Raw genomic sequence first — 57671 nt, forward strand, 5'->3', positions numbered from 1 at the left:
CCACCCACCCCCACCCCCGCCCCCACCCCCCGCGGTTGATCATGGGGTTATAGTCCCGACACGCCGGGGCGAGTGGCTATAACCCCATGATCAACGCGGGGCCGGCCGGCGCGGGGCTGGCCAGCGCGGGGCCGGGCGCTGGGGGTCAGCCGGCGCTGGCGGTGGCTAGTTTGAGGCTGAAGGCCAGGAAGAGGGCTGCCACGGCGGTGGTGCCGCCGGCGGCCAGTCGGCGGCGTTGGCGGAACTGTGTGGCGAGGAAGGTGCCCGCGAAGATCAACGCGGTGAGGTAGAGCGCGCTCGTCACCTGGGCGATCAGCCCGAGCAGCAGGAACGACAACGCCGGCCAGGCGTAGCCGGGGTCGACGAACTGGATGAAGAACGAGATGAAGAACAGGATCGCCTTCGGGTTCAGCAGGCTGATCACCAGCGCCTTGCGGAACGGGCTGCGCAGCGCCGCCGGCTCCGCGGCGTCGATGAGCCGCGGCGTGCTCGGGTCGTTGCGGTCACGCCAGCGCCGCACGGCGCCGAGCAGCATGGTCAACCCGACATAACCGAGGTACGCGGCGCCGGCGTACTTGATCACCAAGAACAGCGGGGGGTACGCCTTGAGCAGCGACGCCACTCCGGCGGCGGAGAGGACCATCAGCACCCCGTCGCCGACGAACACCCCACCGGCGGCCCGGTAGCCGACGGCGACGCCCCGTTTGGCCGCGGTGGAGAGCACGAAGAGTGAGTTCGGCCCGGGCAGCAGGATGATGGCCACGGTGCCCAGCACGTACGTCCAGATGTCGGTGATCCCCAGCACGCCCGCCATCATCACGCCACCGGTGCCGTCCGCAGAAGTTTTTCTCGCAGCCTGGCCTGTGCGTTCGGCCACTCGTCGACGGTCATCGCGTACTGCACGGTGTCCCGCCAGGAGCCGTCCGGGCGTTGCCGGTGCATCCGCAGCACCCCTTCCCGGGTGGCGCCGAGCCGTTCGATGGCCGCCTGGGAGCGGACGTTGCGGATGTCGGTGTGCCAGACGACCCGGACCGCGCCCAGGTCGTCGAAGGCCCGGCTGAGCAGCAGCAACTTCGCCTCGGTGTTGATCCCGGTACGCCACCAGGGCCGGCCGAGGAAGGTGTGCCCGATCCCCACCGACCGCCGCTGGGGGTCGATCTCGTAGTAGGACGTGCTGCCGACCACGGCCCCGGTCGCCGCGCAGCGCTGCACCCAGGCCACCCGCTCGCCGTGGTGCTGGGCGGCCAGGGCGGTGTTGATCACCTCGGCGGTCTCGGCGGGCGCGGTGGGCGGCGCGACGCTGAGGTGCCGCCAGACCTCCGCGTCCGCCGTGGCGGCGTGCAACTCGTCGGTGTGCGCCAACTCCAGTGGCTCCAGCCGGACGTGCTCGCCGCGCAGCGGCACGGGGTCGTGCCAGGGTGTGCGGGCCGTCCGCAGGTACGCCGGCAGTGGTGCGGTGACCCCGGCGTCCGGCTCGGGTTGCCCGGCGGTCATCCGCAGCGGCAGCACGCCGGCCCAGTGCGGCAGGTCCAGGTCGGCCTCGTCCTCGCGGACCCCGCCGCTGCGGGTCCGGACGGACACCTCGTGCAGGGGCAGCGCCAGCACGGCGGTCTCGGCCAACTCGCGACGGCTGGGCGGGCGGGTGGCGGTGCTGCGTCCCGTGCCGACCTTTTCCACAAGCGCGGTGAGCATGGCGAGCTTCTCCCGCTCGTCGGTGACCAGTCGGGCGGTGCCGAGCGCGACGACCGAGCGGTAGTTGGCGCTGTGGTGGAACTGGGAGCGGGCGTAGACCAGGCCGTCGAGCACTGTCACCGTGACGCACACCTCCAGCCCGTCACCCCGGGCCGCGAGCAGCGGACGGCTGCCGGTGGAGCCGTGCAGGTAGAGCGTGTCGCCGATGCGGACGTGCAGGGTGGGCAGCACCCGCGGCTGGCCGTCGACGGCGAAGCCGAACGCGCAGTGGTACGCCTCGTCGAGCACCGCGTGGGCGGCGGCCCGGTCGTAGCTCATCTTGTCGCGGGAACGGTGGGGTGTGGTCCGGGCGGTGGGTGGGTACATGCGCTCGCCCCTTTGTTCTAGTACAATCTCTTGTTTGTGTCAGCACACTATCAGCTCACCGGTACGACGGCCGTCGAGATTTCGGCCAGCATCGAGTCCGGCATCCGTACGGATGCCCTACCGCCGGGTGCCGCCCTGCCGCCCGTGCGGGTGCTCGCCGCCGAGTTGGGCGTCAGTCCCGCCACCGTCGCCCGCGCGTACCAGGATCTGCGCCAGCGCGGCCTGCTCGCCACCGCCGGGCGGCACGGCACCCGGGTGCGTCCGCGTCCCCCGGTGGCCGCCCGGCGCTCGGCGCTGCGTCCTCCGTCGTTGCCCGGCGCCCGTGACCTGTCCCGAGGCGAACCCGACCCCCGGCTGCTCCCCCCGCTCGGCCCGCACCTGGCGGCCCTCGCCGCCGACAACGGTCCGTCGATCGGCTACTCCGACGCCGGGGTGCTACCGGAACTTGCCGAGGAGGCTCGCCTCCGGCTGGGCGCCGACGGCGTACCGACCGGGGAGCTCACCCTCACCGGCGGCGCGTTGGACGGCATCGAACGGCTGCTCGGCGCACACCTGCGCCCCGGTGACGCGGTGGCGGTGGAGGACCCGGGCTGGGCCAACCTGCTCGACCTGGTCGCCGCGCTGGGGCTGCGCCCGATCGGCGTACCGCTGGACGACGAGGGTCCCCTGGTGGCCGGGGTGGCCGCCGCGCTGGCCGCCGGGGCGCGGGCGCTGGTGGTCACCAGCCGGGCGCAGAACCCGACCGGCGCCGCCGTCTCCGCCGCCCGCGCCGGCGCGCTGCGAGCGCTGCTCGCCGGCCGTCGGGACCTGCTGTTGATCGAGGACGACCACGCCGCGGAGTTGGCCCGCGTACCCCTGCACCCGCTGGCTGGGGCGACGTCGAGCTGGGCCTTCGTGCGCTCGGTGAGCAAGCCGTTCGGCCCGGACCTGCGGCTCGCGGTGCTGGTCGGCGACGAGACCACGGTGGCCCGGGTGACCGGCCGCACCCGGGTCGGCGCCGGCTGGGTCTCCACCGTGTTGCAGCGGCTGGTGCTCGCCCTCTGGCAGGATCCGGCGGTCACCGAGCAGGTGCGGCGGGCGGCGCTGAGCTACGAGCAGCGGCGTGCGGGGCTGCTGGCCGCACTGGCCGCGCACGGCCTGACCGCGCACGGCCGCAGCGGCATCAACGTCTGGCTGCCCGTGGCGGACGAGACAAGCGTGGTCACCGCGCTGCGCGATGCCGGCTGGGCGGTGGCGCCCGGCGCCCTCTACCGGATCGCCGCGCCTCCCGCCGTGCGCATCTGCGTCAGCCCACTGGCCACCGAGGATCTGGCCCCCCTGGCGGCAGCCCTGGCCGAAGCCCAGAACCCCACCCCACCCCAGGGCTTCCAGACCTAGCCCGCCCCGCCCTCCGCCCCCCGCGATCTTTCTGTCGCCTTTATGTCGATCAACACGGCAGTTGTCCGGGCAGAAAGTGCAGGATCGCGGGGATTCGGGGCGGGTGAGGCGGGTATGCGGGGCGCCGGAGGTGGGGTCATGGCTTCAGGTGGGGCACGTAAGGGAGTCTGGATCGCGGTCGCGGTGGCGATCATCATCATCATTATCGTGCTGATCGCGATCGCTTCTGGTGGGGATGGCGGCGGTAACGGGTACTGACGCGGGTGCGGCTCCTCGTGTCGCGGCACCGCGCCGAGGACGTACCCGGCACCGGGCAACCAACGGGTATATAACAGTCGGCATGGCCGAGCAGACCGGGAGCGCTCCGGGCGCCCAGCGGTTCATCCCGCCCGACGCCGACACCATCGACGACCTGCGCACCGCGGCCGGTGGCTGCCGCGGCTGTGAGCTGTACCGGGACGCCTCGCAGACGGTCTTCGGCCGGGGCGACGAGAGCGCCCGGGTGGTGCTGGTCGGCGAGCAACCCGGCGACATGGAGGACCAGAAGGGGCTGCCCTTCGTCGGCCCGGCCGGACGCCTGCTGCGCCGCGCGGTCGACGACGCCGGGCTGGACCCGAGTCATCTCTACCTCACAAATGCCGTAAAGCATTTCCATTTCCTCCTGCGCGGCAAGCGGCGGATCCACCAGACCCCGGACCAGGTGCACGTCACCGCCTGCCGGCCGTGGCTGGTCGCCGAGTTCGCCCGGCTGCGTCCGGAGATCGTGGTGGTGCTCGGCGCCACCGCCGCCAAGGCGCTGCTCGGCCCGTCCTTCCGGGTCACCCGGCAGCGGGGCGAGCTGCTGCCCTGGCCCGAGTCGGCACAGCACCCGGAGGACTTCCGGCGGGTGCCGGTGGACGACTCCGGGAAGCGGGCGGACGTGCCGCAGACCCGGTTGTTGGCCACCATCCACCCGTCCGCGGTGCTGCGCGCCGACGATCAGGACAAGGCGTACGAAGGGCTGGTCACCGACCTCGCCGTCGCCAGCCGTGCCCTCGCCGGGTAGGTAACCGACAGCCCCCGCCGTGCCGGGGGCCCGCGCCGAGGCCCGGCCGGGTCGCCGTCGAGAATCGCCGGTACGGTCGGGTGGCGAGGCGATACCCGCCAGAAACGTCAATGCGCGATCGGCGTAACAGGTCCTCTACAGACTCACACGAGTCGATCTTGTAGGGGAGGCCGTTATGAGCGACGAGACGCAGTCGATGGTCAGCCGGCGTGGGTTCCTGCGCGCGGTCGGAGTCAGCGGCGGTGCCGGTGCGATGCTCGCCACGATGGGCGCCATGGGACTCGCTCCCAGCGCGGCCGGATCGGTAACCCCCGCGTTCCGAGCGCCGCAGCGATCGGATTTCACCCTGACCGGGCGGTCCGGTGCCAGCGTGGTCGTTCTCGGCGGCGGCATCGCGGGGCTCACCACCGCGTACGAGCTGGGCAAGGCGGGCTATGACTGCACGGTCCTGGAGGCGCGGCACCGCGTCGGTGGGCGCAACCTGACCATCCGGGGTGGCGACGTCGAGACCGACCTCGACGGCCGCACCCAACGGGCCGGCTTCTCCGACGGGGTCTACTTCAACGCCGGGCCGGGTCGGATCGCGCAGTGGATGGTCACCATGGACTACTGCCGGGAGCTCGGCGTACCCATCGAGGTCTTCACCAACCAGAACGCCGACGCCTGGATCTACAACGAGTCCGCCGGGATGACCGAGCCGGTCCGGTACCGCACCGCCAAGGCCGACGTGTACGGCTACGTCTCGGAACTGCTCGCCAAGGCCACCGACCAGGGTGCGCTGGACGGCCGGCTCACCACCGAGGACCGCGATCGGCTGCTGTCGTTCCTGCAGAGCTTCGGCGCGATCGGCGGGCGGGCCAGCGACTGGGCCTACACCGGCAGCAACCGTCGCGGCTTCTCCGGGTATCCCGGTGCCGGCAACGACGTGGGCAGCCTGCTCGGCGCGCCGCCGCCGCTCTCCGACGTCTTCGCCAGCAACGTGGGCCGGTACTTCTCGTTCGAGTTCGGCTACGACCAGGCCATGCTGATGTTCCAGCCGGTCGGCGGGATGGACCAGATCCCGCGCGCACTGGCCAAGGCCGTGGGCACGAGACGGGTACGCCTCAACGCCGAGGTGACCGGGGTGACCGACCGGGGCAGCCGGGTCGAGGTGACGTACCGCCAGGGTGGCCGGCAGTCGCAGATCACCGCCGACTACTGCGTGGCGGCGCTGCCGCCGCACCTGATGGCCCGGGTGCCGCACAATCTCGGCGCAGCGGTGACCGCCGCCCTGGCCGACTTCCCGGTCACCGCCGCCGGCAAGATCGGCCTGGAATACCGCAGCCGCTGGTGGGAGACCGACCAGCGGATCTACGGCGGCATCACCGAGACCGACCTGGACCTGTCACACATCTGGTACCCGTCGTACGGCTTCCACGGCAAGCGCGGCCTGGTCGTCGGCTACTACAACACCGGGGCGAACGCCAGGGCGTACAGCGGGCTCGCGCCGGAGCAGCGCAGCGAGCGCGCGATCAGCCAGGGTGTGAAGATCCACGGTGACAAGTACCGCAGTGAGCTGGTCACCTCGTACTCCCACGCCTGGGACCGGACCCGCTTCATCGAGGGCGCCTGGACGTCGCCCCGGTACGGCACACCCGGATACAACCTGCTCCTCCAGCCGGCGGGGCGGGTCTACTTCGCCGGGGACTGGCTGAGTCACGAGGTGGCCTGGCAACACGGCGCGTTCGTGGCAGCCCGGTCGGCGATCTCCGCGCTGCACCAGCGGGTGATGGCCGGCTGACCGAAACCGTCCACGGTCGACGGTGCGCGGGGGGTTGCGCGGCTGCCGTGGGCGGGTAGCACAGGTCGATGGATGTCGACAGCGCGACGGTTCGTGCCGGTGTCAGTCAGAGATGGAGAAGCTTCCTCGGGCGGGCGCCCGGGCTGCAGCTCATGGCCGTCTACTGGGTGCCGATGACGCTGCTGATCGGGTTGCCGGTGGGCTGGCTGTTCGACCGGGAGGAGTCGCTGGTCGAGGCCGTGCTGGACGCCGCGCTGGGCGTCGTCTGGGCGGTCCCCTCGATCTACCTGAGCCAGCGGATCGTGGGCGAGGCGGGGGCACGGCGGGATCCGGAGGGGTACGCGCTGCGCCAGGCACTGCGCGAGGGCACCGTGCCGGCGGACGACCGGGTGCGCGCCGAGTTGCCCGGCTACCTGGCGGGGCAGCGGCGGGGGACCTGGGTGGGACTGCCGGTCGTCCTGGGCACGTGCCTCGGTCTGATCCTGCTCGCTCTCCTCGGCGGCGACCGGGAGGGCGCCGCGGTGATCATCAGCGTGATCGCCGCCGTCAGCGTGGCCGTCGCCGTGCACACCCTGAACCGGATCCGCCGACTGGCATCCCTGCTCACCACACCCAGACCACGCGAGTGAACGACACCCATCCGCCGGGCGCGGGGCGGTGGGTGGGAACGGCTCGGGTTGGCTGTCGGCTAAACCCACTGCCGCTTGCCGTCGTCGGTGCGCGAGGATGGGTCACCCCCTCCTGAGGAGCGCAGATGGCCACCGACCTGACCGCGCCGCGTACCGTCGCCAGCCCCGACGTCACGTCGATCCAGCGTCGTACCCTGCGCCTGCTCTTCGCCACCCAGATCATCGGTGGTGTCGGCGTGACCATTGGCATCGCCGTGGGTGCGCTGCTCGCCACGCGGATCGCCGGCACGGCGGTGGCCGGCGTGGCGCAGAGCGCCGGCGTGGTCGGTGCGGCGCTGCTCGCCGTCCCGGTCACCCGGATCATGGCGCGGCACGGGCGGCGACCGGGTCTGGTGGTGGCGTACGCGGTGGGTGCCGTCGGTGGCGTACTCGTGGTGCTGGCCGCGGCCACCCGCTGGGTGCCACTGCTCTTCCTCGGCATGCTGCTCTTCGGCGGGGGCACCGCCGCGAACCTGCAGGCCCGCTACACGGCGGTGGATCTCGCCGAGCCGGCCCGACGAGGACGGCAGCTCTCCCTGATCGTCTGGGCGACCACCATCGGCGCGGTGGCCGCCCCGAACTTCGCCGCGCTGGCCGACCGGGTCACCACCGGCTGGGGGTTGCCCCCGCTGGCCGGGCCGTTCGCGTTCAGTGCTGTCGCGTTCGTGCTGGCTGCCGCCGTACTCCTCGGGTTGCTCCGGCCCGACCCGCTGCTCACCGCGCGGCGCCTCGCGGCGGCCGCCACGCCGCCGACCCGCGCCGCGCCGCCGACCACCGTGCCGGTCAAGGTGCGCGCGCCGCGCGGCGCCGGGATGCGGGCGGCCTGGTCGGTGGTACGCGGACAGCCCGCCGCCCGACTCGGCATCGCCGCCGTGGCGGTGGGTCACCTGGTGATGGTGGCGGTGATGGCGATGACCCCGGTCCGGCTCGGTGAGTCGCACGCCGACGCCGACGTGCTGCGCCTGGTCGGCATCGTGTTGAGCCTGCACATCGCCGGCATGTACGCGTTCTCCCCGGTGGTCGGCTGGCTCACCGACCGGCTCGGCCGGCGGGCGGTGATCCTCGGCGGGGTTGGGCTGTTGCTGGCCGCCTGCGCGGTCGCCGGCACCGCGGGGCACCACACGCCACGGCTCTCGGTGGGTCTGGTCCTGCTCGGGCTGGGCTGGTCGGGGACGATGGTGGCCGGTTCGACGTTGCTGTCCGAGTCGGTGCCGGCCGACGTGCGGCCGAGCGTGCAGGGGCTGTCCGATCTGATCATGGGGTTGGCCGGGGCTGCTGCCGCCGTGGTGAGCGGGTTTGTCATGCAGTTCGCCGGTTATCCCGTGCTCACCCTGCTCGCGGCGGTCGCGGCGGTGCCCCTGGTGGCGCTAGCGTTGCGCCCGGTGCCGACCAGGGCACCGGACGAGGAGGGCTGATCACTGTGCGGCTGACCGACTTCTGGACGCGCCTTGACGAGGCGTTCGGGCCCGGCTATGCGGCCAGCATCGCCCGCGACCAGGTGCTGTCGCAGCTCGGCGGACGGACCATCGAGCAGGCCCTGGCGTCGGGGGAGCAGACGCACGTGGTGTGGCGGGCGGTTTGTGCCGCGTACCCCGACCGCGTGCCCGCCCGACTACGCTGAGCAGCCTTTTCGTCGCTTCCGCGTGTCGCTTGTCGAGTCGTACACCTGTTCGGCTATTGTCCACAGCGGGGTGCTCGTCCACAGCTCGCGGCCCGTCGGCTGGTTTTCTGTCGGACCCAGCGCCTAGCGTGTCCGCGTGACGCGAAGCTCAGCAAAGACGCCGGCGAAGGCAGGGGTGGCAACCATGGCAGCAGGGCCTGACCGGGAGAAGGCACTCGACCTTGCTCTCGCTCAGATTGACAAGCAATTCGGCAAGGGCTCGGTGATGCGGCTGGGTGACCGGCCGGTCGTCCAGACCGCGATCATTCCGACCGGCTCCATCGCGCTCGACGTGGCGCTGGGCATCGGCGGTCTGCCGCGCGGCCGGGTGGTCGAGATCTACGGCCCCGAGTCCAGCGGTAAGACCACGGTGGCACTGCACGCGGTGGCCAACGCCCAGCGCAACGGCGGCATCGCCGCCTTCATCGACGCCGAGCACGCGCTCGACCCGGAGTACGCGAAGGCCCTCGGCGTCGACACCGACGCGATGTTGGTCTCGCAGCCGGACACCGGCGAGCAGGCACTGGAGATCGCGGACATGCTGATCCGCTCCGGTGCCCTGGACATCATCGTGATCGACTCGGTGGCGGCCCTCGTGCCGCGTGCCGAGATCGAGGGCGAGATGGGCGACAGCCACGTGGGTCTCCAGGCCCGGCTGATGAGCCAGGCACTACGAAAGATCACCGGTGTGCTCAGCAACACCGGCACCACGGCCATCTTCATCAACCAGCTGCGGGAAAAGATCGGCGTCATGTTCGGCAGCCCGGAGACCACGACCGGTGGTCGGGCGCTGAAGTTCTACGCCTCGGTCCGGCTCGACGTGCGACGCATCGAGAGCCTCAAGGACGGCACCGACGTGGTCGGTAACCGCACCCGGGTCAAGGTCGTGAAGAACAAGGTCGCCGCGCCGTTCAAGCAGGCCGAGTTCGACATCATGTACGGCAAGGGCATCTCGCGTGAGGGCTCGCTGATCGACGTCGGCGTGGAGCAGGCGATCATCCGCAAGTCCGGAGCGTGGTACACGTACGACGGCGACCAGCTCGGCCAGGGCAAGGAGAAGGCCCGGGAGTTCCTGAAGGAAAACCCGGACGTGGCCGCCGAGATCGAGAAGAAGATCCTGGAGAAGCTCGGCGTCGGTGTCGGCGCGGGTGACGCCGCCGGTGGCCCCGAGCTGCCGCCTGTCGACTTCTGACCGGTCGCTGACCCATGGCAGGACGACGCGCCCGTACGGGGCGGGGCTGGGATGCCAGTCCACCTCGTACGGGCGACGCCCCTGATCCACCCCGCCCCCGCCAAGGCCGCCGTGGGCGTTCCGCGGAGACCGACGCGGTGGAGTCTCCCCCTCGTGACGAGTCGGAGGTGGCCCGCGAGATCTGCCTGCGGCAGCTCGCGGTCCGGCCCCGCACCCGGGCCGAGCTGGCCGGTGCGCTGGCCAAGCGGGGCATCTCCGAGGAGGTCTCGGCCGAGGTGCTCGACCGGTACGACGAGGTCGGCATCATCGACGACGCCGCGTTCGCCCGCGCCTGGGTGTCCAGCCGGCACTCCGGGCGTGGTCTGGCCCGCCGGGCGCTCGCCAACGAGCTACGCCGCAAGGGTGTGGACGGCGAGGTGGCCACCGAGGCGCTCGGCGAGCTGGACGAGGAGACCGAGGCGGACACCGCCCGTGCCCTGGTGGACCGCAAGCTGCGCACCGCCCGGGGTGAGCCCGACGCGGTGTTCCGCCGGCTGGTGGGCATGCTGGCCCGCAAGGGCTACCCGCCCGGCGTGGCGATCCGGGCGGTGAAGGACGCGCTGGCGGCGCAGAGCGCCGAGGCGGCCGAGTTCGCCGAGCAGATCGACGCCGACGCGCTCGCCGACGCCGAGGGCGAGTTGGACCGCGACAACCGCCCGATCGACTGAGAACCGCGCTGGGTGGGGTGGGTGGTCCGATGCTGAAGGCGTGTCTGAACGGTGGGCGCGGCCGGGACGCCCACCCGGCGGTGCCGGTCACGCCCGCGGAGTTGGCCGTCGACGCGGCCCGTTGCGCGGCGCTCGGCGTCGCGGCCGTGCACGTCCATCCCCGGGACGCGTCGGGTGCCGAGTCGCTGCGCCCAGAGGTGATCGCCGACGCGCTCACCGCGATCCGCGCCACCCGCCCGGGGCTGCCGGTGGGGGTGAGCACCGGCGCCTGGATCGCGCCGGCCCCGGCCGACCGGGTGGCCGCCGTCCGGGCCTGGTCGGTGCTGCCCGACTTCGCCTCGGTCAACGCGCACGAGGCGGGTGCCGAGGCCGTCGCCGCAGCCCTGCACGGGCGGGGTGTGCTCGTCGAGGTGGGGCTCTGGACGCTCGACGCCGTCGAGGCGTATCGGGGGTGGCGGGTGCCGGCCGGCCGGATCCTCGTCGAGTGCATGGCCGAGGCGGTGCCGGTCGCGTTGGCCGACGCGGCGCGGATCCTCGACGCCCTGCCGTCGCGGGGAATCCCACCGGTGCTTCTGCATGCCGAAGGGCCGGCCACCTGGGCGGTGCTGGCCGACGCGGTCAGCCGCGGTCTGCACACCCGGATCGGCCTGGAGGACACACTCCTACTGCCCGACGGCACACCGGCGCCGCACAATGCCGCACTGGTCACCGCCGCGCTGGCGGCCGGCGCCCACTGAGCGCACGGCGCTGGGCGGGGCGGGCGGCGCGATCCTGGCGGGCGAGCCGCGATCTTGGCGGGACGGGTGTGATCTTGGTCGGGGTGAGCCTGGCGGGGTGCCGGGCGCGGAGGTGGGGTCGTTGTCGTCACACAGTGGGCTCGCCGAGGGGCGCCGCCGTCGCTGAACAGGCACGACATCCGGATTAGGGGTGGGTGCCTCGCCGTGTTTGTCCCGTCGTGTCCGACACGACATCACCTTTGGGTGACGATGCAACTTCTCTCCGTTCGGGGGGTTTGATCATGAGTCCTTGACCAGAGCACCCCCGGCGACCTAGCCTCGCCATACAGGCTCACATTGCCCGACCATCGCAGGCTAAGCGCACAACATAGATCGCGTAACAAGACAGCATCACTTTGGCCGACTCCGCGGCCTTTGGCGGCAACTCCGGACAGGCCGGTCCGGGACGCCGCGACAACTGCACCCGGTCGCCGACGTTGCCCACGGGCACCGCCGGCGGAGAGAGCTACCCACGGCCAGCCGCTCCGGTCGGGCGTCCACAGCCGCAGGAGTGTGCCCCCGGCACGGTCGCTGCGGTCTCGACGTTAGGGGAGGCGGCCATGGCGGGGCGGCGGCACAGGTTCATCGGTAGACCCGACGGGGTCCCGGCATGAACGCCTTCGACGTCGTGCTTCTCGCGGCCGTCCTCGTCCTCGCCGTGGTGGTGATCGGAGCCGTGCTGGTCGGCATCCGGACGCTGCGCCGGGTGGGCGCGGCACCGGCCCCGGAGGATCCCGCCTTCATCGCCGAGAAGGACCGCCAGGAGCAGTCCCTGGCCGCCCTGCGGACCGCGGCCGACGAGGCGAACAGCACGATCGACGTGGCGAAGTCCGCCGCCGCGGCGGCGCGTACCGAGGCGGCGGCGGCGAAGGCCGAGGCGAAGGCGGCCCGTGCCGAGGCCCGGCGGGTGCTCGACGACGCCCGCGCCGAGGCGGACACCGTCCTGGAGCGCGCCCACAAGCAGGCCGAGGCGGACGCCGAGCAGTTGCGGACGACGGCCCGGCGCAGCGGTGAGCGGGAGGTCGCGGTGCTCGCCGCCACCACCCGGGAGCAGGCCGCCGAGGTGGAGCGTCGGGCGGCCCGGATGGACGAGCGGGAGCGGATGCACACCGAGGAGGTGGAGCGGTTCGCCGAGCGGGAACGGCAGCTCACCGAGGCGCGTGCGGCCCTCGCGACCCGGGAGACCGCGTTGGCCCGTCGGGAGGTCGAGCTGGCCGAGTCCGAGGAGCTGCGCCGCCGGGAGTTGGAGCGGGTCGCCGGGCTCAGCGCCGACGCGGCACGAATGGAGCTGGTCGAGGCGATCGAGACCCAGGCCAAGCGGGAGGCGGCGCTGCTGGTGCGCGACATCGAGTCCGATGCGCGTAACACCGCCGAGCAGCGGGCCCGACACATCGTGGTGGACGCCATCCAGCGGGTCGCCAGCGAGCAGACCGCCGAGAGTGTGGTCAGCGTCCTGCACCTGCCCGGTGACGAGATGAAGGGGCGGATCATCGGCCGGGAGGGGCGCAACATCCGCGCCTTCGAGTCGGTGACCGGCGTCAACCTGATCATCGACGACACGCCCGAGGCGGTGTTGCTCTCCTGCTTCGACCCGGTCCGCCGCGAGGTGGGTCGGTTGACCCTGGAGAAGCTGGTCCTGGACGGGCGGATCCACCCGCACCGGATCGAGGAGGTCTACGACCTGGCCCGGCAGGAGGTGGAGCAGCTCTGCCTCCGTGCCGCCGAGGACGCCCTGGTCGAGGTGGGCATCACCGAGATCCACCCGGAGTTGGTGGCCCTGCTCGGTCGCCTGCGCTACCGCACCTCCTACGGGCAGAACGTGCTCAAGCACCTGGTCGAGACCGCGCACATCGCCGGCATCATGGCCGCCGAGTTGCGGCTGGACGTGCCCACCATCAAGCGGTCGGCGTTCCTGCACGACATCGGCAAGGCGCTCACCCACGAGGTGGAGGGCAGCCACGCCATCATCGGCGCGGACCTGGCCCGCAAGTACGGCGAGCACGAGGACGTGGTGCACGCCATCGAGGCGCACCACAACGAGGTGCCCCCACAGACCATCGAGGCCGTGCTCACCCAGGCTTCCGACGCCTGTTCCGGTGGTCGGCCGGGCGCGCGTCGGGAGAGCCTGGAGGCGTACGTCAAGCGCCTGGAACGGATCGAGGAGATCGCGGCCGGCAAGCTCGGCGTGGACAAGGTCTTCGCTATGCAGGCCGGCCGGGAGATCCGGGTGATGGTCAAGCCGGACGACGTGGACGACATCGGCGCTGCCGTGCTGGCCCGGGACGTGGCCAAGCAGATCGAGGAGGAGCTGACCTACCCGGGTCAGATCCGGGTCACCGTGGTCCGCGAGTCGCGGGTCACCGAGATCGCCCGCTGACCGGCCCGCTCACCGCGAGTTCAGCAATATCGGGGTGTCCCCAAGGAGGGGACACCCCGATATCAGGAAAGCACCGGGCGGCCCGGCGGGAAGCACGTCCCCGGTCAGCCCTGCGGTTCGCTGACGGTGTGGCCGCCCACCGGAGTGGCGCCGGCGGCGGTCCGTCGCTGGGCACGGAACCCACGCTGACGGCTACGCCGGTCCAACCAGTTGGCGAGCGCGGTGAGCAGCGAGTTGATCACGATGTAGATCGCGGCCACCACGATGGCCGCGGCGACGATGTTGCCCTTGTTCGCGGCGAGGTCGTTGACCCCGCGTTGCAGCAGCTCCGGGTAGGCGACGATGTAGCCGAGCGCGGTGTCCTTGAGCAACACCACGAGTTGGCTGACGATGACCGGCAGCATCGCCCGGGCGGCCTGCGGCACGAGGATCAGCTGCATGACCTGGCTCTTGCGCAGGCCGATCGCGTACGCGGCCTCGGACTGGCCACCGGGCAGCGAGCGGATCCCGGCCCGGAACGCCTCCGCGAGGACCGAGCCGTTGTACAACGTCAGCCCGATCACGACGGCCCAGAAGGCGGTCACCGGCCCGTCGATCACGAACGGCACGCCGTAGAAGATGAAGAAGATCATGAGGAGCAGCGGTACGGCGCGGAAGAACTCGACCACCGCGCCGGACGGAATGCTGATCCAGCGACGCTCGGAGAGCCGGCCGACCGCGAAGATGATGCCGAACGCCAACGAGAGCACCATGCCGACCGCGGCCGCCCAGAGTGTGGCGAGCAGGCCGGGCCCGATGAACTGGGTCCACGTCGCGGCCTCGGTGAAGGGCTTCCAGAGCTGCCCGTCCCACTGGCCCGCCTCGTCGAACTTCGCGTAGATCCACCAGAGCAGCCCGGCCAGGGCGACCCCGAAGACGACGGTCAGTGCCGCGTTGCGGATGCGTGCCCGAGGCCCCGGGTGGTCGTAGAGGACGGAGTCGGTGCTCATCAGCGCTTCACCGCCAGTCGGTTGGCCAGCCAGCCGAAGGCGTAGCCGGTGGGGATCAGGAACGCGGCGAAGGTGCCGGCGAAGACCAGGAAGATCATGATGACCGCGTTGCCGTTGTCATTGATCAGCTGCTTCATCACGTTTGAGGACTCCATCAACCCGATCGTGCCGACGATCGTGGCGTTCTTGCAGAGCGCGATCAGGATGCTGCCCAGCGGTGCGATCACGGAGCGCGTGGCCTGGGGCAGCACCACGATCCGCAGGGTCTGCACGAAGGTGAGACCGATCGCGCGGGCCGCCTCGGCCTGCCCGGTGGGCACCGTGTTGACGCCGGAGCGCAGCGCCTCGCAGACGAAGGAGGCCGTGTACACCGACAGGCCGACGACCCCGAGCCAGTAGTTGTTCAGGTCCAGGTCGTCGGAGAAGCTCAGACCGAGGCTGGAGTAGAGCCCGAAGTAGCAGAAGAAGACCACCAGGGTCAGCGGTGTGTTGCGGAAGATGTTGACCCAGGCCGTCCCGAAGCCGCGCAGCACGGGGACCGGCGAGACCCGCATGGCGGCGAGCACCAGGCCGAGCGCCAGCGCGAACAACGCCGACGCGCCGGTCAGCTTGAGGATCCAGACAAAGCCCGACAGGTAGGCGTCGAAGTTCGTCGGATCAGCGAATACGTCCATGCGTCGGCTCCCAGGGGCAGGTCGTCGGCGTCGTCACGGGCCGAGGGCCGACACCCGTGATCGGATGTCGGCCCTCGGGACCGGTCAGACGCTGCCGCAGTTGGTCAGCTTGGTGGTGTCCAGCTCGGGTGCGGCCTTGCCGCTCTTGCCCAGGCTGGTGTCCCAGGCGGCCTTGTAGGTGCCGTCCGAGGCGGCGGCCTTGAGGATCTCGTTGACCTTCTCGCAGCCGTCCTTGTCGTCCTTCTTCAGGCCGATGCCGTAGGGCTCGCTGGAGAAGGTCTTGCCGACCACCTTGAACTTGCCGGCGTACTGCGACTGGGCGGCGTAACCGGCGAGGATGATGTCATCCGTGGTGACGGCGTCGACCTGGCCCTTCTCCAGCAGCGGCAGGCACTTCGAGTACGCGTCGAACTGCTGGAGCTTGGCCTTCGGGTAGTCCGACTGGATCCGCTTGGCGGGCGTGGAGCCCGAGGCCGAGCAGACCTTCTTGCCCTCCAGGCCCTCGGGGCCGGTGATCGTCGAGTCGGCCTTGACGAGCAGGTCCTGGCCGGCGATGAAGTACGGGCCGGCGAAGTTGACCTTCTGCTTCCGCTCGTCGTTGATGGTGTAGGTGGCCACCACCAGGTCGACGGTGCCCTGCTGGATGAAGGGCTCCCGGTTGTTGGAGACCGTCGTCTTCCACTCGATGTTGTTCGCGTCGACGCCGAGACCCTTGGCGATGATCTTGCCGATCTCGATGTCGAAGCCCTCGTACTGGCTGCCGGTCTGCAGACCCAGGCCGGGCTGGTCGGCCTTGACGCCGATGACGAGCTTCTTCTGCTTCTCCGCCTTGCCGACGATGCCCTTGGCGCCCGAGCTGCCGGTGCTGCCGCCTTCGTCCCCGCCACAGGCGGTCATGGTGACGGCCAGAGCCGCGACCGCGGCGACTGCCGCAACGCGCTTGATACGCATACTCTTCTCCTTCTTCGACGGAGCCCGCCGAGGTGCGGCGCGCTCCACTACGGACGCCTAGTGCGTGAGGATCTTGGAGAGGAAGTCCTTGGCCCGCTCGCTGCGCGGGTTCTCGAAGAACTCCGCCGGGGAGGCGTCCTCGACGAGCTTGCCGTCGGCCATGAAGATGACCCGGTTGGCCGCGTGCCGGGCGAAGCCCATCTCGTGGGTGACCACGACCATGGTCATGCCGTCGCGGGCCAGCGAGGTCATCACGTCCAGCACCTCGCCGACCATCTCCGGGTCCAGAGCGCTGGTGGGCTCGTCGAAGAGCATCGCCTTGGGCTGCATGGCCAGCGCTCGGGCGATCGCCACGCGCTGTTGCTGCCCGCCGGAGAGCTGGGCCGGGAACTTGTCCGCCTGGTTGCCGATGCCGACCCGGTCGAGCAGGGCCAGGCCGCGCTCGCGGGCGGCGGCCGGCTTCTCCTTGCGGACCTTGATCGGGCCGAGGGTGACGTTCTCCAGGATGGTCTTGTGCGCGAAGAGGTTGAAGGACTGGAAGACCATCCCCACCTCGCTGCGCAGCTTGGCGAGGGGCTTGCCCTCGGCCGGCAGCGGCTGGCCGTCGAAGGTGATGGTGCCGGAGTTGATCGGCTCCAGTCGGTTGATGGCGCGGCACAGCGTCGACTTGCCGGAGCCGGACGGGCCGATCACCACGACCACCTCACCCCGACCCACCGACAGCGAGACGTCGTCCAGCACGTGCAGCGGCCCGAACCACTTGTTGACCGCGTCCAGCACGATGAGCGGTTCGCCCGTCGTCACGTCGTCCACCGTCCCCTGTCGTCTCCCGGATCGGGGTCGGTTGACCCCCGGTGCGGCCACTGTAGGCGGCCTGATGTGGCGGAATGCAACTCAGCGGGTCACGGAGCGATAACACCGGTCACGATCGTCGTCGGACGTCCGATTCCGTTCATTCCGCGGACCACAACTGTGGCGATCGTGGCCCGCTGTCGAGATCATGGGGGCATGACCGAACCGGTACGGCTGACCAAGTACGCCCGTGGTGGTGGCTGCGCCTGCAAGATCCCGCCGGGCGAGCTGGAGATCATGGTGTCCGGTCTCGGCCCGGCCACCGGGACCGCCGAGTTGCTCGTCGGGTTGGACCACGGCGACGACGCGGCGGTGGTGCGCCTCGATCAGCGGACCGGCCTGGTCAGCACCGCCGACTTCTTCACGCCGGTGGTCGACGACGCGTACGACTGGGGTCGGATCGCCGCGGCCAACGCGCTCTCCGACGTGTACGCGATGGGCGGCACCCCGTTGCTCGCGCTCAACCTGCTCTGCTGGCCGCGCGACGTGCTGCCGATGGAGTTGGCCGGCGAGGTGCTGCGCGGCGGCCAGGACGTGGCTCGGGAGGCCGGCTGTCACCTGGCCGGCGGGCACAGCGTGGACGACGACGGCCCGAAGTACGGTCTCGCGGTCACCGGCACGGTCCGCCCGGAGGAGTTGATCACCCTCGACGCCGGGCGGGCCGGCGTGCCGCTGTCGTTGACGAAGCCGCTCGGGGTGGGTGTGCTCAACACCCGACACAAGACCACCGGCGAGAGCTTTCCGGAGGCGGTGGCCTCGATGAGCGCGCTCAACCGGGACGCGGCCCGCGCCGCGGTCGCCGCCGGCATCCGCTGTGGCACCGACGTGACCGGGTTCGGGTTGCTCGGGCACGCCTCGAAGCTGGCCCGGGCCAGCCGGCTCACGGTGGCCATCGACACGGCCCGTGTGCCGTACCTGTCCGGTGCGCGGGAGGCGCTGCGCGACGGGTACGTCAGCGGCGGCAGCCGGCGCAACCTGGAGTGGGTGACCCCGTGGACGGATTTCGGCGCCGTGGGCGAGGACGAGCGGTTGTTGCTGGCCGACGCGCAGACCTCCGGCGGCCTGCTGGTCGCCGGTGAGATTCCCGGCGCGCCGGTGGTGGGTGAGTTGCTGCCGCGCGGCGAGCACCTCGTCGTCCTGCGCTGACTTTCCGCAGGTCGACGCCGGAGACGCGGCGGTCACCGTTCGCCGGACACGCGAGGGGCGCTCGTCGGACACGCGGCGGCGGTGGTGCGGTTGGCGCACCATAGCCGATAAACTGTCACCTTCCCGCTACTCCGAGCAATGTGGCTCAGGGAAATTTTGCCCGGAATGGTCACAGACCGGTAACTTGCCCCCGGCTGGGGTCAAATGCCCCCCACCATCGTGGGTAAGGCCCGATCCGGAGGCCGGTGGGACGAACGCAGCGAGGAGGCGGAATGACCGAGCTGTGGAACTGGAGAATCGACGGGGCTCGACCCGTGGAGGTCTACCCGGCGCTGGCCGAGGCGCTTGGCCGGGTGGTGATGCCGTTGGCGGTGGCCGACCCGGCCCGGCTGCCGGCGTACGCGGTGGTGTGTGACGTCTGGCAGGCGCCAGGTGAGTTCGCGACAGTCGTGGATTGCTACGGGGTGCCCGAGCGGCTCTCCGAGCACGCCAGCATCGCCGCGCTCGCTCGACTGCTGGGCCGCAACTGCCTGTTGCGGGACGACACGCTCGACGCGGGTCGGCATCTGCTCGTCGCGCCGGACGGCACGGTCCGTCCGGTGCACTTCGACGTGCGGGACACCGACGACGGCGAGGTGCTCAGCAGGCACCGGCTCTGCTCGCTCGGTGACCCGGGCTGTCGGGGCTGGTCGCAGTGCCACCGGTCACGCTGGGCGCCGGACACTGTCGTCCCGGCGCTCGCCGCGGCCTGACCCGCCAAGGGGGCAGGCCCGGCCGGAAGCCGCAAGCGCGAGTCGGTCCGCTCCCGCGAGCCCTCGACGCGGGCGCGACGGCGGCCGGTCGGTCCGTGCCCGCGATCAGCCGGTGACGGCGGCCTGCCGGTCCGTGGTGCCCGATCCGGCACCCCGTACCACCAGTTGGTCGAGCAGGTCGCGCGTCGCCGCGGTCACGGCGGCCACCGCGGCGTCGAACGCGGCGGCGTTGTGTGCGGCGGGCGCCCGGAAGCCAGAGATCTTCCGGACGTACTGCAACGCCGCCGCCTCGACGTCCGCGTCGGTCACCTGCGGGGTGAACGGCTCACGCAACGTCTTGATGCTCCGGCACATGTGGGTTTCCTCCTCTGTCGGCGCCCCGGACCAACACCCGGGGTGCCGGTGGTTGTACCGACGGTGACACTCGGTCGATATTTGTCTATCCTGGTCACGGACCAGAGCCTTTCGCGCAATTATCGCCGCTCGCGCTTCCGGCGCCCGGGCCCTCGGAGACTCATTGTGGACCATGCCCCCACCCGCACCACCCGTCCCGACCTCGACAACCTCACCCGAAGCCTGCACACCCCGCTGGCGCGGATCGCCGCCGAGCACGCCGATCTGGTCGAGGCGGTCCGCCGGCGCGTCGTCGTGGACGAGACCCTGCCCTCCGGCAGCGTGCCCGTCGCCGCCTTCAACTCGTCGATCTAGATGATGGCCGGCCGGAGCGGGCCACCCGGAGTGGGCGGGTCGCGCCGGCCGATCAGCCAGTTCGTGCTGAAGGTGCACAGCCGGTGCGATCTGAGCTGTGACCACTGCTACGTCTACCAGCACGCCGACCAGACCTGGCGGGGTCGGCCGGTGCGGATGTCGACGGCCACGGTCCGGGCCGCCGCACGACGCATCGCCGAGCACGCCCGCGAGCACGCGTTGCCGGTCGTACACGTGGTGCTGCACGGGGGTGAGCCGCTGCTGCTGGGCGCTGCCGGGCTGCGCGAGGTGCTGGCCGAGCTGCGGGCGGCGATCACGCCGTGGACGCGGCTCGACCTGCGCATGCAGACCAATGGCGTGCTGCTTGACGATGAGCTGTGCCGGCTCCTCGTCGACGAGGACGTGCAGGTCGGAGTGTCGTTCGACGGCGACCGCGCGGCCAACGACCGGCACCGGGTCTTCGCCCACGGCGGCAGCAGCCACGACCACGTCCGGCGGGCGCTGGCCCTGCTCCGGCGGCCGGAGCACCGCGCCAGCTACGCCGGCATCCTCTGCACCGTCGACGTCCGCAACGACCCCGACCGGGTGTACGAGGCGCTGCTGGCCGAGAGCCCTCCCCGGGTGGACCTGCTGCTGCCGCACGCCACCTGGGACAACCCCCCGCCGCGCCCCGGCCCCGGGTCCACCCCCTACGCGGACTGGCTGGGCCGGGTGCACCGGCGGTGGGTCGACGAGGGGCGGCCGATGTCGATCCGGCTGTTCGAGGCGTTGCGGCCCGGTGGCGGCGGCACCGAGGCGTTCGGCCTCGCCCCGGCCGACGTGCTGGTGATCGAGGCGGACGGCAGTTGGGAGCAGGTCGACTCGTTGAAGACCGCCTATCACGGCGCGGCGGGCACCGGGTTCGATGTGTTCGGCCAGTCGGTGGACGAGGCGGCCCGGCACCCCGGTGTCGCCGTCCGGCAGGAGGGCGTGGACGGGCTCTGCGCGACCTGCCGGGCCTGTCCGGTGGTCGACAGGTGTGGCGGCGGGCTGTACGCCCACCGCTGGCGCACCGGCTCCGGCTTCGACAACCCGTCGGTGTACTGCGCCGACCTGCTCCGTCTCGTCGACAGCGTCGACGCGTACCCGCGGCCGGCGCGCCAACCCCCGGCCGCCGCACCGGCCGACGACCTGCTGGACGACCTGGCGACCGGCCACGGGTCGACGGCGACGCTGGCGCTGCTCGCCGCCACCCAGCTCTCCATCACCCGGGCGTTGCTGGTGTCCTGCCGGGACCGGGGTGGTTCCCCGGCCGCCTGGGAGCTGCTCGTCCATCTCGACCAGGCCGCACCGGAGGCGGTCCGGGCGGTCCTCGAGCACCCCTTCGTCCGGCCCTGGCTGGTGCACCGGCTCGACTCGTCGGCCCGGTCGGGGGCCCGCCCCGCGGTCGATCCGCTGCCGGCGCTCGCCGTCGCGGCGGCGCTGCGGGCCGGCGTCCCGGCGGCGGTGCACGTCCCGGTGCGGGCCGACGCGATCACGTTGCCCACGCACGGTGGTCTGGTGCTGCCCGGCCTGGGGGAGAGCGCCGAGGTGACGGTCCTGCGGGGAGGCTTCCGGGTCCGCGGCGGCTCCGTCGAGCGGACGGTGCTCCTCGACCCGGTCGAGTCGTCCGCCGGCTGGCGACCGACGCGCGACGTGTCGGTGCCCGGTGGCTGGTTGCTGATCGAGGACGGCGACCCCTACCGGGACTGCTACGGCCAGCCGGTGGCACCCCGCCTGGCGGACCCGGCCGCGCGGGCGTTGGGGCGTACCGTGGCCGAGGCCTGGCGGGTCGTGCAGCGCGACGTGCCGGCGCACGCGGCGACGCTCGACGGCGGTCTGCGCGCCGTGGTGCCGCTGACACCCGACCCGGTGCGACCACTGCGCAGCGCGACCGCGCGGCACGCGTTCGGCGCGGTCGCGGTGACCCCGCATCCCGACCCGGAGACGATGGCGGTGCTGCTCGTGCACGAGTGGCAGCACGCGAAACTCGGCGCCGCGCTCGACCTGTACGACCTCGTCGAACCCGGCCAGGGCACCCGGATCAGGGTGCCCTGGCGTCCCGATCCGAGGCCACCGGAGGGCGTGTTGCAAGGGGTGTACGCCCACCTGGCGGTGACCCAGGTGTGGCAGTCCCGGGCGGCCAGCACCGGGGGTGACGCGTCGGCGCACGCCGACCGTTACCTGAGCTGGACCCGGGACGGCGTCGACGCGCTGCTGGCCAGTCGGTCGCTCACCGCGGCGGGTGAGCGGTTCGTCGGCCGGTTGCGGCACGCCCTTGAGGAGACCCGTGTCGGGTCCCGATGAGCGGCAGCTGCCCTTCCTGGGCCGTCCTCGCCTCGCCGACGATCTGCGAGCGCTGGGCGTCCGCCCGGGGGCGTGCCTCGTGGTGCACTGCGGCCTACGTCGGGTGGGCCCGTTGGAGGCCGGGCCGGCGACGCTTGCCAACGCTCTGCGCGACGTCCTCGGCCCGGCCGGCACGTTGCTGGTGCCCACCCACACCGACGGCAACTCGACGACCTCCCGGGCCCACCTGGCGGCCGTCGCGGGGATGGACCGGGCGCAGCGCGAGCGGTACGAGGCGGCGCTGCCGGGCTGGGACCGCCGCAGCACCCCGTCGCAGCGGATGGGTGCGCTCGCCGAGTACGTCAGGTGTGCCCCCGGCGCCGTCCGCAGTGATCATCCGCAGACCTCGTTCGCCGCGCTCGGGCCGCGTGCCCGGCAGCTCACCGACGACCACGACCTCACCTGCCACCTGGGCGAACGCTCACCTGTCGGTGGCCTCTACGCGGCCGACGGGCAGATTCTGCTGCTCGGTCTCGGCTACGAGGCGTGTAGTGCCCTGCACCTGGCGGAATACCGGCTGCCGGTGCCGGCGCCCGAGCGCGACTACCACTGCTTCCGGCTCGTCGACGGGCGTCGGGTCCGCCTCGACTTCCGCGCTCTCGACCTGGACGACCGCGACTTTCCCACGGTGGGCGTCGCGCTCGACGACGCTTCGTTCGTGCGGCACGGTCGGGTCGGTCGGGCGAGCGCGCGCCTGCTGCCGGCACGTGCCACAGTGGACTTCGCCGTCGACTGGTTCGCGGCGAACCGGCTGGCGGCGCGACGTTGACGCGGGGTCTACGCTGATGGTCCGGCCGCGTGGGGAGGGCGGAGGGGCAGCGGTGAGCACAGCGGACGCACCCTCCAGAACGCGCGCCCCGCTCTTCTTCGTCAGCTACTCCAGGGCGCCGGTCGGCCGGGCCACCGGCAAGCCCGCCGAGTACGTCTCCCGGTTCTTCGAGGACCTGTCCGTGCACGTCAGCGAGCTGGTCGGCCCGGTGACCGGGCTGGACGCCGGCTTCCTGGACACCTCCATCGCGGGCGGGGAACGCTGGAGCCCGGAGCTTCTCGAGGCCGCCGGCACCTGCCAGGTCTTCGTGCCGCTGGTGTCCAGTGCGCTGCTCGGCAGCGAGTGGTGCGGCCGCGAGTGGGACGCGTTCTCCCGCCGACGGATCGTCGGGCGGCACAGCTCCGCCTCGGCCCACGAGACGGCGATCGTGCCGGTCACCTGGTCGCCGACGAACGGCACCGCACTGCCCCGGGTGCTGCGCGACATCCAACGGTTCTCCCCGACCGCCATGCCGGATCCCGACATCGCGGTGCACTACCAGCGGGATGGGGTCTACGGCTTGCTGACCATGCAGTGGGAGAACGCGTACCGGGCGGTGGTCTGGCGGCTCGCGCAGCGGATCGTGGCGATCCACCGCTCCTACCTGGTGGAGCCCTGGGTGCCGGCGAGTGCCGACGAGCTGTGCAACAGGTTCGCCGAGGAGCCGGGGTGAGCCCGCCGGGGGACCGCCGCCGACCGGCGGCACGAGGGACGTACTTCTTCCTCAGCTATGCCCACTCGGCGCCGGCCCCGGGCGCGCGGGCCGACGCCGACGTGTGGGTCGGGCAGTTCTTCAGCGACCTGTCCGACGAGGTGCGGCGCCAGGCGCGGCCGGTGGCCGGAATGCGGATCGGCTTCTTCGACCAGCACATCCCGATGGGCGCCGACTGGAAGGCGGCTCTCGCCGAGGCGCTCGGTGACGCCGAGGTCTTCGTCCCGCTCTACTCGCCCGGCTACTTCAGCCGCCCGTGGGCGTTGGGGGAGCAGGAGTCCTTCCGGGCCCGGCTGGCCGCCGCCGGTCCGGCCCGGCTCACCGCCGGTCACCTCACCCCGGTGCTGTGGATCCCGTTTCCGTGGGGGGCCCATCCCGAGCTGGACGGCGCCCTGGACCTGGGTCGGGACGTCCCGGAGTACGCCGAGGACGGCCTGCGCGCCTTCTGCATGCTGGCCTCCTACCGGGCGCAGTACGAGCTGCTGCTGAGCCGCCTGGCCAGTCGGATCGTGCACACCGCCGAGCGGCGACCGCTGGGTCCGTCCCGGGCGCCGGGCCTCGACGAGGTCGCCCGCCCGGGGCCGTCCGACCCGGACTTCGTCGTCGCCGTCCTGGCCCCGACCCGGGACCGCCTTCCGGCCAACCGCGACCCCGCCGGCTACGCGACGAGCGGCCGGCTCTGGCGGCCGTACGGGCGACGCCAGGAACTCCCCGCCGCCGAGTACGCGGTCAGCACCGCCGAGCGCCTCGGGCTGTCCGCCCGCACGGAGGACTTCACCCAGGCCGCCGGCCTGCTCGACCACCGACCGGCCGTGCTGCTCGTCGACCCGTGGGTCGCGGCGGCGCCCGACGCGTCGGCGATCCTCGCCGGCATGCTGCACGGCCTGCGGGAGTGGGTCGTGCCGCTGGTGGTCACCGACGACGACGACACCCAGGACGCGTCCCGCTGGGCGACCGAGGTGACGCGCCTGCTGCACGACGCCGGCCTGCCCCAGGTGAAGCGGGCGTGCAGCATGCCGGAGTTCGTCGACCTGATGCCGGCGCTGGTCACCGAGGCCCGCCGCCAGTTCCTCAAGTACGGCCCGGTCGTCCCCTTCGCACCACCGTCGGAACCGGTGCCGAGCCTGCGCGACGGCCTGCCCGCCGCCGGCTCCACCGGCACGCCCGACCCCGTGTCCCCGCCTGCTGATCCGGCCCCACCGCGTCCCCACGGAGAAGACCGATGAACAACGATCGCGAAGGCCAGGTCGTCACCTTCTACTCGTTCAAGGGTGGGACGGGCCGGACGATGGCGCTGGCCAACGTCGCCTGGATCCTCGCGGCCAGCGGCCGCCGGGTGCTTGTCGCCGACTGGGATCTCGAGTCACCAGGCCTGCACCGCTTCTTCCATCCGTTCCTGGACGCCGAGGCGATCCAGGGCACCAGCGGCGTGATCGACATGATCCGGGACTACGAGTGGGAGACCACCCGCGTCGACGACCGACCGGATCGCTGGATGGAGCAGTACGCCCGGGTCGCGCGGCACGCGTTCTCGTTGCGGTGGAGCTTCCCCGACGGCGGCGGCCTCGACTTCCTCTCCGCCGGCCGGCAGAACAGCGACTACGCCGTCTCGGTGAGCGGTCTGGACTGGGACAACTTCTACAACCGGCTGGGCGGGGCGCAGTTCTTCGAGGCGCTGCGGGCGGACATGAAGCGCCAGTACGACTACACCCTGATCGACAGCCGGACGGGGTTGAGCGACGTCGCCGACATCTGCACCCTGCACCTGCCGGACACCCTCGTCGACTGCTTCACGCTCAGCGACCAGGGCATCGACGGTGCGGCCCGGGTGGCGCACTCGGTGCGGGACCGGTACCGGCGGCGCGACATCCGGGTCCTGCCGGTGCCGATGCGGGTCGACCAGGCCGAGAAGGAGCGGGCCGAGGCGGGTCGCCTGCTGGCCATGCGTCGCTTCGCCGGGTTGCCGGCGGGCATGACCGAGGCGGAACGGCGGCGCTACTGGGCCGCGGTGGAGGTTCCCTACCGGCCGTTCTACGCCTACGAGGAGACCCTGGCGACCTTCGGCGACCCGCCCGGTTCGCCGACGTCGCTGCTGGCCGCGTTCGAGACGCTGACCGGGATCCTCACCGACGGCGAGGTGAGCGCGCTGCCGGTGATGGACGAGTCGGTGCGGGAGCGGGGCAAGGCCCGTTTCCGTCGGCGTACCGAGGCGATCGACGACCAGATCGTGCTCCGGTACGCGCCGGAGGACGCCATCTGGGCCGAGTGGCTGGAGCGGGTGCTCAGCTCGGCGGGGCTGCGGGTGGTGGAGCCCGCCTCCGCCGTCGGGTCCGCCGGCACGCCCGCGCCGCGCACGCTGACCGTGGTCTCGCCGGCCTACGTGGCCACGCCGTCCGGCGGCCTGCCCGACCGCGACACGAGCACCGGCTCGACGGCCCTCGCCGTGTACGTCGCCGACCTGCGCCCGCTTGCCGAGTTTCCGGCCCAGAGTTCGACGAACCTGGTGAACGTGAGCGCCGCGACCGCTGTGGAGCGGGTGCTGCGGCTGGTCGGCCGGCCGGTGCCGTCGTCGGCGGACGGTCCGGCGGCCGGGGCGGCCCGTTATCCCGGCACCGAGCCGCTGATCTTCAATGCCCCCAACCGGAACGCCCGGTTCACCGGCCGGGAGGACGACCTGGCGCGACTGCGTGCGCAGTTGCAGAGCGGGGGCAGCGCGGTGGTGCTGCCGGTCGCCCTGCAGGGCATGGGTGGCGTCGGCAAGACGCAGGTGGCGTTGGAGTACGTGCACCGGTTCCGGGCCGCGTACGACGTGGTCTGGTGGATCGTGGCGGACCCGCCGCAGTTCGTCGACACCGCCCTCGCCGACCTCGCCGGTCGCCTCGGCATCCTCGTCGGGCCCACCCTGCCCGACACGGTCCGATCCGTGTTGCAGGTGCTGGGCCGTGGTGAGCCGTACGAGCGGTGGCTCGTCGTGCTGGACAACGCCGAGGAGCTCGACCAGATCGAGCCGTTCCTGCCGCAGGGCCCCGGCCACGTCCTGCTGACCTCCCGCAACCGCGCCTGGGGTGATCGGGCGAACCCGATCCAGGTGGACGTCTTCAACCGCACCGAGAGCGTCGCGCACCTCGCCCAGCGGGTGCCCACGATCAGCGCCGAGGAGGCCGACCGGGTGGCCGAGGCGCTCGGCGACCTGCCGATCGCGGTGGCCGCGGCGGGTGCCTGGCTGGCGGACACCGGCACGTCGGTCTCCGACTATCTGCGGCAGATCGAGCGGCACGGCCCGAGCGCGCTCTCCGTGGAGGCGACCTGGGACCTGTCGCTGAACCGGCTACTCGAACAGGCGCCGGCCGCGTACCGGTTGTTGCAGCTCTGCTCGGTGCTGGCACCGGAGATCGCCCTCGAACTCATCTACAGCGACGAGATGGCGGCGGCCCTCGTGCCGTTCGACCCGTCGGTGTCGGAGCGGCTGGTGCGTGGCGCCCTGGTCCAGCAGATCAACCGGCTGGCCCTGCTCAAGCTCGACGTGCAGGGCGGTCGGGTGCAGGTGCACCGGTTGTTGCAGGCGGTGGTCCGCGACCGGATGACCGACGACGAGATCACCGCCGCCCGACACCAGGTGCACCTGGTGCTGGCCGCGTCCCGCCCGCGCGGCGACGTGGACGACCCGACCACCTGGGCCCGGCTGCGGATGCTCTGGCCGCATCTGGAGGTCTCCGAGGCGCTGACCTGCCCGGACGAGTCGGTGTGTCAGCTCCTGATCGACCGGGTCCGTTACCTGTGGCAGCGCGGCGGTCTGGACCAGGCCGACGCCTTCAGCCAGGAGGTGGACGACACCTGGAGCGCCCGGCTCGGCGACATCCACGACGAGGTCGAGGCGTCGGCGCTGGGCCGACAGCTGCTGCACCTGCGGTTCAACCGGGCGAACATCCTGCGCAGCCTGGGCCGCTTCGACGAGGCCCGGGACCTGGACGAGGCGGTGCTCGCCGAGCAACGCCGCCTGCTGGGCCCGCTGCACCCGCACAGTCTGATGACCGCCGGCAGCCTCGGCGGTGACCTGCGGGCCCTCGGCCGCTACGCCGAGGCGCTGGAGCGGGACCGGTCCACCTACGCCTCCTGGCTGCAGGTGTTCGGCGAGGACCACCCACGGACGTTGAGCGCGGCCAACAACCTCGCCGTCTCGTACCGGCTGGTCGGCGACTACCGGTCGGCCCGGCGGTGGGATGACGAGGTGCACCAGCGGCGGCGGCTGGTGCTCGGCCCCACCCATCCCTACACGCTCGTCTCCGCCGTGCGGCTGGGCAGCGACCTGCGGGAGGCCGGCGAGTACGAACGCTCGGCCACCCTGTTGCGCACGGTGTACGAGACGTACTGCGAGGTGCTCGGGCCGGACGACGGCCAGAGCCTCGCCGCCCAGGTCAACCTGGCGGTGTCGCTGCGCAGCTCCGGTCGGGGCAGCGAGGCCGCGCCGATGTTCGAGACGGCCTTCCGTGAGCTCGACGAACGCTTCGGTCCCGACAATCCGGACACGGTGGCCTGCCGGTCCAGCCGTGCGGCGAACCTGTTGGCCGTCGGCGACGCGGCCCGGGCGTTCGCCGAGATGACCGCGGTGCGCCTGGCGTACGAGGAGCAGCTCCGGCTCGGCCCGGAGCACCCGCACACCCTGGCGACGGTGAGCAACATCTCGGCGGCGGAGCGCGCCCTCGGACGCCGGTCGGACGCCCTCGCGTCGGCGGCCCGGGCGGTCGGCGAGTTGCGCAAGGTGCTCGGCCCCGACCACCCGCACACCCTCGCGGCGGAGGTCAACCAGGCGGTGTGCCTCGCCGAGGAGGGTGACCTGGAGTCGGCGCGGGACCGGCTGCGGGAGACCGCCGGCCGGCTGGCCGCGGTGATCGGCGCGGACCACCCCGACACGCTGCGCTGCCTCGGTGACCTCGCCCTGGTGTCGAGGCGCGCGGGCGACGGCGCTTCGGCCGAGGACGTCGGCGCGGTGGCGGACCGGCTGGCCGAGGTGATCGGCCTGGAGCATCCGACCGTGCAGACCCTGCGCGAGCGGCGGCTCGTCGTCCGGGTGATCGACCCGCACACGATCTGACCGGGTGTCCGGCCCGCCGGCCCTGCCGCGCCGGGCCGGACGCTCAGACCTGGGGGCTGGTCGCGAGAGCCGGCGTGACCAGCCAGGTCAGGGTCTGCGGCAGGATCTCCACCGCCCCGAAGTGTGCGGCGCCGGGCTGCACCTGGACCTCGGCGCGCGGGATCCGCGAGGCGAGCCAGTGGGAGTGCTCCACCGGGGAGAAGCGGTCCTGCTCGCCGTGCCAGAGCCGGACCTCCGCGCGGATGCCGGCGAGGTCGAACCCCCAGCCCCGGCGGATCGCCAACACGTCGTCGATCCAGCCCTCGGGGCCGTGTCGCAGGGCCTCGGCGTACATGTCGGTGAGCAGGCGACGGATCGCGACGTCGTCGACGACCCGGATGTCCTCGTCGGGTAACTGCGGGCGCAGGAAGTCCAGCAGCGTCATCGGGTCCCGTCGAGCCTCCTCGGCGCGGACCTTCAGGTTGAGCGTCAGCTCGGTCAGGTCCTCGTCGGCCTGCCCGTAGTCCGTCACGTTCGTCGCGGCCATGCCCGCGTACCAGTCCAGGTCGGGTGCGCCGGCCGGGGCGAGCCCCACCAGCACGGCGGCCCGGGTGACCCGGTCCGGCAGCAGTGCCGCGCAGGCCAGGGCGTGCGGCCCGCCGCCGGAGCGGCCGACCACCGCGAATCGTTCGATGCCGAGGGCGTCGGCGATCGCCTCGACGTCGGCCGCCGCGTCGGCCACCCGCCGGCCCTCCTGCCGGTCGGAGTCGCCGTAGCCGGGCCGGTCGTAGCAGACGAGGTGCACGCCGAGGCGGTAGACGACGATGCCCCGGGGTCGGGGGCCACTGCGGCTGCCCGGGGTGCCGTGCAGCAGGAAGACCGGGGGCCCGTCGGGTGCGCCGGAGGTCTCCACCGCGAGCCGCCGCCCGTCCGGAGTGGTGACGGTGCGCTGTGTCGCATCTTGTCGCGTCACGGTTGGCCTCCCGCGGGTCGTCATGTGCTCCCCCGTGAACGGTGCCGCGCATCGTCGGCGTTGAGTGCAAAGCCCCCGAAATCGCCCAGAACACATTCTTGTTGTGCAGCGTACTGCCCGCCGTGGATGCCCGCCATGGGCCGCCGGGTCAATGCCGGTGGGTGGGGGCCGCCAAACGGGCCGCTACCCTGGTAGCCCGAGGGGAAGGGGCACCAAGAGGGTGGCTAGGACCTACAACGTCGTGACGTACGGCTGCCAGATGAACGTCCACGATTCCGAGCGCATCTCCGGCCTGCTGGAACAGGCCGGCTACGTACGCGCGGTGCCGGCCGACGACACCCCGGACATCGTCGTCTTCAACACCTGCGCCGTCCGCGAGAACGCCGACAACCGGCTCTACGGCAACCTCGGTCGACTGCGTCCGGTCAAGGACAAGCACCCCGGCATGCAGATCGCGGTCGGTGGCTGCCTGGCCCAGAAGGACCGGGGCGAGATCGTCCGCAAGGCACCCTGGGTGGACGTGGTCTTCGGCACCCACAACATCGGTGCGCTGCCGGTGCTGCTGGAGCGGGCCCGGCACAACGCCGCCGCCGAGGTGGAGATCCTGGAGTCCCTCGACGTCTTCCCCTCCACGCTGCCCACCCGCCGCGAGTCCACGTACGCCGGCTGGGTGTCGATCTCGGTGGGCTGCAACAACACCTGCACGTTCTGCATCGTGCCGGCGCTGCGCGGCAAGGAGAAGGACCGCCGCCCCGGCGACATCCTCTCCGAGGTGCGCGCCCTGGTCGACGAGGGCGTGCTGGAGGTGACCCTGCTCGGGCAGAACGTCAACTCCTACGGTGTGGAGTTCGGCGACCGGTACGCCTTCGGCAAGCTGTTGCGGGCCTGCGGCGACATCGACGGGCTGGAGCGGGTCCGGTTCACCAGCCCGCACCCGAAGGACTTCACCGACGACGTGATCGCCGCGATGGCCGAGACGCCGAACGTGTGCCACTCGCTGCACATGCCGTTGCAGTCCGGCTCCGACGACGTGCTGAAGGCGATGCGCCGGTCCTACCGCTCCGAGCGTTACCTGGGGATCATCGAGAAGGTCCGGGCGGCGATGCCGGACGCGGCGATCACCACCGACATCATCGTCGGTTTCCCCGGCGAGACCGAGGCCGACTTCCAACGCACGTTGGACGTGGTCCGCGAGGCCCGGTTCTCCTCGGCCTTCACTTTCCAATACTCGAAGCGCCCCGGCACCCCCGCCGCGACCATGGACGACCAACTGCCCAAGCAGGTCGTGCAGGAGCGCTACGAGCGGCTGATCGAATGCGTCGAGGAGATCACCTGGGCGGAGAACAAGCGCCTGGTGGGGGAGACCGTCGAGGTGCTGGTCGCCCTCGGCGAGGGCCGCAAGGACGAGCGGACCGGCCGGATGTCCGGTCGGGCCCGCGACGGCCGGCTCGTGCACTTCGCGACCGAGGTACCCGGCGGGCAGTCGCTGGCCGGCCAGATCCGGCCGGGCGACATCGTGCACACCGCGATCACGTACGCCGCACCGCACCACCTCAACGCCGACGGGGCGCCGGTGGCGCACCGACGGACCCGGGCCGGCGACGCGGCCGAGGCGGGGCGCTCCCCGCGTACCCCCGGGGTGTTGCTCGGTCTGCCGACGATCGGCGCACCACCGGTCGCGCCCGCACCCACCGCCGGCTGCGCCACCCACTGAGCGCGCGGAAGGGCCCCTCGTCGAGGGGCCCTTCCCCGGTCAGACGGTGATCCGGCCGGCGCCGGCGCCCGCCGTCACGATGGACTTGACGGTGCTGGCGGTGTCCAACTGGTACGAGTACGGGATGCTGGCCACGCTGCCGCCGGTCTGCCCGGCGGGCGAGTTGACGAAGTGGTTGTTCCGGGCGACCAGGCGGCCCGGCCCGGAGTCGGCCTCGCCGAGGTGGTACGTGTCCTTGACGTTCTCGAAGTAGTTGCCCTCGACGAGCACGCCGGCGTTCTCGGTGGAGGCCACGCCGTAGCCGCCGTTGGCCCGGTAGTAGTTGTTGAACACGTGCACCGGGTTGCCGAAGCGCACCCGCGGGTTGCGCTGCCTGCTGCCGTCGAACCAGTTGTGGTGGTAGCTCACCCGCAGGTGGCCGGTGTCCTGCGCGCCGTTGTCGTCGCTGTGGCCGAGCAGCATGGTCTTGTCGTGGTTGAAGACCCGGTTCCACGACACCGTGACGAAGTCCGACCCGCGCTTGACGTCGACCGCGCCGTCGTAGCCGTTGCTGAAGGTGTTGTGGTCGATCCAGATGTTGGTGGCCGACTCCTGCACGTTGATCGCGTCGTCGTTCCAGTCCCGGAAGGTCAGGTTCCGGATGATCACGTTGCGGTCACCGCTGATGTTGAGCCCGCAGCCGGCGATCGTCGCGCCGGAGTTGCCGAGGATGGTCTTGTTGGACCGGACCCGCAGCATGCCCGAGCAGGAGATCGTGCCGGAGACCCGGATCACCGCGGCGCCCGTCGCATTCAGTGCGCTGGTCAGCGCCGACGCGGTGGTGACGGTGGTGGCCGGTGCGCCGCCGCCGCCGGTGGTGCCGCCGTTCTGGGTGGCCCAGCCGACGAGACCGGTCGGTGGCGGCACGCTGGGCGGCGGATCGCTCGGGATCGGCGGGGTCGTCGGGGTGCCCGGGTTGGTCGGGGTGCCCGGGTTGGTGGGGGTGGTCGGGCTCGTCGGGGTGGTGGTGCCGGTGCACGCGACGTCGTTCAGGGTGAAGCTTGCCGGGTCCGGGTTGGCGGAGTTCCAGCTCGCGTTGAAGCCGAACGAGGTGCTGCCGTTCGTCGCCAGACTGGCGTTGTAGTCGACGTTGGCGGCGGAGACCTGACCTCCGCTCTGCGCGACGGTGGCGCCCCAGGCCTGGCTGACCTGTTGGCCGGCCCCGTACGACCAGCGGAGCGTCCAGCCGGAGACCGGGTCGCCGAGGTTGGTGACAGTGACGTTGCCGGTGAAGCCGCCCGGCCACTGGCTGGCGACCGAGTAGGCGACCCGGCAGCCGGCGGCCGCCTGCGCGGACACGGAGGTCAGTAGGCCGGCGGTGACGAGGCTGGCGGTGGCTGCGGCGGTGGTGGCGATCAGCGTCATTCGACGCCGTCCTGTGCGCATGCTGCTCCCTTTCGATCAGGCGGACGGACCGTCGCGACGCCCATGCCCGTGGGCGGCGAGTGGTGGCCGGGACCTGTGGTCCTCGGGCCCGCCAGTGCAGGTACGTGAAGGAAAGCGGCTCCCGCGCTCGCGCCCGCCAGGAGAAAGGCAAGCGCTTTCCCGATGAAAGCATAGAAGCATCTGGATGTAAATGGCCGGGACGGCCGATGCGGTGCGCACCGCATCGGCCGTCCCGGGGTGTGTGTCGGAGGCCGCCCAGCAGCTCCTGGCGGCTCAGCAGCTGACGCCGTTGAGTTTCACCGTCGCGGGGGTGCTGGCCGTGCCGTTGGCCGTGAAGCCCACGGTGACCGACCCGCCCGCCGGCAGGGACGGGGCGTGGCTCGGAGCGGCCGCGGTGACCGTCGTGCCGGACTGCGTGACAGTGGCGTTCCAGCCACTGCCCAGCGTCACCCCGGACGGCCAACTCCAGGTGACCGACCACGGGTTCACCGCGGCCGTACCGGTGTTCTTCACTGTCACCTCGCCCTGGAAGCCGCCCTGCCAGGCGTTGACCTGTCGGTAGGTGACCGTGCAGGCACCCGGGGGCGGGGTCGTCGGTCCGCCGGTGGGCCCGCCGGTCGTCGGTCCGCCGGTCGGCCCGCCGCCGGACGGCGCGATCAGGTACGGCTGGAGGATCGCCTGCTTGACGGTGTTGACGTTCGTCCAGTCGTCGAGCGCGATGCCGCCGGTGTCACCCGAGTTCGGGTTCCACGACCAGTAGGTAAAGGACATCCCGGTGACCCCGGTGCCGGTGTACGCCATCAGCTTCTCCAGCCACACCTTGTCCTTCGGGTCGACAAGGGTGCTGCCGAACTCACCCATCATGATCGGGGCGATGTTCTGCTTGTAGAGGTAACCGAAGTACTTGTCCCAGATGGCCGGCATGTTCGCCGGGTAGTCCGGGGCGTCGAACCAGGTCTGCCGGTAGACCGAGGTGGCGTACTCGTGCGGCGAGTAGACCAGCCGGTTGGCCACGTTCAGCCGGACCGGGAACTGACCCGCCTTCGACAGGTTGCCGCCCCACCAACCGCAGTCCTCGTCGTTGCTCGGATCGTTGTCCCAGACGTTGGAGAGACCACCACTCGGGCAACTCACCCCCTCCACGAAGATCAACCAGTTGGGCTGGACACCGAGGATGGCGTTGCCGGCCCGCTCGGCGGCGAGCCGCCAGTCCCGCGTCGTGTCGCCGCAACCCCAGCACGCGCCGGTGGCCGCCGGGTTGGTGCCCTCGGCGTGCGGCTCGTTGTGCAGGTCCGCGCCGATCACCGTCGGATTGCCCGCGTACCGCTGGGCGAGCATCTTCCAGTCGTTGATCCACGTCGCCTCGGAGACCGTCGACGTGTACCAGAGCGGCGACTGCCCGGCCGACGTCGGCCGGTGCCGGTCCAGGATGATCCGCATGCCCTTGCTGCCGGCATAGTTGATCACCTTGTCCAGGATCTGCAACGGCGACAGCCCGATCAGGTCCGGGTTGACGAAGTCGTTGATCCCGGTGGCGGCCGCGCCCGGCTTCAGCGCGTCGTTCGAGTACGGCACCCGCAACGTGTTGTAACCCAGCCGGGCCATCGTGTCGAGCTGCCCCCGCCACGGGTTGTTCGACCACAGCCCGTGGAAGGTCTTGTTGTCGGTCTCCATGCCGAACCAGTTGATGCCGGTCAGCCGGACCGTGGCACCGGTGCTGTCCACGATCTGGTTGCCGTTGGTATGCAGGTACCCGGTGCCGGTGCCAGCGGCGACGGCCGGGGTGGTGCTGACGGCGGTGGCGAGGAACACGCCAGCCGCGACAGTGGCGAGCGCGGTCAGCGCACCGCCGAGAGCCTTGGGACGGAACATTCACGCTCCACTTCGGAGGTCCGACGCCGTCCGATGACGACGTCGGCGGGCGGCCGTCCGCACGTCACGGCCCTTTTCGGGTACGCGGACAGTGCGCGACGGCCCATGTCACGCGGACGTGGTCACTCGCGGAAGCGCACCGGTGACCCTCGACAGCGGTGTCCCGCCGTCGTCGCCCTCGTACCGGTGGCCCTACCTGGCTCCGTAACTCATTCTGATCAGCCAGCCTCGATGCGTCAACCTGCGCCCCGCCCCGCCCCGCCCCGCCCGCGCACCCCGCCGGTCTCCGGTCTCCGTAGCTCGCGCTGTCCGTGCTCGCGCTGTCCGTGCTCGCGCTGTCCGTGCTCGCGCTGTCCGTGCTCGCGCTGTCCGTGCCGCGCTGTCTGGGTCGTCGGGTGGCCCTCGGGTCGTCCCGGGTGGCGCTCTGGCTGTTCGGGTCGCGCTACGGCGGACCGAAGGGCTCGGCGGTAGTTGCCGAAAGTTCTCCGACGCCCGACGATCCCATGATCGACTCGACATTCAGAAAACCGGCCCATCCACCCGGCCCGGACACCCCGAGTTTCAGGAAGCCGAGTCGGATCAACGCAATGGGCAGCCGGACACCCGCGCCGGTGGCGCACGGACCAGGAGCAGGGCGGCGACGAGTTCGGGTCGGGCCGACCGATCTCATCCCAAGATCGTGACCGATCCAGGAAATCCACATCGTTGCGTCAGGGCGGTAGCGGGCGGGTCAACCCGGGACATGACGTGCACGATCGCGGAGTGGGGTCGGCCCCGGCTTGGCGATCATGGAGTTGTGGTGCCGACTTTGGGGGGTTAGGGGCGTTTTGTTGCCCACCACAACTCCATGATCGGCGAGGCGGCGCTGGTTGACGAAGAGCCGTTCCACCTAACGCAAGGATGTCGACATGGGTGTAATGGTCTCCGGGTGCTCGGATGCCGCTACTTCCTGGATTGAGCATGCCCTTGACGTCTGCCGGCCGCCCCCAACCCCGGTCTCGACTCTCAAGCACGAGGTTCGTGTCAAGATCCAGGCAACATCGGGGATGTTGCTGCCTCCCGCCGCCTCCGAGGCAGCAACATCCGGGAAGTTGCGTAGATCTTGGCGCGGGCGCGGGCGCGGGCGCGGGCGCGGGCGCGGGCGCGGGCGCGGGCGCGGGCGGCGCGAGGCGCGAGGCGCGAGGGCGGCGCGAGGGCGCGGACACGTGGAAACCCCCGGTCCCGCTCGGGACCGGGGGCTTCGGACGTTGTCAGCTCAGCCGGCCTGCTCGGCGAGCTGGAGGAACTGTCGCTTGGCGGCGAGGGCCTGCTCGGCGTCCTTGATCCGGCGGGCGTCCCCGGCGCTCTGGGCCCGAGCCAGCCGCTCCTCGGCCTCGGCCACCTGGGACCGCATCTGGGCGAGCAGCGGGTTGTCCTCCTTGGTGGTGCGGCGCCACGCGGAGTCCATTACGTCACGGACCTTGTCGTCGATGACGCGCAGCCGGCGCTCCAGCCCGGCGGCTGCCTCGCGGGGCACCCGGCCGGCCTCGTGCCACTGCGCCTGGATTTCCCGCAGCTTGGCCTGGGCGCCCTTCGGGTCGGCGTCGATGTCCAACGCCTCGGCCTCGGCGAGCAGGGCCTGCTTGCGTTCCAGGTTGCCGCGCTGCTCGTTGTCCCGGGCGGAGAAGACCTCGCTACGCCGGCTGAAGAAGGCGTCCTGTGCACCCCGGAAGCGTTCCCAGAGCTTCTGCTCGGCCTCCTTGGAGGCACGCGGCGCGGCCTTCCACTGGGTCATCAGATCCTTGAGCTGGTTGGCGGTCGCGGCCCAGTCGGTGGATTCCTGGAGCTTCTCCGCCTCGGCGACCAGCTCCTCCTTGACCGTCTGCGCCTGCTTGCGCTGCGAGTCCAGGGAGGCGAAGTGGGCGCCCCGACGCCGGGTGAAACCATCCCGGGCGGCGGCGAAACGCTTCCACAGCTCACCGTCGGCCTTCTTGTCGACCCCACGGATGGTCTTCCACTCGTCGAGGATCTCCTTGAGGCGGTCCCCGGCGGTCTTCCATCCGGTGGATTCGGCGGCGAGCTTCTCGGCCTCCTCGACAAGCGCGGTCTTGCGCGCCAGGGCCTCGCCGCGAGCGGCGTCCCGGGCGGCGCGCGCTTCGCCGGCCTTCTCCTCGGCGAAGGTGGCCAGCTTGTCCAGGCGAGCGGCCAGGGCGTCGATGTCGCCGACCACGTTGGCCTCGGGCAGCGTGGTACGGATCCGCCGGATCGTGCTCAGCGAGTGCCCGGCGTCGGCCGCACCCGACTTGAGACGCGCTTCGGTCAGGTCCACCTCGGTCACCAGGTCGGCGAAGCGGCGCGCGAAGTGTGCCAGGCCCTCCTCCGGTGCTCCCGCCTGCCAGGATCCGACAACCCGCTCGCCCTCGGTGGTCTTGACGTACACGGTGCCGTCCGCATCCACCCGTCCGAAGGCAGTCCAGTCGCTCATGTGCCCATCCTCGTTCTCCCGGCGTCGAGGGATCGATCCCCCGTCGCCGCCACGGCGCAGCCAAGTTACTTCCGGCATTGTCACAGGTCCGACCCGGTCCGCGTCGAGCGCCTATCGCCGACCGTGACCATACGGTGTCCTAGGGGCCGAATGACCGGATCGGCGCGGAGACGCACCGACGATTCCCGCTACGGTGAATGGGTGCCACTGGTCGCCGCTGCCGTCTGCCCCCATCCGCCCCTGCTCGTGCCCGAGGTGGCCGGTTCCGCGGCCCCGGAGTTGGACGACCTACGGGCGGCCTGTGACACCGCCGTACGCCGACTGCTGGCCGTCGATTCGGACATGGTGGTGTTGCTCGGCACCGGCCCGGTCACCGGCCTGATCCGCACCCCGGCCACCGGCTCGCTCCAGCCGTGGGGTGTCGACCTGGACGTGCCGCTGGTCCGCGGCCAGCCCGACCGGGGTGCGGTGCTGCCGTTGAGCCTGACCATCGGCGCGTGGTTGCTGGCCCGGCACGACGCCCGTGCGCACGACCCCCGAGAGCGCGACGCCCGTGCGCACGACCCGCGTGTGCACGACCCGCGAGAGCGCGACGCCCGAGCGCACGACCCGCGAGCGCACGACACCCGAGCGTCGGTGACCGCCGTGCAGGTGGCCGCCGACGCCGGCCCGGCCGAGCTGGCCGCGCTCGCGGACGAGGTCGGCGGTGCGGGTGACCGGGTGGCGTTGCTGGTGCTCGGGGACGGGTCGGCCTGTCGGGGAGAGAAGGCTCCCGGGTACGACGACGCGCGCGCCCTCCCGTACGACCAGGGGGTTGCGACGGCGCTGGCCGACGCGGACCTGGACGCCCTGCTCGACCTCGACCCGGTGCTGTCGGCGGAGCTGAAGGCCGCCGGTCGCGCCCCCTGGCAGGTGCTGGCCGGCGCGGCCCGTGCGGCCGGCGGTGGGTGGCGCGGCGAGCTGCTGCACGACGCGGCTCCCTACGGCGTCGCCTACTTCGTGGCCTCCTGGGAGCGGGTGTGACGGGCGACGCGGGTGTGACAGGCGACGCGGCGGGCACTGTCGTCGCGGTGGTCGGCCCGACCGCGGCGGGTAAGTCGGCGCTGAGCATCGCGTTGGCGCACGCGCTCGACGGTGAGGTGGTCAACGTCGACTCGATGCAGCTCTACCGGGGCATGGACATCGGCACGGCCAAGCTGACCCCCGCCGAGCGGGACGGGGTGCCGCACCACCTGTTGGACATCTGGGAGGTCACCGAGCCGGCGAGTGTCGCGGAGTACCAGCGGCTGGCCCGCGCGGCGGTGGACGACATCCTGTCCCGGGGGCGGGTGCCGCTGCTGGTGGGTGGCTCCGGGCTGTACGTGCGGGCGGTGCTGGAGCGCTTCGAGTTCCCCGGCACGGACGCGGCGCTGCGCGAGCGACTGGAACGGGAGTTGGCCGAGGTCGGCCCGGCGCCGCTGTACGCGCGGCTGCGCGCCGCCGACCCGGTGGCCGCCGAGGGCATCCTGCCCGGCAACGGTCGAAGGATCGTCCGGGCCCTGGAGGTGATCGAGCTCACCGGGGCGCCGTTCGCCGCGTCGCTGCCGCAGCCCACGCCGTACTACCCGTCGGTGCAGCTCGGCGTCGACCTGGACACCGCCGTGCTGGACGAGCGGATCGCGCTGCGGGTCGACCGGATGTGGGCCGACGGTCTGGTGCCGGAGACCCGGGAGCTGGTCGGGCGCGGCCTGCCCGAGGGCCGGACGGCGAGCCGGGCGCTGGGCTACCAGCAGGTGCTGCGCATGCTCGCCGGTGAGCTGACCGAGGCGCAGGCGCACGACGAGACGGTCCGGGCCACCAGGCGTTTCGTCCGCCGGCAGCGGTCCTGGTTCCGGCGCGACCCGCGGATCCACTGGTTGGACTCGACGGCGCCGGACGTGTTGGGGGAGGCCCTGCGTCTGGTGCCGGCCGCTGCGCGATGATGGGAGTGTGGAGTTCACCAAGGGCCACGGCACCGGCAACGACTTCGTCCTCCTTCCCGACCCGGACGGTCAGCTCGACCTGACCCCGGAGCTGGTCGCGGCGCTCTGCGACAGGCGGCGGGGCATCGGCGCGGACGGCGTGCTGCGGGTGGTCCGCGCGGCCAAGCATCCGGACGGCGCCGGGCTGGCCGGCGAGGCCGAGTGGTTCATGGACTACTGGAACGCCGACGGGTCGTTCGCCGAGATGTGCGGCAACGGTGCCCGGGTCTTCGTGCGCTACCTGCTCGACACCGGCTTGGCGACGCCCGCCGGCGCCGCGTTGCCGGTGGCCACCCGGGCCGGCGTCGTGCGCGCGCTGGTCGAGGGCGACGCCGTGTCCGTCGAGATGCGCCGACCCCGGGTGTACGACACGTCGGCCGCCACCCTGGGCGGACTGACCCTGCCCGGCACCGCTGTGGATCTTGGCAATCCGCACCTGGTCTGTGTCCTGCCGGCCGGCGTGGAGCTGTCCGCGCTGGACCTGACCGTCGCGCCCGGCTTCGACCCGGCGGTCTTCCCCAGCGGGGTGAACGTGGAGTTCATCGTGGCGGGCGACCCGGTCGACGGCACCGACGAGCACTCGCTGATGCGGGTGTACGAGCGTGGCAGCGCCGAGACCCTGTCCTGCGGCACGGGTGCCTGCGCGGTGGGCGCGGTGGCCCTGCGGGACGCCGGTCGGGACACCGGGGTGGTCGCCGTGGACGTGCCCGGTGGCCGCCTGACGGTGACGGTCACCGCGACCTCCTGCTGGCTGTCCGGCCCCGCCGTCCTGGTGGCCACCGGCAAGGTAACCCTCCCCACCTAACAGCCCCACCCACCCCACCCACCCCACCCCCACCCCAGCCCCGTTGATCATGAGGTTATTGCCAGCCAGCCCGGCGTGTCGCGGCTATAACCTCATGATCAACGAAAAGGGTGGGGGTGGGGGTGGGGGTGGGGGTTACGGGGTGGCGCTGGCGTTTGCTGCGATCTCCGGGAGGTCGGCGGGGCCGGGGTCGGCGGCCGGGAGCGGGCTCGGGTTGTGCGCGGCGGCGCGGACGGCGGCGGCGACGGCCGGGGCGACCCGGGAGTCGAAGACGCTCGGCACGATCACCGTCGGGTTGATCTTGTCTTCGCCGACCACGTCGGCGATGGCCCGGGCGGCCGCGATCGCCATCTCCTCGGTGAACTCCTCGGCGTGCGCGTCCAGCATGCCGCGGAACACGCCGGGGAAGGCGAGCACGTTGTTGATCTGGTTCGGCTGGTCCGAGCGGCCGGTGGCGACCACGGCGGCGTGCTTGCGCGCCTCCCGCGGGTCGACCTCCGGATCCGGGTTGGCCAGCGCGAAGACGATCGAGTCCTTGGCCATCTGGGCGATGTCGTCACCGGTGAGCAGGTTCGGCGCGCTCACGCCGATGAACACGTCGGCACCCCGGATCGCACCCGGCAGGTCGCCCGAGTAGTTCTCCTTGTTGGTGTTGTCCGCCAGCCACTGCCACGCCGAGTTGAGCCCGGTCAGCCCGCGGTGCAGGGCGCCCTGCCGGTCGTACGCGATGATGTCGCCGACGCCCTGGCGCAGCAGCAGTTTCATGATCGCGGTGCCCGCCGCGCCGGCCCCGGAGACGACCACCCGGACGTCCTCGAGCTGCTTGCCCACCACCCGCAGCGCGTTGGTCAGCGCGGCCAGCACGCAGATCGCGGTGCCGTGCTGGTCGTCGTGGAACACCGGGATGTCCAGCGCCTCGCGCAGCCGGGCCTCGATCTCGAAGCAGCGCGGCGCGGCGATGTCCTCCAGGTTGATCCCGCCGTACGCCGGCGCGATCGCCTTCACGATCTGCACGATCTCGTCGGTGTCCTGGGTGTCCAGCACCACCGGCCAGGCATCCACCCCACCGAAGCGCTTGAACAGCGCCGCCTTGCCCTCCATCACCGGCAGCGAGGCGGCCGGGCCCAGGTTGCCCAGGCCGAGCACCGCCGAACCGTCGCTGACCACCGCGACGGTGTTGCGCTTGATGGTCAGTCGCCGGGCGTCCGCCGGGTTCTCCGCGATCGCCATGCAGACGCGAGCCACCCCCGGGGTGTACGCCCGGGACAGCTCGTCGCGGTTGCGCAGCGCGACCTTCGACGTCACCTCGATCTTGCCGCCCAGGTGCAGCAGGAACGTTCGGTCGGACACCTTCCGCACGTCCACGCCGTCCAGCGCGGTCAGCGCGTCGACGACCTGGTCGGCGTGGCCGGCGTCGGCGGTGTCGCAGGTCAGGTCGACGATCACGTTCGTCGGGTCGGAGTCCACCACGTCCAACGCCGTGACGATCGCGCCGGCCTCGCCGACGGAGGTGGTGAGCCGGCCGATCGAGGACGCGTCCGCGGTCACGGCGATCCGGATGGTGATCGAAAATCCGGCGCTCGGCAGTCGGGTGATGGCCACGGGATCCCTCCGTCACGGCTGTGCGGCCGGTCGGCCGCCGCCCGCATTTCTACCGGGTTGTCGCGGCCGACCAGCATTCGCCCCCACTTTTGGCGACCCTGACCATGGGCATATAGCAGGTGCGTTCGGCGTTGCGTCATGTCAGGATTACGTTCCACTTATCAAAACGGACAGGAGAACCGCTTGCGAGACCAGGAGAGCTTTGTCCCCGTCGAGGACGAGCTCGACGACGTCACCACCGGCGAGATGGATCTGTCGGAGCGACAGTCCCTCCGACGCGTCCCGGGCCTGTCGACCGAGCTCACCGACGTCACCGAGGTGGAATACCGCCAGCTGCGGCTGGAGCGGGTCGTCCTGGTGGGCGTCTGGACCGAGGGCACGGTGGCCGACGCGGAAAATTCGCTGGCCGAGCTCGCCGCGCTGGCCGAGACCGCCGGCTCGCAGGTGCTCGAAGGGCTGATCCAGCGCCGCAGCCGACCCGACCCGGCCACGTACATCGGCCGCGGCAAGGTCGACGACCTCGGCGCGGTGGTGCTCTCCAGCGGCGCCGACACGGTCATCTGCGACGGTGAGTTGTCCCCGTCGCAGCTGCGCAACCTGGAGCAGCGCACCAAGGTCAAGGTCGTCGACCGCACCGCGCTGATCCTCGACATCTTCGCCCAGCACGCCAAGAGCAAGGAAGGTAAGGCCCAGGTCGAGCTGGCCCAACTCGAATACCTGCTGCCCCGGCTGCGGGGTTGGGGTGAGACGCTCTCCCGGCAGACCGGTGGTTCCGGCCGTGGTGGCGGCGCCGGCGGCGGTGTGGGTGTGCGTGGTCCCGGTGAGACCAAGCTGGAGACCGACCGGCGGCGGATCCGCCACCGCATCTCCCGGCTGCGCCGTGAGATCAAGAGCATGCGCACGGTACGCGTGACGAAGCGCGCCCGACGCACCCGCAATTCCGTACCCGCCGTGGCCATCGCCGGCTACACCAACGCCGGCAAGTCCAGCCTGCTCAACCGGTTGACCGGTGCCGGTGTGCTGGTGGAGAACGCGCTGTTCGCGACACTGGACCCGACCACCCGTAAGGCGACCACCTCGGACGGCCGGCTCTACACCCTCTCCGACACCGTCGGTTTCGTCCGGCACCTGCCGCACCAGATCGTCGAGGCGTTCCGTTCGACGCTCGAGGAGGTCGCCGAGGCGGATCTGGTGGTGCACGTCGTCGACGGCACCCACCCGGATCCGGAGGAGCAGGTCCGGGCGGTGCACGCGGTGCTCGCCGAGGTGAGCGCGGAGCGGCTTCCCGAGTTGCTGGTGGTCAACAAGACCGACGCGGCCGACGAGGACACGCTGCTGCGGCTCAAGCGGCTCTGGCCGGACGCGATCTTCGTCTCCGCGCACTCCGGGCGGGGCATCGACGGGCTGCGTGCGGCGATCGAGGAACGGCTGCCGCGCCCGGCCGTGGAGGTTCGGGCCGTGTTGCCGTACGACCGCGGTGACCTGGTCGCCCGTGCGCATCGCACGGGTGAGGTGCTCAGCACGGCGCACCTGCCGGAGGGCACCCTGCTGCATCTCCGCGTCCCGGCGGAACTCGCCGCGGAGTTGGCGCCGTTCGCCGTCGAGCGACAGGGTCAGGCGGCCGGCAGCCGCTCCTGAGCGGCTACGGTGTTATCCGCCGGAAACGCGTGGCATGCGACACTGGCCGAATGCGCCGCGTTGTTTCCTCGGTCACGGTTGCCCTCGGCCTGCTCGGGGCAACCGTGGCGCTCGCCGGAGTCGCCGCGGCGGCTCCCGCCCCCGGGTCGTCCGAGCAGCAGGCCGCCACTCCCGGTCAGAAGCGGTGCACGATCGCCGACGAGCGGCTGCGGGAGCTGTCCGGCCTGGTCGCCACCAAGAGTGGCTACGTCGTCATCAACGACAGCACCGAGATCGTGGCACGCGAGCGGATCTTCTTCCTCGACACCAAGTGCAAGGTCTCGAAGGAGCCGGTCCGGTATTCGGGGCAGGGCCCGGTCGACACCGAGGATCTCGCGCTCTCCAAGGACGGCAACACCCTGTGGATCGCCGACACCGGTGACAACGCCGACTCGAAGGAGCGCCGCACGCGCGTCGCGCTCTGGTCGATGCCGGTCACCGGTGCGAGGCAGCCGACGCTGCACCGGGTCTCCTACCCGGAGGGCAAGCCGCACGACGCCGAGGCGTTGCTCATCGGCGACGACGGCAAACCGCTGATCATCACGAAGGTCACCAGCGGCAAGGCCGAGATCTACACGCCGACGGCGGCGCTGCGCAACGGCGACGCCGAGCCGGTGCTGATGCGCAAGGCCGGCGAGATCGCGCTGCCGAAGACGCAGACGGAAAATCCGCTCAACACGTTCGGCCGGATCGCCATCACCGGCGCGGCCCGGTCGCCGGACGGCTCCCGGGTGGTCCTGCGCACCTACGCGGACGCCTTCGAGTACGACGTGAGCGGTGGTGACATCGTCGGTGCGCTCACCACCGGCAAGCCGCGGGTGACGGCGCTGTCCGACCCGTTCGGCGAGGCCATCAGCTACACCTCGGACGGCAAGGCCTTCCTGACCGTCTCGGATGGGTTCCGGTTCACCGACGACGAGCCGGTCGACATCCTCAGCTACACCCCGTCCACCTCGACCACGGTGCCACTCGCGGCGGGGGCGGGGGACGCCAAGCAGGCGGCCTCGAAATCCTGGACCGCCGGGCTGGACTTCGACGACATCACCTACCTGGTCGGCGCGGTCGGGGTGATCGGCCTGCTGCTGGTCGCTGCCGGCATCATCGGCATCGTCCGGGCCCGTCGCCGGCCGCCGGCCACCGACGCGACGTCGGATCCGGATGGCGAGCCGTTCGGTCCGCGCACGGGCCGTGCCGTCGGCGGTTCTCCAGCCGGCGGTGACCGTACGGGCGGCGTCTACGGTGGCGGCGCGCCGGCGGGTGGTGCGGCCTACCGCGGTGGCGCGGGTCGTGGTGGCCCGGGTCGTGGTGGTGTGGATCGCGGTGGCCCGGCTCCGGCGGGTGGTGCCGTGTATGGCGGTGGCCGACCGGCGGTGGCCGACGGCGGCTACGGTGCGGCACGACCGGACGGCGGCGGAACAGGTACGTACGGCGGCGGTCGCCCCCCGGCGGGTGGCGGCGGTCGCCCTCCGGTCGGTGGCGGCGGTCGTCCGCCGGCAAGCGGTGGCGGTCGCCCCCAGGGTGCTGGCGGCGGGCGCCCGCAGGGGGCCGGTGGCCGTCCGCAGGGCGGTGGCGGTCGTCCGGGCAACGGCGTGTACGGCGGTGACGGCGGCGGACCCGGCACCGGTCGTGCGGAGCCGCCCCGACGTGGTGGGCAGGAGCCCGACTACCGGGGTCAGCGGCCTGGCCGTCGTCGTGACGACGATGGGCCCGTCGACCCATACGGGCAACATCCCGGGGGCGGTCGCGGCCCTCGGGGCGACCGTTACTGACGAGCGCTCAGCCGCCCCTGACGACCCGCGCGGGTGAGCGCCCGTGGGCACTCACCCGCCGATCGGTCAGATGCGGCGCAGCACCGCCACGACGCGGCCCATGATGGTGGCGTCGTCACCGGGGATCGGGTCGAAGGCCGGGTTTTGTGGCATCAGCCAGACGTGCCCGTCGCGCCGCCGGTAGGTCTTGACCGTCGCCTCGCCGTCGAGCATCGCGGCCACGATCTCGCCCGAGTCGGCGGTCGGCTGTTGCCGGACGACCACCCAGTCGCCGTCGCAGATCGCCGCGTCGAGCATCGAGTCGCCCTTGACCTGGAGCATGAAGACCTCGCCCTCGCCCACCAACTCGCGGGGGAGCGGGAAGATGTCCTCCACGGCCTGCTCGGCGAGGATCGGCCCACCGGCGGCGATCCGACCGAGCATCGGCACGTACGCCGGGGTCGGTCGTTGTGCCCGGGACAGCTCGTCGTCGATGGCCTCGCTGGGGGCGCGGACGTCCACCGCGCGCGGCCGGTTGGGGTCGCGGCGCAGGAAGCCCTTCTTTTCCAGCTCCTTGAGCTGGTAGGCGACGCTGGACGGCGACACCAGGCCGACCGCCTCGCCGATCTCCCGCACACTCGGCGGGTAGCCGTGCCGGTCCACCCAGGTGCGGATGAACTCCAGGATGCGGCGCTGGCGGGCGGTCAGGTCGACAGTTGCCGGGTCGGGGAAGGCGCTGACGACCGGGGTGACCGGGCGCACGGCGGGTTGACCCGTCCGGCTGCGCGCGGCGCTGCGGCGTCGGGTGGCCGGGGGGCCCGCCTCGGTGATCTGCTGCGGGCTCTTCGGCCGGCTGGCCCGGTCCTCGGTCACGTCCGTCCTCCCTGGTCGGCGCTGGGTGCCTCGTCGGCTCGTGGTGCGTGCGGTGGTGCCACGTTGTTCATGACCGTATAGGTGAGATCGGTCATTTTCAAACATCTGTACGACCTCTCACCGGCGTGTCGGGGTGAAAAACCGCTCCGGTCGTACAGATGTTCTGATAAATGGTACGTCGGATAGCACTGGTGTTCGATGGTCGACCGTTTTCCGGCCTGTTCTGGCCGGCCGGGTCGGTAACCCGGGCGGGGTCTCGGCGTTGGGTCTTCGGACGGGCTGGCGGGTGGGGATGACCGGATGGTCCGTGACGCGCCGGACACGCCCACCAACTTGACCCGGCTTCCCCGGCGACATACGGTCGACCCCTAGATGTAGTAGTGACACGGGCGTAAGTTGCCCACAGGTTGGGTCCGACTACCGACCGCACTCTCGTAACGTTGATCACGGCGGGCGCCATGAACGCATGGCACCGCCGTGGTGGGTCGTGTCCGGGTGCGTCCGGTACGACATGGTTGATCACGATTAGGGGGTCCGCGATGCGGTGTCCGTACTGCCGGCACGCTGACTCCCGGGTGGTCGACTCGCGGGAGGCCGACGACGGCCAGCTCATCCGACGGCGGCGGTCCTGCCCGGAGTGCGGCAAGCGGTTCACCACCGTCGAGGAGGCGGTCCTCGCGGTCGTCAAGCGCAGCGGGGTGACCGAGCCGTTCAGTCGTACGAAGATCATCGGCGGGGTGCGCAAGGCGTGCCAGGGCCGGCCGGTGGACGACGACTCCCTCGCGCTGCTCGCGCAGCGGGTGGAGGAGACGGTCCGGGCCAAGGGGGCCGCCGAGATCCCCAGCCACGACGTGGGCCTGGCGATCCTGGGCCCGCTGCGCGACCTGGACGAGATCGCCTACCTGCGGTTCGCCAGCGTCTACCGCTCCTTCGACTCGCTCGCCGACTTCGAGCGCGAGATCGAGACGTTGCGAAGCGCGGCGCGCGCCCGGGGGCAGGGCCGGGCCGACGCGGTCGAGGCCGCCGGCCCGACCAACTGAATCTGCACAAATTTCCAGAGATTGGGACGCGCGGTGGGTGACCGCGCAGACGAGGGGGGCGACGGCGTGACAACTAGCCGTGCACGGAGCAAGGCAGGCGCGGGGCTGAAGATCGAGCGGGTGTGGACGACCGAGGGGGTCCACCCGTACGACGAGGTCAGCTGGGAGCGCCGCGACGTCGTGATGACGAACTGGCGGGACGGCTCGATCAACTTCGAGCAGCGGGGGGTCGAGTTCCCGGAGTCGTGGAGCGTCAACGCGGCCAACATCGTCACCACGAAGTACTTCCGGGGCGCGGTGGGGACCCCGGAGCGGGAGTGGTCGCTCAAGCAGCTGATCGACCGGGTGGTCACCACCTATCGCACGGCGGGCGAGGAGTACGGCTACTTCGCCAGCCCCGCCGACGCCGAGGTCTTCGCCCACGAGCTGACCTGGATGCTGCTGCACCAGGTGTTCAGCTTCAACTCGCCGGTCTGGTTCAACGTCGGCACGCCGTCGCCGCAGCAGGTCAGCGCCTGCTTCATCCTGGCCGTGGACGACTCGATGGACTCGATCCTCGACTGGTACAAGGAGGAGGGGCTGATCTTCAAGGGCGGCTCCGGCTCCGGGGTCAACCTGTCGCGGATCCGCTCGTCGCGTGAGCTGCTCTCCTCCGGCGGCACCGCCTCCGGCCCGGTCAGCTTCATGCGCGGCGCGGACGCCTCGGCCGGCACCATCAAGTCCGGCGGTGCGACCCGTCGCGCGGCCAAGATGGTCATCCTCGACGTGGACCACCCGGACATCGAGGAGTTCGTGGTCACCAAGGCGCGCGAGGAGCACAAGATCCGCGCGCTGCGCGACGCCGGGTTCGACATGGACCTCGGCGGCTCCGACATCGTCAGCGTGCAGTACCAGAACGCCAACAACTCGGTCCGGGTCTCCGACGAGTTCATGTCGGCGGTGGAAAATGGCGGCGGCTTCGACCTGCGCGGCCGGCTGGACGGCTCGGTGATCGACACCGTCGACGCCAAGAAGCTGTTCCGCACCATCTCTCAGGCCGCCTGGGAGTGCGCCGACCCCGGCCTGCAGTACGACGACACGATCAACGACTGGCACACCTGCCCGGAGACCGGGCGGATCACCGCGTCGAACCCGTGCTCGGAATACCTGCACCTGGACAACTCCTCGTGCAACCTGGCCTCGCTCAACCTGATGAAGTTCCTCCGCGCCGACGGTGGCTTCGAGGTGGAAAAGTTCGTCAAGTCCGTCGAGTTCGTCATCACCGCGATGGACATCTCGATCTGCTTCGCGGACTTCCCCACCGACAAGATCGGTGAGACCTCCCGCGCCTACCGGCAGCTCGGCATCGGCTACGCCAACCTCGGCGCCCTGCTGATGGCCACCGGCCTGCCGTACGACTCGGAGCAGGGCCGTTCGGTCGCCGCGTCGATCACGTCGCTGATGACCGGCACCGCGTACCGCCGCTCGGCCGAGCTGGCCGGCGTCGTCGGCCCGTACGACGGTTACGCCCGCAACGCCGAGCCGCACAAGCGGGTCATGCGCAAGCACGCCGCCGCGAACGACGAGATCAAGCCGACCAGCCCGGTGGCCACCGCGATCGTCCGCGAGGCGACCAAGCAGTGGACCCAGGGCAACAAGATCGGCGACAAGTTCGGCTGGCGCAACGCGCAGGCCAGCGTCCTCGCCCCGACCGGCACGATCGGCTTCATGATGGACTGCGACACGACCGGCGTGGAGCCGGACCTGGCGCTCGTCAAGTTCAAGAAGCTGGTCGGCGGCGGCTCGATGCAGATCGTCAACCAGACGGTGCCGCGCGCCCTGCGCAGCCTCGGCTACCCCGAGGAGCAGGTCGAGGCGATCATCGAGCACATCGCCGACCACGGCCACGTGGTGGACGCCCCCGGCCTCAAGCCGGAGCACTACCCGGTCTTCGACTGCGCCATGGGCGAGCGGACGATCGCCCCGATGGGTCACGTGCGGATGATGGCGGCCATCCAGCCGTTCGTCTCCGGCGCCATCTCCAAGACGGTCAACATGCCGGAGGCGGCCACCGTCGAGGACGTCGAGAAGATCTACTTCGAGGGCTGGAAGCTCGGCCTCAAGGCGCTGGCGATCTACCGGGACAACTGCAAGGTCGGCCAGCCGCTCTCGGTGGCCAAGTCCAACAAGGCCACCGAGCCGGCCGCCGTCGAGACCGCACCGGCCGCGCCGGTCGCGGTGGAGAAGGTCATCGAGTACCGGCCGGTGCGCAAGCGCCTGCCGAAGAAGCGCCCGTCCGAGACGGTCAGCTTCTCCGTCGGTGGCGCCGAGGGTTACCTCACCGCGTCGTCCTACCCGGACGACGGCCTCGGCGAGGTCTTCCTGAAGATGTCCAAGCAGGGCTCGACCCTGGCCGGCGTGATGGACGCCTTCTCGGTGGCCATCAGCATCGGCCTGCAGTACGGCGTGCCGCTGGAGACGTTCGTCAGCAAGTTCACCAACATGCGCTTCGAGCCGGCCGGTATGACCGACGACCCGGACGTGCGGATGGCCGCCTCGGTGATGGACTACATCTTCCGTCGCCTGGCACTGGACTTCCTGCCCTACGAGCGCCGCGCCGAGCTGGGCATCTTCACCGCGTCCGAGCGGGCCGCCCAGCTGCGGGCCGAGGCCGACGCGGAAGCCGCGGCCGTCACCGGCGCGGACCTCACCGCGATGGCGTCCTCGGCGCCGGTGGAGGCCCCGGCCAAGACCGAGGCCGTGGCCCAGCCGGCCCAGGAGATGGCCGACGTGGCCGCCGCCAAGCCGGCTCCGAGCGTGGGCTCCAGCACCGAGCTGCTGGAGGCCGTGATCGGCAAGGCCGCCGACGCACCGCTCTGCTTCACCTGCGGTACGAAGATGCGCCCCGCCGGTAGCTGCTACGTCTGCGAGGGCTGCGGCTCCACCAGCGGCTGCAGCTGACGGCGAGCCCACCGACGGGCGCTGAATAGCACCAACGAACACGGCCCGGCCCCTCGCTGCGAGGGGCCGGGCCGCGTTCAGGGGGGTGCTTGCCGTTAGTCGTGATGCCGCCGAGTCATCAAGATGACTCAGCGGCAGCACGCTCGCCCTGCGGTTTGCGCCCGGAGGGCTACCGGCTTGCTCGCTCGGCGGCGCGCACGGCGTTGCGGAACAGCATCGCCACGGTGGTCGGACCGACCCCGCCGACCCGGGGCGTGATGGCACCGGCGACCTCGGCGCACGATTCGTCGACATCCGGCAGGAGGCGCCGCCCGTCGTAGCGGACGCCGGCGCCGATGACGACCGCGCCGGGCTTCACGTGCTCGGGCCGCACGATCCCGGGTACGCCGGCGGCGGCGACGAGGATGTCGGCGCGGCGGGTGTAGCGGGCCCAGTCCGGCACGCCGGTGTGGACGACGGTGACTGCGGCGTTGGCGGTCGGGCGTTTCTGGGCGAGCAGCATCGCCAGGGGGCGGCCGAGGGTGGCACCCCGGCCGAGGATGACGACCTCACGACCGGCGACGGGGATCTCGTAGTACGCCAGGAGGGCTTCGATGCCGGCGGGGGTGCACGGCAGCGGGCCGGGCAGGCCGACGGCGAGACGTCCCATGTTCAGCGGGTGCATGCCGTCGACGTCCTTGTCCGGGTCGATTGTCTGCAGTGCCGCGTCGTAGTCCAGATGACCTGGCACGGGGTACTGCACGAGCAACCCGTGCACGGCCGGATCGGTGTTGAACCGGGCAATGGCCTGGTGCAGCTCGGCCTGGGTGGCGGTGGCGGGCAGGTGCACGTGCGGGGAGGCGAACCCGAGCTCGGCCGCCTGCCGCTGCTTGATGGCGATGTAACCGGCGCTGGCGTCGTCGTCGCCGACGAGGATGGTGGCGAGGCTGGGTGTGATCCCGCGGTCGCGCAGGCGGGCGGCTGCCGCGGCGGTCTCGGCCAGGACGGCTTCGGCGACGGGTGCCCCCGGCAGCAGCCGGGCCGGGCCGGACGGGGCGTGGTGTTGCGCGGACTGGCTGGTCGTGGTCATGACGGGTCCTCGACGCAGGCGCCCAGGCGGTCGACGCCCGCGAGAGGCTCCCCGATGGTTGCACCATCCCCGTGCCGCCAGTCGCCGGTGCTTCGATCATGCCCCATCACCAGGGCGGCTGCCCACCTGACCCGCAGCGCCACCGCGGGGCCGGGCCACTCGCACCGGGCGGGCCAGCCCGTCCTGCCGGCCCGGCGTGCGGTGTGCTGTCAACGCACCGATGTGCTGCCAGCCCGCGTCGAGGTGGGTCTCGGGACATTCGGTGCCGTCACCGCCCGCCGCCAGGACTGAGCCGTCGACTGGTCGTAGTAGCGGGTGAACCCACAACCCCAGGCGATGGCGTCGTCGAACGGAGATCCGCCGGGACGAGGCTGCCGAGGCCCACCGCTGACGAGCAACCGCGATCCGATCGCGTACGAACTGAAGGTCTCCGCCGTGGGGTCGTGCGTCCCCGGCACGGGCGGAAACATGTCCACGGTGACGCGCGACGCCGTACCACCGGAGAACCACTCGCCGACGGTGAAGGTGACTCCCACCAGGTCCAGCCTGTCGACGCCCGGACGGTTGGTGTGGGCTGGTCCGATGGTGGCCACGACACCGTCGAACGCGAACGCCCGATTGGCGATGGCCCCCGGGGTGGGTCTCTCCACACAACTCGCCGCGCCACGCTCCGGCAGTGGCCCGGACCGGTCCTGCGTCGGACTGTCCCCGTCGGTCGCCGCCGAGCCGGACGGGGTCGCCGCCGAGCCGGACGGGGTCGCCGCCGAGCCGGACGGGGTCGTCGGGCGCCGCCCGTCGGCAGTGTCGTTTCCGCCCCGAGGTCCCGCACCGACGGAGTCCATGGCGACAACGCCGCCGCCAAGCGCGAGGGCTGTCGCTGCGGCAGCACCGAAGAGCGCGACCTGCCGCCTCCTGCGCTGCGCCGATCTGCCCGCGCGGAGCAGTTGGTCCACCGGCGCAGGCCCGACCGGCACACGGCCCGCGAGTCGTTCGAGCATTCGGCCGGCTTCCTCGTCGTTCATACGTGACTCCCTCCGCGCAGGTCGGACATGTTGGCATCGGCGGACAGCTGCGCCAGGGCGCGGGACAGGCGGCTCTTCACCGTGCCGCGGGCGATGTGGAGGGCTTCGGCGATCTGCTGATCGCTCAGCTGCGCGTAGTACCGGAGAACGACAACCTCACGATTCGCCCGGCTCAGGCCGGCAAGCGCACGGCTCACCGCGTCGGCCGCGTCCACCCGGGTGGTGGCGTCGGCCTCCGCTCGTTCGGGCACGGCGGACGCGGGTATCTCGCCCCACCATCGCCGTCGACGGCTGTCGCGATGGGAGTTCACCAGGATCCGGTACACGTAGGCATCCCGATCATCCGCTTTCGTCACCTTGAGCCAGGACACGTAGCAACGCATGAGGGCCGTCTGGGCCAGGTCCTCCGCGTCCGGCATGGTGCAACCGAGAAGAACAGCGGCGCGCACGAGAGCAGGCCAACGCTTGCTCGCGTACGTGGAGAATTCTTCATCTCGCTTCACTCGCCCCCCAGTCGGATCCGGCCGCCCCTACTCCTTAGACGGGCTACCTGGCGCATTTGGGTCCACGACTGTCGACCCCGCGGGTGAGACGGCGCACGGGCACGAGGGCTGAACGGCCGGGGAACGGCTGCGACGATGAGGGCATGACGACCGCTCAGGAGTACGTGGAGTTCGGCAGCCGGGAGGCGCGTGGGGTGTCGCCCACGTACGAGCGTCTGGCGCACGCCGTCGCCCACGACGACGCCCTGCTCGCCCTGCTCGACGGGCTCCCGCCGGCCAAGCGGCAGCCGAATCTGCTGTTCGGCGTGGTGCGCTGGCTCGGTGGCCCGGTCGACGACCCGGCCACCTTCCACGACTACGTGGTGACGCACTGGCCCGCCGTCGAGGCGGAGCTGCGCACCCGGGCCACCCAGACGAACGAGGCGGGCCGGTGCGCGGTCCTGCTGCCGCTGCTCGCCGCGCTGCCGCAGCCGCTGGCCCTGTTGGAGGTCGGTGCGTCGGCCGGCCTCTGCCTCTACCCCGACCGGTACGCGTACCGCTACGGCGATCATCAGGTGGGCTCGGGTGCGCCGGTCCTCGACTGCGCGGCCAACGGGTTGGTGCCGCCGAGCCGCGTACCCCGGGTGGTGTGGCGGGCTGGCCTGGACCTCAACCCGCTCGACGTGACCGACCCCGGCGACGTGTCCTGGTTGGACGCCCTGATCTGGCCGGAGCACGCGCACCGGCGGGCCCGGTTGCGGGCCGCGGCGGCGGTCGCCGCGGCCGACCCTCCGCTGCTGGTCCGCGGCGATCTGGTGGACGACCTGCCGGCGCTGGCCGCTCGCGCGCCGGCCGACGCGACGCTCGTGGTCTTCCACAACTCGGTGCTCTACCAGGTGCCGTCGCCGCGCCGGGACGCGTTCGTCCGCCTGGTCCGTGAGCTGCCGGGGCACTGGATCGCGAACGAGGCGCCGGAGGTGCTCCGGTACGACACGTTGCCCGAGCCGCCGAACGACGCGCTGCACAACGTCCTCGCGCTCGACGGGAAGCCGCTGGCCTGGGCCCGGGGCCACGGCCAGGCGATGACCTGGTTCGGCTGAAACCGCCCAGCCCAGCCGCCCGGCCAGCCCAGCCGGCTCAGTGAACCGGTTCGGGCATCCGGGCGTGCAGGGCCCGGATGAACCAGTCCACCGCCGGCGCTGTCGCATCGCCGGTCGACCAGCCGTTGAGCACCGCCAACAGGTCGAGGTAGCGGTCCCGGCGAGGATCGTTGGCCGGCACCAGCCGGTCGAGCAACCGCCGACGCAGGTCGGCGTTGTCGGAGTGACCGTGCAGGCTCGCGTACCGGCTGGTGACTGCCGCGACCACCGGATCGGCGGCCGGGCTGGCCGGGTCGACGCCGGCCGCGAGAGCGGGAGCCACCGCGTCCCGGACCACCGCGACGGCGTCTGGGCGGGGCAGCCCCGGGACGTCGTGGTCGGCGGCGTGTTGCCGCGCCAGCCGCCGCATCCGTGCCCGGAAGTCAGGGTCCCGGCACACCTCGGCCAGCTCCAGCCACGCCTCGACCTGCTCGGTGGTGGGGTCGTCGGGAAGCTCCGGTGTCATCGAGACGAGCACACCCGGGTACGCGGGCTGGTCGCCGAGGCCGGCGAAGACGCTGGCCAGGAAGTCGGCCACCAACTGCCCCCGCTGGCGTGTGCCGAGCTGGGCCAACCGGTGCAGCTCGTCGACCTCGGCCGGGCCCGACCCGCGCCTCGCCGCGACGGCGAGCACCGCCTGGCGTAGCCGCAGCACCCGGATCTGCACCGCCAACGCCTCGGCGTGCGCGGCGGTCACCTCGTGCAGGGGCACCTCGTGATTCACCACCCGTCGGATGGCGGCCAGGTCCACGCCCAGGTCACGCAGCGTCCGGACCAGCTCCAGCCGGGCAACCGCCGCGGCGTCGAAGAGGCGATAGCCGGTCGGGCTCCGGTCCGTCGGTGGCACGATCCCGCTGTCCGCGTAGTACCGGATGGTCTTGACGCTCAGGCCGGTGCGCCGGGCCAGCTCGCCGATCGTGTACCGCGTTGCACCACTCATGCCCCCACCCTCGTGTCTCCCCCCGCTGGAGACTCAAGCGACAGACGTCAGCGAACCCGTTCGTGGCGGAGCAGGACCACACCGTTGCCGAAGGCGCGGCTCTCCGTGAGCCGCAGCCCGGTCGGGGCGTCGGCGTCGGGAAAGAGCCGGCGACCCCGACCGAGCAACACCGGGTGGACGTAGATCCGGTACTCGTCGATCAGGTCGTGCCGGGCGAACGTCGCGGCCAGGTCGGCCCCGCCGAGCCCCAGGTCACCGCCGGGCTCGGCCTTGAGTCGTCGTACCTCCTCCGGGTCCACCTCCCGCACCACCGTGGCGTTCCAGTCGGCATGGTCGAGCGTGCGGGAGTAGACGATCTTCGGTATGCGCCGCCAGATGCCGGCGAACTCACGCACCGGGGCACTGCTCGTCGGGTCCTGGTCGGCGGTCGGCCAGAAGTCGGCCATCAGCTCGTAGCTCACCCGGCCGTTGAGGAACCCACCCATCGGCGCGATCACGTCGTTGAAGTGCTGGTGCAGCTCCTCGTCGACCTGGTGCCAACCGATGTCGCCACCCGGGCCCTCGAAGAACCCGTCCAACGACAGGCTCATGTGCACAACGATCTTTCGCATCGCGTCTCCTCCGTGCTCGGCACAACGATCGATCCCGAGCATCGTCGGACCCTACGACGAAAACAGCATGGGTACGGTCGGCGGGTCGCCTCTAGACTCCTGCGCGTGACCGCGAAGGACTGCTGCTGGTGACCGGGGAGCGACGTCCCCTGGCGGGTCGGCCGCTGACTGAGCCGCACCCGTCCCGGCTGTCGCCCGCGCACCCCGACCGGGCCGGGATCCTCGCCGCGCACGCCGCCGCGCTGGCCGCCGACGAGGCCGGCTACCTCGACCCGGCGAGCGGGTTGTTCGTGCTCAGCGCCGGGTTCCTGGCCAAGCGCGGCACCTGCTGCGGGCGCGGCTGCCGGCACTGCCCGTACGTGGACGATCCACCGCCGGAATAGGTGTCAGCGGAGGGCTTCCGCCCGACACCGCCACCCCGTACGGTGTCCGACGGACATCCGGCGGGCGCCTTCCGCCGTCGGTCGGCGAGAGGGTGGAGCGTGCGCGGGCGGATCGTGGTCGGAGGGCTGGCGGGGCTGCTGGTGAGCGGCTGCGCCGCCGAGGCCGAGCCGGTGGCGGTGCCGCCGCCGGTGCCGATCGTGGTGGAGGTGGCGGCGGCCTCCTCGGGCGGCGCCTGCCGGCTGCTGGACTTCGCGGTGACCGAGCAGGTGGTGAAGACGCGCTTCGACGTCGCGGCGGCCAGCGAACAGGGCGACACGCACGCGTGTGTGCTCCGGGCCGGGGGTGCGGCGCTGCCGGAGCTGACGCTGAGTGTGTCCGAGACCACTATCGACAAGGCCACCTTCGCGGCGGACGTGGTGCCGGACAAGGCGGCGAAGATCACCGGGCTGGGGCAGCAGGCGTACCGGCGGACCACCGCCGCGGCGAGCGGGCACGGACCGGTCGCCGAGGTGGGCTGGCTGGCCACCGACGGGCGGCTGGCCACGTTGAGCTGGACCGGTGCGCGTGGCAGCGAGCGCGCGGCGGCGGAGAAGCTGACCGGTGACCTGGCCGCACTGGCCAAGAAGGTGGACACCCGGGCGCTGTGACGCGCCCGGGCGGCCGGTTGGTCAGTTGGCGGCGACGAAGACCCGGGAGGCGACCTCGCGGGGCAGCCGCACCCGGTCGCCCGACCGGTCGATCGACACCCCGTCACGCTCCTGCGCCACGGTCACCGTGGCACCCGGGTCGACACCGGCGGCGTGCAGTTGACGCAGCACGTTGGCGTCCTTCTGCACGCTCTCGCAGATCCGGCGGACCACGACCGGCCCGGAGAGGCCGGGGAAGGCCAGGTTGCGCTCACCCTCGGCGGCCTCGGTGGCCTCCTCGGCCGACGAGCCCAGCTCCTGTAGACCCGGGATCGGGTTGCCGTACGGGGAGCGGGTCGGCCGGTTGAGCAGGTCGTACACCCGCTTCTCCACCGCGTCGCTCATCACGTGCTCCCAGCGGCAGGCCTCCTCGTGGGCCTCCTCGTAGGGCATCCCGATGACGTTGACCAGCAGCAGTTCGGCGAGGCGGTGCTTGCGCATCACCGACACGGCAGTGCCGCGGCCCTGTGCGGTGAGTGTCAGGTGCCGGTCGCCCTCGACGGTGAGCAGGCCGTCGCGCTCCATCCGGGCGACGGTCTGGCTCACCGTCGGGCCACTCTGCTGCAGCCGTTCGGCGATCCGGGCACGCAGCGGTGGCACCCCTTCCTCTTCCAACTCGAGGATGGTGCGCAGGTACATTTCGGTCGTATCGACCAGGTCGTGAGACTTCATAACGTCAGCGGCCCTCCGGTGCACGATGCTACCTCGGGGAAGGGCCAGCGACCGCCGCCGAGCCGTGAGCCGGCGGCACGAATGGTGTTGGATGGTCGTCATGTCCGGTACCCAGGAGCCGTTGGTCGAGGTCGACCGGCTCGCCGCCGAGCTCGACCACGCCGATCCGCCCACCCTGCTCGACGTCCGCTGGCGGCTCGTCGGCCCGCCCGGCCGCGACGACTACCTCGCCGGCCACCTGCCCGGCGCGGTCTTCGTCGACCTGGACACCGCGCTCTGCGGGCCGCCGGGGGCCGGCGGTCGACACCCCCTTCCCGACCCGGAGGCCCTACAGGCCGCGCTGCGGGCCGCCGGCGTCCGCGCCGGTCACCCCGTGGTGGTGTACGACGGCGGCGACGGCCTGGCCGCGGCGCGGGCCTGGTGGACGCTGCGGTGGGCGGGGCACCGACCGGTGCGTCTGCTGCACGGTGGCTACCCGGCCTGGGTCGCCGCCGACCGACCCGTCTCCACCGACGCGCCCGCCCCGACTCCCGGCGACGTCGAGGTACGTCCCGGTGATCTTCCGGTGCTCGACGCGGGGCAGGCCGCCGAGTTGGCCGCCGCGGACGACGCGGTGTTGCTCGACGTGCGGGCGGCACCCCGCTACCGGGGCGAGGTCGAGCCGATCGACCCGGTCGCCGGACACGTGCCGGGAGCGGCGAACCTGCCCGCCGGCGAGTACGTCGGCCCGGACGGGCGCTTCCTGGCCGCCGACGCGCTGAGTGAGCGGTTCGCCGCCGCCGGGGTGACCGGCGCGCGGGCCGTCGGGGCGTACTGCGGCTCCGGGGTGACCGCCGCGCAGGCGGTGCTCGCGCTGCACCTGGCCG

At 71.8% G+C, this 57671-nt stretch carries 49 protein-coding genes (1 of these 49 running past the window's edge); 30 read left to right on the forward strand and 19 right to left on the reverse strand.

Annotated elements, in window-relative coordinates:
- Positions 1–145: 145 nt before the first annotated feature.
- Positions 146–817, reverse strand: a complete 672-nt coding sequence (gene leuE, locus AB0B14_RS34235) for a leucine efflux protein LeuE (protein ID WP_357073013.1) — start codon at positions 815–817, stop codon at positions 146–148.
- A complete protein-coding gene (locus AB0B14_RS34240; RefSeq protein ID WP_357526220.1) occupies positions 817–2058 on the reverse strand; it encodes a bifunctional pyridoxamine 5'-phosphate oxidase family protein/GNAT family N-acetyltransferase in 1242 nt (413 codons plus the stop codon). The genes leuE and AB0B14_RS34240 overlap by 1 nt, the downstream gene beginning before the upstream one ends.
- A 36-nt stretch (positions 2059–2094) precedes the next feature.
- On the opposite strand from AB0B14_RS34240, the gene AB0B14_RS34245 reads away from it, so the two are divergent.
- The 10 genes from AB0B14_RS34245 to rny all read left to right on the forward strand — a co-directional run bounded on the left by AB0B14_RS34245 (position 2095) and on the right by rny (position 13640).
- On the forward strand, positions 2095–3435 hold the full coding sequence (locus AB0B14_RS34245; RefSeq protein ID WP_357526222.1) for an aminotransferase class I/II-fold pyridoxal phosphate-dependent enzyme: 1341 nt from the start codon (positions 2095–2097) through the stop codon (positions 3433–3435).
- Positions 3436–3775: 340 nt separating this feature from the next.
- Positions 3776–4480: a UdgX family uracil-DNA binding protein gene (locus AB0B14_RS34250; RefSeq protein ID WP_357526224.1), complete on the forward strand. Its 705-nt coding sequence runs from the start codon at positions 3776–3778 to the stop codon at positions 4478–4480.
- Between the two features lie 175 nt (positions 4481–4655).
- Positions 4656–6260, forward strand: a complete 1605-nt coding sequence (locus AB0B14_RS34255) for a flavin monoamine oxidase family protein (RefSeq protein ID WP_357072846.1) — start codon at positions 4656–4658, stop codon at positions 6258–6260.
- Between the two features lie 68 nt (positions 6261–6328).
- The gene (locus AB0B14_RS34260) at positions 6329–6889 is read left to right on the forward strand and encodes a hypothetical protein (protein WP_357526226.1); all 561 of its coding nucleotides are present in this window, start codon (positions 6329–6331) and stop codon (positions 6887–6889) included.
- Positions 6890–7014: 125 nt separating this feature from the next.
- On the forward strand, positions 7015–8343 hold the full coding sequence (locus AB0B14_RS34265) for an MFS transporter (protein WP_357526228.1): 1329 nt from the start codon (positions 7015–7017) through the stop codon (positions 8341–8343).
- Positions 8344–8348: 5 nt separating this feature from the next.
- A complete protein-coding gene (locus AB0B14_RS34270) occupies positions 8349–8549 on the forward strand; it encodes a DUF3046 domain-containing protein (protein ID WP_030489422.1) in 201 nt (66 codons plus the stop codon).
- A gap of 184 nt (positions 8550–8733) precedes the next feature.
- Positions 8734–9780, forward strand: a complete 1047-nt coding sequence (gene recA / locus AB0B14_RS34275; protein ID WP_007456801.1) for a recombinase RecA — start codon at positions 8734–8736, stop codon at positions 9778–9780.
- A 14-nt stretch (positions 9781–9794) separates the two neighbouring features.
- On the forward strand, positions 9795–10487 hold the full coding sequence (locus tag AB0B14_RS34280) for a regulatory protein RecX (protein WP_357526230.1): 693 nt from the start codon (positions 9795–9797) through the stop codon (positions 10485–10487).
- Positions 10488–10516: 29 nt separating this feature from the next.
- Positions 10517–11224, forward strand: a complete 708-nt coding sequence (locus tag AB0B14_RS34285) for a 3-keto-5-aminohexanoate cleavage protein (protein WP_357526232.1) — start codon at positions 10517–10519, stop codon at positions 11222–11224.
- A 649-nt stretch (positions 11225–11873) separates the two neighbouring features.
- Positions 11874–13640, forward strand: a complete 1767-nt coding sequence (rny, locus tag AB0B14_RS34290; RefSeq protein ID WP_357072830.1) for a ribonuclease Y — start codon at positions 11874–11876, stop codon at positions 13638–13640.
- A 104-nt stretch (positions 13641–13744) separates the two neighbouring features.
- On the opposite strand, the gene AB0B14_RS34295 is transcribed toward rny, so the two are convergent.
- The 4 genes from AB0B14_RS34295 to AB0B14_RS34310 form a co-directional block, all read right to left on the reverse strand.
- On the reverse strand, positions 13745–14629 hold the full coding sequence (locus AB0B14_RS34295) for an amino acid ABC transporter permease (RefSeq protein WP_357072827.1): 885 nt from the start codon (positions 14627–14629) through the stop codon (positions 13745–13747).
- Positions 14629–15303: an amino acid ABC transporter permease gene (locus AB0B14_RS34300; RefSeq protein WP_357072824.1), complete on the reverse strand. Its 675-nt coding sequence runs from the start codon at positions 15301–15303 to the stop codon at positions 14629–14631. Before AB0B14_RS34300 ends, AB0B14_RS34295 begins: the two co-directional genes overlap by 1 nt.
- An 84-nt stretch (positions 15304–15387) precedes the next feature.
- Entirely contained in the window at positions 15388–16254 is an 867-nt protein-coding gene (locus AB0B14_RS34305; protein WP_357526234.1) for a glutamate ABC transporter substrate-binding protein, read from the reverse strand.
- A 57-nt stretch (positions 16255–16311) separates the two neighbouring features.
- Positions 16312–17067, reverse strand: coding sequence for an amino acid ABC transporter ATP-binding protein (locus AB0B14_RS34310; protein WP_357526236.1), 756 nt, complete (start codon positions 17065–17067; stop codon positions 16312–16314).
- A gap of 195 nt (positions 17068–17262) precedes the next feature.
- Here AB0B14_RS34310 and selD point away from each other — a divergent pair, with 195 nt between their 5' ends.
- The gene (selD, locus tag AB0B14_RS34315; protein WP_357072815.1) at positions 17263–18252 is read left to right on the forward strand and encodes a selenide, water dikinase SelD; all 990 of its coding nucleotides are present in this window, start codon (positions 17263–17265) and stop codon (positions 18250–18252) included.
- 272 nt (positions 18253–18524) lie between these two features.
- On the forward strand, positions 18525–19004 hold the full coding sequence (locus tag AB0B14_RS34320) for a hypothetical protein (RefSeq protein ID WP_357072812.1): 480 nt from the start codon (positions 18525–18527) through the stop codon (positions 19002–19004).
- 105 nt (positions 19005–19109) lie between these two features.
- On the opposite strand, the gene AB0B14_RS34325 is transcribed toward AB0B14_RS34320, so the two are convergent.
- On the reverse strand, positions 19110–19358 hold the full coding sequence (locus tag AB0B14_RS34325) for a DUF2277 family protein (protein WP_357072809.1): 249 nt from the start codon (positions 19356–19358) through the stop codon (positions 19110–19112).
- A gap of 165 nt (positions 19359–19523) precedes the next feature.
- On the opposite strand from AB0B14_RS34325, the gene fxsA reads away from it, so the two are divergent.
- The 6 genes from fxsA (at position 19524) to fxsT (ending at position 28688) form a co-directional block, all read left to right on the forward strand.
- Complete coding sequence (gene fxsA, locus AB0B14_RS34330) at positions 19524–19712, forward strand: FxSxx-COOH cyclophane-containing RiPP peptide (RefSeq protein ID WP_357072806.1); 189 nt, start codon at positions 19524–19526, stop codon at positions 19710–19712.
- A 63-nt stretch (positions 19713–19775) separates the two neighbouring features.
- Positions 19776–22037 carry an FxsB family cyclophane-forming radical SAM/SPASM peptide maturase gene (locus AB0B14_RS34335; protein WP_357526238.1) on the forward strand — a complete coding sequence of 754 codons (2262 nt, stop codon included), beginning with the start codon at positions 19776–19778 and terminating at the stop codon, positions 22035–22037.
- The gene (locus AB0B14_RS34340) at positions 22021–22845 is read left to right on the forward strand and encodes an AAC(3) family N-acetyltransferase (protein WP_357072800.1); all 825 of its coding nucleotides are present in this window, start codon (positions 22021–22023) and stop codon (positions 22843–22845) included. Before AB0B14_RS34335 ends, AB0B14_RS34340 begins: the two co-directional genes overlap by 17 nt.
- A gap of 52 nt (positions 22846–22897) precedes the next feature.
- A complete protein-coding gene (locus AB0B14_RS34345; protein WP_357072797.1) occupies positions 22898–23557 on the forward strand; it encodes a TIR-like protein FxsC in 660 nt (219 codons plus the stop codon).
- The gene (locus tag AB0B14_RS34350) at positions 23554–24822 is read left to right on the forward strand and encodes a TIR-like protein FxsC (protein WP_357072794.1); all 1269 of its coding nucleotides are present in this window, start codon (positions 23554–23556) and stop codon (positions 24820–24822) included. Before AB0B14_RS34345 ends, AB0B14_RS34350 begins: the two co-directional genes overlap by 4 nt.
- Positions 24819–28688 (forward strand): FxSxx-COOH system tetratricopeptide repeat protein, encoded by a 3870-nt coding sequence (fxsT, locus tag AB0B14_RS34355; RefSeq protein WP_357072791.1) that lies wholly within the window; start codon positions 24819–24821, stop codon positions 28686–28688. Before AB0B14_RS34350 ends, fxsT begins: the two co-directional genes overlap by 4 nt.
- 43 nt (positions 28689–28731) lie before the next feature.
- On the opposite strand, the gene AB0B14_RS34360 is transcribed toward fxsT, so the two are convergent.
- Entirely contained in the window at positions 28732–29640 is a 909-nt protein-coding gene (locus AB0B14_RS34360) for an alpha/beta hydrolase (protein ID WP_357072788.1), read from the reverse strand.
- Between the two features lie 220 nt (positions 29641–29860).
- On the opposite strand from AB0B14_RS34360, the gene miaB reads away from it, so the two are divergent.
- Positions 29861–31354 carry a tRNA (N6-isopentenyl adenosine(37)-C2)-methylthiotransferase MiaB gene (gene miaB, locus AB0B14_RS34365; RefSeq protein ID WP_357072785.1) on the forward strand — a complete coding sequence of 498 codons (1494 nt, stop codon included), beginning with the start codon at positions 29861–29863 and terminating at the stop codon, positions 31352–31354.
- Between the two features lie 39 nt (positions 31355–31393).
- Here miaB and AB0B14_RS34370 read toward each other — a convergent pair whose 3' ends face one another.
- The 3 genes from AB0B14_RS34370 to AB0B14_RS34380 all read right to left on the reverse strand — a co-directional run bounded on the left by AB0B14_RS34370 (position 31394) and on the right by AB0B14_RS34380 (position 37115).
- The gene (locus tag AB0B14_RS34370; RefSeq protein WP_357072782.1) at positions 31394–32758 is read right to left on the reverse strand and encodes a cellulose binding domain-containing protein; all 1365 of its coding nucleotides are present in this window, start codon (positions 32756–32758) and stop codon (positions 31394–31396) included.
- Between the two features lie 294 nt (positions 32759–33052).
- On the reverse strand, positions 33053–34651 hold the full coding sequence (locus AB0B14_RS34375; RefSeq protein ID WP_357526240.1) for a cellulase family glycosylhydrolase: 1599 nt from the start codon (positions 34649–34651) through the stop codon (positions 33053–33055).
- Between the two features lie 1255 nt (positions 34652–35906).
- Positions 35907–37115, reverse strand: a complete 1209-nt coding sequence (locus AB0B14_RS34380; protein ID WP_357072776.1) for a DUF349 domain-containing protein — start codon at positions 37113–37115, stop codon at positions 35907–35909.
- A gap of 150 nt (positions 37116–37265) precedes the next feature.
- Between AB0B14_RS34380 and AB0B14_RS34385 the strand changes: the two genes are divergently transcribed.
- The 3 genes from AB0B14_RS34385 to dapF are packed head-to-tail and all read left to right on the forward strand — an operon-like array spanning position 37266 to position 39920.
- Complete coding sequence (locus AB0B14_RS34385) at positions 37266–38138, forward strand: hypothetical protein (protein ID WP_357526242.1); 873 nt, start codon at positions 37266–37268, stop codon at positions 38136–38138.
- Positions 38135–39076 carry a tRNA (adenosine(37)-N6)-dimethylallyltransferase MiaA gene (gene miaA, locus AB0B14_RS34390; RefSeq protein WP_357072770.1) on the forward strand — a complete coding sequence of 314 codons (942 nt, stop codon included), beginning with the start codon at positions 38135–38137 and terminating at the stop codon, positions 39074–39076. Before AB0B14_RS34385 ends, miaA begins: the two co-directional genes overlap by 4 nt.
- Positions 39077–39083: 7 nt before the next feature.
- Positions 39084–39920: a diaminopimelate epimerase gene (dapF, locus tag AB0B14_RS34395; protein ID WP_357526244.1), complete on the forward strand. Its 837-nt coding sequence runs from the start codon at positions 39084–39086 to the stop codon at positions 39918–39920.
- 135 nt (positions 39921–40055) lie between these two features.
- Here the strand turns inward: dapF and AB0B14_RS34400 are convergent, their stop codons facing one another.
- Positions 40056–41522 carry an NAD-dependent malic enzyme gene (locus AB0B14_RS34400; protein ID WP_357070375.1) on the reverse strand — a complete coding sequence of 489 codons (1467 nt, stop codon included), beginning with the start codon at positions 41520–41522 and terminating at the stop codon, positions 40056–40058.
- Between the two features lie 183 nt (positions 41523–41705).
- Here AB0B14_RS34400 and hflX point away from each other — a divergent pair, with 183 nt between their 5' ends.
- Both hflX and AB0B14_RS34410 read left to right on the forward strand, forming a co-directional pair.
- Entirely contained in the window at positions 41706–43160 is a 1455-nt protein-coding gene (gene hflX, locus AB0B14_RS34405) for a GTPase HflX (RefSeq protein WP_357526246.1), read from the forward strand.
- A 50-nt stretch (positions 43161–43210) separates the two neighbouring features.
- A complete protein-coding gene (locus tag AB0B14_RS34410; RefSeq protein WP_357526248.1) occupies positions 43211–44968 on the forward strand; it encodes a hypothetical protein in 1758 nt (585 codons plus the stop codon).
- Positions 44969–45034: 66 nt separating this feature from the next.
- Here the strand turns inward: AB0B14_RS34410 and lexA are convergent, their stop codons facing one another.
- Positions 45035–45820 carry a transcriptional repressor LexA gene (gene lexA, locus AB0B14_RS34415; protein WP_355064023.1) on the reverse strand — a complete coding sequence of 262 codons (786 nt, stop codon included), beginning with the start codon at positions 45818–45820 and terminating at the stop codon, positions 45035–45037.
- Between the two features lie 539 nt (positions 45821–46359).
- Here lexA and nrdR point away from each other — a divergent pair.
- Both nrdR and AB0B14_RS34425 read left to right on the forward strand, forming a co-directional pair.
- A complete protein-coding gene (nrdR, locus tag AB0B14_RS34420) occupies positions 46360–46860 on the forward strand; it encodes a transcriptional regulator NrdR (protein ID WP_357070368.1) in 501 nt (166 codons plus the stop codon).
- Positions 46861–46893: 33 nt separating this feature from the next.
- Complete coding sequence (locus tag AB0B14_RS34425) at positions 46894–49800, forward strand: vitamin B12-dependent ribonucleotide reductase (RefSeq protein WP_357070366.1); 2907 nt, start codon at positions 46894–46896, stop codon at positions 49798–49800.
- 169 nt (positions 49801–49969) lie between these two features.
- On the opposite strand, the gene AB0B14_RS34430 is transcribed toward AB0B14_RS34425, so the two are convergent.
- The 3 genes from AB0B14_RS34430 to AB0B14_RS34440 form a co-directional block, all read right to left on the reverse strand.
- On the reverse strand, positions 49970–50869 hold the full coding sequence (locus tag AB0B14_RS34430; protein ID WP_357526250.1) for a bifunctional 5,10-methylenetetrahydrofolate dehydrogenase/5,10-methenyltetrahydrofolate cyclohydrolase: 900 nt from the start codon (positions 50867–50869) through the stop codon (positions 49970–49972).
- Positions 50870–51078: 209 nt separating this feature from the next.
- A complete protein-coding gene (locus AB0B14_RS34435) occupies positions 51079–51891 on the reverse strand; it encodes a hypothetical protein (RefSeq protein ID WP_357526252.1) in 813 nt (270 codons plus the stop codon).
- Positions 51888–52394 (reverse strand): SigE family RNA polymerase sigma factor, encoded by a 507-nt coding sequence (locus AB0B14_RS34440; protein WP_357070360.1) that lies wholly within the window; start codon positions 52392–52394, stop codon positions 51888–51890. Before AB0B14_RS34440 ends, AB0B14_RS34435 begins: the two co-directional genes overlap by 4 nt.
- A 143-nt stretch (positions 52395–52537) precedes the next feature.
- Here AB0B14_RS34440 and AB0B14_RS34445 point away from each other — a divergent pair, with 143 nt between their 5' ends.
- On the forward strand, positions 52538–53473 hold the full coding sequence (locus tag AB0B14_RS34445; RefSeq protein WP_357526254.1) for a DUF2332 domain-containing protein: 936 nt from the start codon (positions 52538–52540) through the stop codon (positions 53471–53473).
- Positions 53474–53510: 37 nt separating this feature from the next.
- Here the strand turns inward: AB0B14_RS34445 and AB0B14_RS34450 are convergent, their stop codons facing one another.
- Together AB0B14_RS34450 and AB0B14_RS34455 are read right to left on the reverse strand one after the other, a co-directional pair.
- Complete coding sequence (locus AB0B14_RS34450) at positions 53511–54452, reverse strand: MerR family transcriptional regulator (protein WP_357526255.1); 942 nt, start codon at positions 54450–54452, stop codon at positions 53511–53513.
- A gap of 47 nt (positions 54453–54499) precedes the next feature.
- Positions 54500–55063 carry a dihydrofolate reductase family protein gene (locus tag AB0B14_RS34455; RefSeq protein WP_357070354.1) on the reverse strand — a complete coding sequence of 188 codons (564 nt, stop codon included), beginning with the start codon at positions 55061–55063 and terminating at the stop codon, positions 54500–54502.
- A gap of 128 nt (positions 55064–55191) precedes the next feature.
- Here AB0B14_RS34455 and AB0B14_RS34460 point away from each other — a divergent pair, with 128 nt between their 5' ends.
- Positions 55192–55446, forward strand: a complete 255-nt coding sequence (locus tag AB0B14_RS34460; protein WP_357070352.1) for a DUF5522 domain-containing protein — start codon at positions 55192–55194, stop codon at positions 55444–55446.
- A 99-nt stretch (positions 55447–55545) separates the two neighbouring features.
- The gene (locus tag AB0B14_RS34465) at positions 55546–56094 is read left to right on the forward strand and encodes a hypothetical protein (protein WP_357070350.1); all 549 of its coding nucleotides are present in this window, start codon (positions 55546–55548) and stop codon (positions 56092–56094) included.
- 21 nt (positions 56095–56115) lie between these two features.
- Here AB0B14_RS34465 and AB0B14_RS34470 read toward each other — a convergent pair whose 3' ends face one another.
- Entirely contained in the window at positions 56116–56805 is a 690-nt protein-coding gene (locus AB0B14_RS34470) for a metal-dependent transcriptional regulator (protein ID WP_357070348.1), read from the reverse strand.
- Positions 56806–56905: 100 nt separating this feature from the next.
- Between AB0B14_RS34470 and AB0B14_RS34475 the strand changes: the two genes are divergently transcribed.
- Positions 56906–57671: the 5' portion of a sulfurtransferase gene (locus AB0B14_RS34475; protein ID WP_357070346.1), read on the forward strand. Its footprint extends 95 nt past the window's final position; only the first 766 of its 861 coding nucleotides appear in the window; its start codon is at positions 56906–56908; its stop codon lies off the right edge, out of view.

It is taken from the genome of Micromonospora sp. NPDC049171, assembly GCF_040648275.1.
GTDB lineage: Bacteria > Actinomycetota > Actinomycetes > Mycobacteriales > Micromonosporaceae > Micromonospora.

Excerpts from the sequence above, each read along its gene's own strand:
- AB0B14_RS34430 (WP_357526250.1), bottom strand. The coding sequence starts at position 50,869 with ATGACCACGACCAGCCAGTCCGCGCAACACCACGCCCCGTCCGGCCCG.
- fxsT (WP_357072791.1), top strand. The coding sequence starts at position 24,819 with ATGAACAACGATCGCGAAGGCCAGGTCGTCACCTTCTACTCGTTCAAG.
- nrdR (WP_357070368.1), top strand. The coding sequence starts at position 46,360 with ATGCGGTGTCCGTACTGCCGGCACGCTGACTCCCGGGTGGTCGACTCG.
- rny (WP_357072830.1), top strand. The coding sequence starts at position 11,874 with ATGAACGCCTTCGACGTCGTGCTTCTCGCGGCCGTCCTCGTCCTCGCC.
- AB0B14_RS34450 (WP_357526255.1), bottom strand. The coding sequence starts at position 54,452 with ATGAGTGGTGCAACGCGGTACACGATCGGCGAGCTGGCCCGGCGCACC.
- AB0B14_RS34265 (WP_357526228.1), top strand. The coding sequence starts at position 7,015 with ATGGCCACCGACCTGACCGCGCCGCGTACCGTCGCCAGCCCCGACGTC.
- AB0B14_RS34380 (WP_357072776.1), bottom strand. The coding sequence starts at position 37,115 with ATGAGCGACTGGACTGCCTTCGGACGGGTGGATGCGGACGGCACCGTG.
- AB0B14_RS34285 (WP_357526232.1), top strand. The coding sequence starts at position 10,517 with ATGCTGAAGGCGTGTCTGAACGGTGGGCGCGGCCGGGACGCCCACCCG.
- AB0B14_RS34385 (WP_357526242.1), top strand. The coding sequence starts at position 37,266 with ATGACCGGATCGGCGCGGAGACGCACCGACGATTCCCGCTACGGTGAA.
- AB0B14_RS34280 (WP_357526230.1), top strand. The coding sequence starts at position 9,795 with ATGGCAGGACGACGCGCCCGTACGGGGCGGGGCTGGGATGCCAGTCCA.
- AB0B14_RS34410 (WP_357526248.1), top strand. The coding sequence starts at position 43,211 with ATGCGCCGCGTTGTTTCCTCGGTCACGGTTGCCCTCGGCCTGCTCGGG.
- AB0B14_RS34470 (WP_357070348.1), bottom strand. The coding sequence starts at position 56,805 with ATGAAGTCTCACGACCTGGTCGATACGACCGAAATGTACCTGCGCACC.
- AB0B14_RS34305 (WP_357526234.1), bottom strand. The coding sequence starts at position 16,254 with ATGCGTATCAAGCGCGTTGCGGCAGTCGCCGCGGTCGCGGCTCTGGCC.
- AB0B14_RS34260 (WP_357526226.1), top strand. The coding sequence starts at position 6,329 with ATGGATGTCGACAGCGCGACGGTTCGTGCCGGTGTCAGTCAGAGATGG.
- recA (WP_007456801.1), top strand. The coding sequence starts at position 8,734 with ATGGCAGCAGGGCCTGACCGGGAGAAGGCACTCGACCTTGCTCTCGCT.
- AB0B14_RS34295 (WP_357072827.1), bottom strand. The coding sequence starts at position 14,629 with ATGAGCACCGACTCCGTCCTCTACGACCACCCGGGGCCTCGGGCACGC.
- AB0B14_RS34435 (WP_357526252.1), bottom strand. The coding sequence starts at position 51,891 with ATGAACGACGAGGAAGCCGGCCGAATGCTCGAACGACTCGCGGGCCGT.
- AB0B14_RS34455 (WP_357070354.1), bottom strand. The coding sequence starts at position 55,063 with ATGCGAAAGATCGTTGTGCACATGAGCCTGTCGTTGGACGGGTTCTTC.
- AB0B14_RS34375 (WP_357526240.1), bottom strand. The coding sequence starts at position 34,651 with ATGTTCCGTCCCAAGGCTCTCGGCGGTGCGCTGACCGCGCTCGCCACT.
- AB0B14_RS34325 (WP_357072809.1), bottom strand. The coding sequence starts at position 19,358 with ATGTGCCGGAGCATCAAGACGTTGCGTGAGCCGTTCACCCCGCAGGTG.
- AB0B14_RS34255 (WP_357072846.1), top strand. The coding sequence starts at position 4,656 with ATGAGCGACGAGACGCAGTCGATGGTCAGCCGGCGTGGGTTCCTGCGC.
- AB0B14_RS34250 (WP_357526224.1), top strand. The coding sequence starts at position 3,776 with ATGGCCGAGCAGACCGGGAGCGCTCCGGGCGCCCAGCGGTTCATCCCG.
- selD (WP_357072815.1), top strand. The coding sequence starts at position 17,263 with ATGACCGAACCGGTACGGCTGACCAAGTACGCCCGTGGTGGTGGCTGC.
- AB0B14_RS34370 (WP_357072782.1), bottom strand. The coding sequence starts at position 32,758 with ATGACGCTGATCGCCACCACCGCCGCAGCCACCGCCAGCCTCGTCACC.
- AB0B14_RS34445 (WP_357526254.1), top strand. The coding sequence starts at position 52,538 with ATGACGACCGCTCAGGAGTACGTGGAGTTCGGCAGCCGGGAGGCGCGT.
- AB0B14_RS34300 (WP_357072824.1), bottom strand. The coding sequence starts at position 15,303 with ATGGACGTATTCGCTGATCCGACGAACTTCGACGCCTACCTGTCGGGC.
- leuE (WP_357073013.1), bottom strand. The coding sequence starts at position 817 with ATGATGGCGGGCGTGCTGGGGATCACCGACATCTGGACGTACGTGCTG.
- AB0B14_RS34240 (WP_357526220.1), bottom strand. The coding sequence starts at position 2,058 with ATGTACCCACCCACCGCCCGGACCACACCCCACCGTTCCCGCGACAAG.
- AB0B14_RS34320 (WP_357072812.1), top strand. The coding sequence starts at position 18,525 with ATGACCGAGCTGTGGAACTGGAGAATCGACGGGGCTCGACCCGTGGAG.